Annotated in this window: 56 protein-coding genes and 2 pseudogenes (1 of these 58 running past the window's edge); 26 read left to right on the forward strand and 32 right to left on the reverse strand. The window is 71.9% G+C overall.

The features are described 5' to 3' along the window. On the reverse strand, nucleotides 1-993 hold a 993-nt coding region (locus RZ84_RS03860; protein WP_241777555.1), incomplete at its 3' end, for an aspartate aminotransferase type Ic. Nucleotides 994-1190: 197 nt separating this feature from the next. Here RZ84_RS03860 and RZ84_RS03865 point away from each other — a divergent pair. From RZ84_RS03865 to RZ84_RS03875, 3 genes are all read left to right on the forward strand, one after another. Further along, on the forward strand, nucleotides 1191-2066 hold the full coding sequence (locus tag RZ84_RS03865) for an alpha/beta fold hydrolase (RefSeq protein WP_043269076.1): 876 nt from the start codon (nucleotides 1191-1193) through the stop codon (nucleotides 2064-2066). 298 nt (nucleotides 2067-2364) lie between these two features. Next, entirely contained in the window at nucleotides 2365-2832 is a 468-nt protein-coding gene (locus tag RZ84_RS03870) for a DUF4334 domain-containing protein (RefSeq protein WP_043263096.1), read from the forward strand. A 47-nt stretch (nucleotides 2833-2879) separates the two neighbouring features. After that, nucleotides 2880-3176 (forward strand): MDR/zinc-dependent alcohol dehydrogenase-like family protein, encoded by a 297-nt coding sequence (locus RZ84_RS03875; protein WP_043263097.1) that lies wholly within the window; start codon nucleotides 2880-2882, stop codon nucleotides 3174-3176. A 214-nt stretch (nucleotides 3177-3390) separates the two neighbouring features. On the opposite strand, the gene RZ84_RS03880 is transcribed toward RZ84_RS03875, so the two are convergent. Both RZ84_RS03880 and RZ84_RS03885 read right to left on the reverse strand, forming a co-directional pair. Then, nucleotides 3391-3762, reverse strand: a complete 372-nt coding sequence (locus RZ84_RS03880) for a hypothetical protein (RefSeq protein WP_043263098.1) — start codon at nucleotides 3760-3762, stop codon at nucleotides 3391-3393. A gap of 25 nt (nucleotides 3763-3787) precedes the next feature. After that, a complete protein-coding gene (locus RZ84_RS03885) occupies nucleotides 3788-5245 on the reverse strand; it encodes a hypothetical protein (RefSeq protein ID WP_043269077.1) in 1458 nt (485 codons plus the stop codon). A 460-nt stretch (nucleotides 5246-5705) separates the two neighbouring features. On the opposite strand from RZ84_RS03885, the gene RZ84_RS03890 reads away from it, so the two are divergent. The 4 genes from RZ84_RS03890 (at nucleotide 5706) to RZ84_RS03900 (ending at nucleotide 7845) form a co-directional block, all read left to right on the forward strand. Continuing rightward, nucleotides 5706-6275, forward strand: a complete 570-nt coding sequence (locus RZ84_RS03890; protein WP_043269078.1) for a TetR/AcrR family transcriptional regulator — start codon at nucleotides 5706-5708, stop codon at nucleotides 6273-6275. A gap of 80 nt (nucleotides 6276-6355) precedes the next feature. After that, nucleotides 6356-6796 (forward strand): tautomerase family protein, encoded by a 441-nt coding sequence (locus RZ84_RS03895; protein ID WP_043263099.1) that lies wholly within the window; start codon nucleotides 6356-6358, stop codon nucleotides 6794-6796. 84 nt (nucleotides 6797-6880) lie between these two features. After that, a complete protein-coding gene (locus tag RZ84_RS36065) occupies nucleotides 6881-7354 on the forward strand; it encodes a putative quinol monooxygenase (protein WP_078893558.1) in 474 nt (157 codons plus the stop codon). Next, nucleotides 7309-7845 carry a hypothetical protein gene (locus RZ84_RS03900; protein WP_043263100.1) on the forward strand — a complete coding sequence of 179 codons (537 nt, stop codon included), beginning with the start codon at nucleotides 7309-7311 and terminating at the stop codon, nucleotides 7843-7845. The genes RZ84_RS36065 and RZ84_RS03900 overlap by 46 nt, the downstream gene beginning before the upstream one ends. A gap of 85 nt (nucleotides 7846-7930) precedes the next feature. Here RZ84_RS03900 and RZ84_RS03905 read toward each other — a convergent pair whose 3' ends face one another. Both RZ84_RS03905 and RZ84_RS03910 read right to left on the reverse strand, forming a co-directional pair. Further along, nucleotides 7931-8716 (reverse strand): Pr6Pr family membrane protein, encoded by a 786-nt coding sequence (locus RZ84_RS03905; protein WP_043263101.1) that lies wholly within the window; start codon nucleotides 8714-8716, stop codon nucleotides 7931-7933. Between the two features lie 462 nt (nucleotides 8717-9178). Beyond that, a complete protein-coding gene (locus tag RZ84_RS03910) occupies nucleotides 9179-9433 on the reverse strand; it encodes a hypothetical protein (RefSeq protein ID WP_107068067.1) in 255 nt (84 codons plus the stop codon). 301 nt (nucleotides 9434-9734) lie between these two features. On the opposite strand from RZ84_RS03910, the gene RZ84_RS03915 reads away from it, so the two are divergent. Further along, complete coding sequence (locus tag RZ84_RS03915; RefSeq protein WP_043263102.1) at nucleotides 9735-10178, forward strand: hypothetical protein; 444 nt, start codon at nucleotides 9735-9737, stop codon at nucleotides 10176-10178. 102 nt (nucleotides 10179-10280) lie between these two features. Here RZ84_RS03915 and RZ84_RS03920 read toward each other — a convergent pair whose 3' ends face one another. Continuing rightward, a complete protein-coding gene (locus tag RZ84_RS03920) occupies nucleotides 10281-10565 on the reverse strand; it encodes a hypothetical protein (protein ID WP_043263103.1) in 285 nt (94 codons plus the stop codon). Nucleotides 10566-10772: 207 nt separating this feature from the next. Between RZ84_RS03920 and RZ84_RS03925 the strand changes: the two genes are divergently transcribed. Together RZ84_RS03925 and RZ84_RS40525 are read left to right on the forward strand one after the other, a co-directional pair. After that, nucleotides 10773-13001 carry an SEL1-like repeat protein gene (locus tag RZ84_RS03925; protein WP_052229765.1) on the forward strand — a complete coding sequence of 743 codons (2229 nt, stop codon included), beginning with the start codon at nucleotides 10773-10775 and terminating at the stop codon, nucleotides 12999-13001. A gap of 174 nt (nucleotides 13002-13175) precedes the next feature. After that, a pseudogene (locus RZ84_RS40525) lies at nucleotides 13176-13364 on the forward strand (carbonic anhydrase); the annotation flags it as partial. Nucleotides 13365-13411: 47 nt separating this feature from the next. Here RZ84_RS40525 and RZ84_RS40530 read toward each other — a convergent pair. The 4 genes from RZ84_RS40530 to RZ84_RS03945 all read right to left on the reverse strand — a co-directional run bounded on the left by RZ84_RS40530 (nucleotide 13412) and on the right by RZ84_RS03945 (nucleotide 16311). After that, nucleotides 13412-13648 (reverse strand): DUF2180 family protein, encoded by a 237-nt coding sequence (locus RZ84_RS40530; protein ID WP_107068068.1) that lies wholly within the window; start codon nucleotides 13646-13648, stop codon nucleotides 13412-13414. 587 nt (nucleotides 13649-14235) lie between these two features. After that, nucleotides 14236-14694 carry an SPW repeat protein gene (locus RZ84_RS03935; RefSeq protein WP_043263105.1) on the reverse strand — a complete coding sequence of 153 codons (459 nt, stop codon included), beginning with the start codon at nucleotides 14692-14694 and terminating at the stop codon, nucleotides 14236-14238. 88 nt (nucleotides 14695-14782) lie between these two features. After that, nucleotides 14783-15232, reverse strand: a complete 450-nt coding sequence (locus RZ84_RS03940) for a DoxX family protein (RefSeq protein ID WP_241778008.1) — start codon at nucleotides 15230-15232, stop codon at nucleotides 14783-14785. A gap of 323 nt (nucleotides 15233-15555) precedes the next feature. Further along, a complete protein-coding gene (locus tag RZ84_RS03945; RefSeq protein ID WP_043263107.1) occupies nucleotides 15556-16311 on the reverse strand; it encodes a helix-turn-helix transcriptional regulator in 756 nt (251 codons plus the stop codon). Nucleotides 16312-16443: 132 nt separating this feature from the next. Between RZ84_RS03945 and RZ84_RS42460 the strand changes: the two are divergent. From RZ84_RS42460 to RZ84_RS03965, 5 genes and pseudogenes are all read left to right on the forward strand, one after another. Then, nucleotides 16444-16581: pseudogene (locus tag RZ84_RS42460) on the forward strand (DUF2231 domain-containing protein); the annotation flags it as partial. 115 nt (nucleotides 16582-16696) lie between these two features. Beyond that, nucleotides 16697-17002, forward strand: a complete 306-nt coding sequence (locus RZ84_RS40540) for a DUF2231 domain-containing protein (RefSeq protein WP_241778009.1) — start codon at nucleotides 16697-16699, stop codon at nucleotides 17000-17002. Between the two features lie 94 nt (nucleotides 17003-17096). Next, nucleotides 17097-17486: a hypothetical protein gene (locus tag RZ84_RS03955; RefSeq protein ID WP_241777557.1), complete on the forward strand. Its 390-nt coding sequence runs from the start codon at nucleotides 17097-17099 to the stop codon at nucleotides 17484-17486. Between the two features lies 1 nt (nucleotide 17487). Further along, complete coding sequence (locus RZ84_RS03960; RefSeq protein WP_043263108.1) at nucleotides 17488-17676, forward strand: hypothetical protein; 189 nt, start codon at nucleotides 17488-17490, stop codon at nucleotides 17674-17676. Next, on the forward strand, nucleotides 17677-17895 hold the full coding sequence (locus tag RZ84_RS03965) for a hypothetical protein (RefSeq protein WP_052229766.1): 219 nt from the start codon (nucleotides 17677-17679) through the stop codon (nucleotides 17893-17895). It abuts the gene before it with no gap. Nucleotides 17896-18056: 161 nt separating this feature from the next. Here the strand turns inward: RZ84_RS03965 and RZ84_RS03970 are convergent, their stop codons facing one another. The 3 genes from RZ84_RS03970 to RZ84_RS03980 form a co-directional block, all read right to left on the reverse strand. Then, a complete protein-coding gene (locus RZ84_RS03970) occupies nucleotides 18057-19271 on the reverse strand; it encodes an acyltransferase family protein (protein WP_043263109.1) in 1215 nt (404 codons plus the stop codon). Nucleotides 19272-19298: 27 nt separating this feature from the next. Continuing rightward, nucleotides 19299-19973, reverse strand: a complete 675-nt coding sequence (locus tag RZ84_RS03975; protein WP_043263110.1) for a TetR/AcrR family transcriptional regulator — start codon at nucleotides 19971-19973, stop codon at nucleotides 19299-19301. Nucleotides 19974-20389: 416 nt separating this feature from the next. Further along, on the reverse strand, nucleotides 20390-20881 hold the full coding sequence (locus RZ84_RS03980) for a hypothetical protein (RefSeq protein ID WP_241777558.1): 492 nt from the start codon (nucleotides 20879-20881) through the stop codon (nucleotides 20390-20392). A 182-nt stretch (nucleotides 20882-21063) separates the two neighbouring features. Here RZ84_RS03980 and RZ84_RS03985 point away from each other — a divergent pair, with 182 nt between their 5' ends. Beyond that, nucleotides 21064-21783 (forward strand): DUF4118 domain-containing protein, encoded by a 720-nt coding sequence (locus RZ84_RS03985; RefSeq protein ID WP_241777559.1) that lies wholly within the window; start codon nucleotides 21064-21066, stop codon nucleotides 21781-21783. Nucleotides 21784-21873: 90 nt separating this feature from the next. On the opposite strand, the gene RZ84_RS03990 is transcribed toward RZ84_RS03985, so the two are convergent. From RZ84_RS03990 to RZ84_RS04000, 3 genes are all read right to left on the reverse strand, one after another. Beyond that, a complete protein-coding gene (locus RZ84_RS03990) occupies nucleotides 21874-23733 on the reverse strand; it encodes an NRAMP family divalent metal transporter (RefSeq protein WP_241777560.1) in 1860 nt (619 codons plus the stop codon). Beyond that, nucleotides 23730-25013: a magnesium transporter MgtE N-terminal domain-containing protein gene (locus RZ84_RS03995; RefSeq protein ID WP_241777561.1), complete on the reverse strand. Its 1284-nt coding sequence runs from the start codon at nucleotides 25011-25013 to the stop codon at nucleotides 23730-23732. Before RZ84_RS03995 ends, RZ84_RS03990 begins: the two co-directional genes overlap by 4 nt. Before the next feature lie 307 nt (nucleotides 25014-25320). Next, a complete protein-coding gene (locus RZ84_RS04000; RefSeq protein ID WP_052229767.1) occupies nucleotides 25321-26664 on the reverse strand; it encodes an erythromycin esterase family protein in 1344 nt (447 codons plus the stop codon). Between the two features lie 244 nt (nucleotides 26665-26908). Here RZ84_RS04000 and RZ84_RS04005 point away from each other — a divergent pair, with 244 nt between their 5' ends. Together RZ84_RS04005 and RZ84_RS04010 are read left to right on the forward strand one after the other, a co-directional pair. Beyond that, nucleotides 26909-27775 (forward strand): GNAT family N-acetyltransferase, encoded by an 867-nt coding sequence (locus tag RZ84_RS04005; RefSeq protein ID WP_078894539.1) that lies wholly within the window; start codon nucleotides 26909-26911, stop codon nucleotides 27773-27775. A 236-nt stretch (nucleotides 27776-28011) separates the two neighbouring features. Then, entirely contained in the window at nucleotides 28012-30285 is a 2274-nt protein-coding gene (locus RZ84_RS04010; RefSeq protein ID WP_052229768.1) for a HelD family protein, read from the forward strand. A gap of 304 nt (nucleotides 30286-30589) precedes the next feature. Here RZ84_RS04010 and RZ84_RS04015 read toward each other — a convergent pair whose 3' ends face one another. The 3 genes from RZ84_RS04015 to RZ84_RS04030 form a co-directional block, all read right to left on the reverse strand. Next, nucleotides 30590-30826 carry an SHOCT domain-containing protein gene (locus RZ84_RS04015; RefSeq protein WP_347232728.1) on the reverse strand — a complete coding sequence of 79 codons (237 nt, stop codon included), beginning with the start codon at nucleotides 30824-30826 and terminating at the stop codon, nucleotides 30590-30592. Nucleotides 30827-31135: 309 nt separating this feature from the next. Then, nucleotides 31136-31621: an Hsp20/alpha crystallin family protein gene (locus tag RZ84_RS04020; protein WP_043263115.1), complete on the reverse strand. Its 486-nt coding sequence runs from the start codon at nucleotides 31619-31621 to the stop codon at nucleotides 31136-31138. 416 nt (nucleotides 31622-32037) lie between these two features. Continuing rightward, nucleotides 32038-32511, reverse strand: a complete 474-nt coding sequence (locus RZ84_RS04030; RefSeq protein ID WP_043263117.1) for an Hsp20/alpha crystallin family protein — start codon at nucleotides 32509-32511, stop codon at nucleotides 32038-32040. A 478-nt stretch (nucleotides 32512-32989) separates the two neighbouring features. Here RZ84_RS04030 and RZ84_RS04035 point away from each other — a divergent pair, with 478 nt between their 5' ends. Next, nucleotides 32990-33313: a putative quinol monooxygenase gene (locus tag RZ84_RS04035; protein ID WP_043269091.1), complete on the forward strand. Its 324-nt coding sequence runs from the start codon at nucleotides 32990-32992 to the stop codon at nucleotides 33311-33313. A 46-nt stretch (nucleotides 33314-33359) separates the two neighbouring features. Here RZ84_RS04035 and RZ84_RS04040 read toward each other — a convergent pair whose 3' ends face one another. From RZ84_RS04040 to RZ84_RS04085, 10 genes are all read right to left on the reverse strand, one after another. Further along, nucleotides 33360-33740 (reverse strand): hypothetical protein, encoded by a 381-nt coding sequence (locus tag RZ84_RS04040; protein WP_241777562.1) that lies wholly within the window; start codon nucleotides 33738-33740, stop codon nucleotides 33360-33362. Nucleotides 33741-33807: 67 nt separating this feature from the next. After that, nucleotides 33808-34428: an L-threonylcarbamoyladenylate synthase gene (locus RZ84_RS04045; protein ID WP_043263118.1), complete on the reverse strand. Its 621-nt coding sequence runs from the start codon at nucleotides 34426-34428 to the stop codon at nucleotides 33808-33810. Nucleotides 34429-34588: 160 nt separating this feature from the next. Then, on the reverse strand, nucleotides 34589-35299 hold the full coding sequence (fabG, locus tag RZ84_RS04050) for an SDR family NAD(P)-dependent oxidoreductase (protein ID WP_052229769.1): 711 nt from the start codon (nucleotides 35297-35299) through the stop codon (nucleotides 34589-34591). Between the two features lie 703 nt (nucleotides 35300-36002). Further along, entirely contained in the window at nucleotides 36003-37346 is a 1344-nt protein-coding gene (locus RZ84_RS04055) for a beta-ketoacyl-[acyl-carrier-protein] synthase family protein (RefSeq protein ID WP_241777563.1), read from the reverse strand. Then, nucleotides 37343-37597 (reverse strand): acyl carrier protein, encoded by a 255-nt coding sequence (locus RZ84_RS04060; RefSeq protein ID WP_043263120.1) that lies wholly within the window; start codon nucleotides 37595-37597, stop codon nucleotides 37343-37345. The genes RZ84_RS04055 and RZ84_RS04060 overlap by 4 nt, the downstream gene beginning before the upstream one ends. Continuing rightward, nucleotides 37570-38697 (reverse strand): beta-ketoacyl-ACP synthase III, encoded by a 1128-nt coding sequence (locus RZ84_RS04065; protein ID WP_052229770.1) that lies wholly within the window; start codon nucleotides 38695-38697, stop codon nucleotides 37570-37572. Before RZ84_RS04065 ends, RZ84_RS04060 begins: the two co-directional genes overlap by 28 nt. 1 nt (nucleotide 38698) lies before the next feature. Next, nucleotides 38699-39541, reverse strand: coding sequence for an SDR family NAD(P)-dependent oxidoreductase (locus tag RZ84_RS04070; protein ID WP_043263121.1), 843 nt, complete (start codon nucleotides 39539-39541; stop codon nucleotides 38699-38701). Continuing rightward, nucleotides 39528-40607 carry a 3-oxoacyl-ACP synthase III family protein gene (locus RZ84_RS04075; RefSeq protein ID WP_277816865.1) on the reverse strand — a complete coding sequence of 360 codons (1080 nt, stop codon included), beginning with the start codon at nucleotides 40605-40607 and terminating at the stop codon, nucleotides 39528-39530. Before RZ84_RS04075 ends, RZ84_RS04070 begins: the two co-directional genes overlap by 14 nt. Continuing rightward, nucleotides 40604-42484, reverse strand: a complete 1881-nt coding sequence (locus tag RZ84_RS04080; protein ID WP_052229771.1) for an acyl-CoA dehydrogenase family protein — start codon at nucleotides 42482-42484, stop codon at nucleotides 40604-40606. Before RZ84_RS04080 ends, RZ84_RS04075 begins: the two co-directional genes overlap by 4 nt. Then, nucleotides 42481-43509, reverse strand: a complete 1029-nt coding sequence (locus tag RZ84_RS04085; protein ID WP_063772659.1) for an acyltransferase domain-containing protein — start codon at nucleotides 43507-43509, stop codon at nucleotides 42481-42483. Before RZ84_RS04085 ends, RZ84_RS04080 begins: the two co-directional genes overlap by 4 nt. Nucleotides 43510-44097: 588 nt before the next feature. Here RZ84_RS04085 and RZ84_RS04090 point away from each other — a divergent pair. Next, nucleotides 44098-45471, forward strand: coding sequence for a tetratricopeptide repeat protein (locus RZ84_RS04090; RefSeq protein WP_052229772.1), 1374 nt, complete (start codon nucleotides 44098-44100; stop codon nucleotides 45469-45471). A 59-nt stretch (nucleotides 45472-45530) separates the two neighbouring features. On the opposite strand, the gene RZ84_RS04095 is transcribed toward RZ84_RS04090, so the two are convergent. After that, the gene (locus RZ84_RS04095; protein ID WP_043263122.1) at nucleotides 45531-46154 is read right to left on the reverse strand and encodes a PadR family transcriptional regulator; all 624 of its coding nucleotides are present in this window, start codon (nucleotides 46152-46154) and stop codon (nucleotides 45531-45533) included. Nucleotides 46155-46270: 116 nt separating this feature from the next. Here RZ84_RS04095 and RZ84_RS04100 point away from each other — a divergent pair, with 116 nt between their 5' ends. Continuing rightward, nucleotides 46271-47485: an FAD-dependent oxidoreductase gene (locus tag RZ84_RS04100; RefSeq protein ID WP_241777564.1), complete on the forward strand. Its 1215-nt coding sequence runs from the start codon at nucleotides 46271-46273 to the stop codon at nucleotides 47483-47485. A 105-nt stretch (nucleotides 47486-47590) separates the two neighbouring features. On the opposite strand, the gene RZ84_RS04105 is transcribed toward RZ84_RS04100, so the two are convergent. Continuing rightward, the gene (locus RZ84_RS04105; protein WP_043263123.1) at nucleotides 47591-48505 is read right to left on the reverse strand and encodes a LysR family transcriptional regulator; all 915 of its coding nucleotides are present in this window, start codon (nucleotides 48503-48505) and stop codon (nucleotides 47591-47593) included. Between the two features lie 182 nt (nucleotides 48506-48687). Between RZ84_RS04105 and RZ84_RS36080 the strand changes: the two genes are divergently transcribed. The 4 genes from RZ84_RS36080 to RZ84_RS04125 all read left to right on the forward strand — a co-directional run bounded on the left by RZ84_RS36080 (nucleotide 48688) and on the right by RZ84_RS04125 (nucleotide 52431). Beyond that, nucleotides 48688-49496 (forward strand): IS5 family transposase gene (locus tag RZ84_RS36080; protein WP_198539934.1). Its coding sequence is split into 2 segments (ribosomal slippage): nucleotides 48688-49027 and nucleotides 49027-49496, totalling 810 coding nucleotides; the frame shifts between segments, so codons are not numbered across the junction. A gap of 39 nt (nucleotides 49497-49535) precedes the next feature. Then, a complete protein-coding gene (locus RZ84_RS04115; protein ID WP_241777565.1) occupies nucleotides 49536-50513 on the forward strand; it encodes a DMT family transporter in 978 nt (325 codons plus the stop codon). 123 nt (nucleotides 50514-50636) lie between these two features. Then, nucleotides 50637-51152: a helix-turn-helix transcriptional regulator gene (locus tag RZ84_RS04120; RefSeq protein ID WP_043263124.1), complete on the forward strand. Its 516-nt coding sequence runs from the start codon at nucleotides 50637-50639 to the stop codon at nucleotides 51150-51152. Between the two features lie 100 nt (nucleotides 51153-51252). Further along, a complete protein-coding gene (locus RZ84_RS04125; RefSeq protein ID WP_043263125.1) occupies nucleotides 51253-52431 on the forward strand; it encodes a DUF2306 domain-containing protein in 1179 nt (392 codons plus the stop codon). Between the two features lie 166 nt (nucleotides 52432-52597). Here the strand turns inward: RZ84_RS04125 and RZ84_RS04130 are convergent, their stop codons facing one another. Beyond that, nucleotides 52598-53809, reverse strand: coding sequence for an AI-2E family transporter (locus tag RZ84_RS04130; RefSeq protein WP_078893562.1), 1212 nt, complete (start codon nucleotides 53807-53809; stop codon nucleotides 52598-52600). A 338-nt stretch (nucleotides 53810-54147) separates the two neighbouring features. Between RZ84_RS04130 and RZ84_RS04135 the strand changes: the two genes are divergently transcribed. Further along, nucleotides 54148-54883: the 5' portion of an ATP-grasp domain-containing protein gene (locus RZ84_RS04135; RefSeq protein WP_063772660.1), read on the forward strand. It continues 245 nt past the right edge of the window; only the first 736 of its 981 coding nucleotides appear in the window; its start codon is at nucleotides 54148-54150; its stop codon lies beyond the right edge, outside the window.

Consider the following 54883-nt stretch of genomic DNA (forward strand, 5'->3'; position numbering starts at 1 on the left):
GAGCCGCTTCTCCAGCACCGCGTCGATCAGCTCGAACTTGGGCCGCAGCAGTTCGGCGTGGCGCGCCATGTGGGCCCGTACGGCCGCGGCGTCGGGCAGGAAGCGGGCGTGCCGCAGCTGGTTGATCTTGTCCGGGCCGATCGTCCGCTTCGAGAAGTGGTCGAGCAGCCAGGAGACGTTGGCGGGCGAGGATCCGAAGAAGGCCACCCCGCTGCCGGCCATGGTGATCTTCGAGGTCGAGCCGAAGACGAACACCCGGTCGGGGTGGCCCAGTTCCGCGCTCAGGCTCAGGATGTCGGCGAGGGGTTCGTCCGCGCCGACGTGGTGCACCGCGTACGCGTTGTCCCAGAAGATCCGGAAGTCCGGGGCGGCCGTCTCCATGGCGGCCAGCCGCCGTACCGTCTCGGGCGGGGAGCAGACCCCGGTCGGGGTGCTGTACTTCGGAACGCACCAGATGCCCTTGACCCGTTCGTCGGCGACGAGCCGTTCCACCTCGTCCAGGTCCGGGCCGTCCGCGGTCATCGGCACCGGGATCATGTCGATGCCGAGCTTCTCGCACAGCGCGAAGTGCCGGTCGTAGCCGGGAACCGGGCAGAGCATCGCCGTCCGCCCCTCGCGCGGCCAGGGCGCCGGAGCACCGGGCAGGCCGAACAGGACCGCGTCCACCACGCATTCGTACATCAACTCCAGACTGGAGTTGCCGAACGCGACCAGCTGGTCCACCGGCACCTGCAACGGCTCGGAGAACGCCGCCCGCAGTTCGGGCAGCCCCTGGAGTCCGCCGTAGTTGCGGGCGTCGGTACCGTCCTGCGCGGTGTGGTCAACGGGACCCGGCAGGCCCAACAGCGGTCGCGACAGCTCCAGTTGCTCAGCGGAGGGCTTGCCGCGGGTCAGGTTCAGGCGCAGACCCCGGCTCTTGAGGCGGCCGTGCTCGTCGCGGAGCGCCGCGAGTCGTGCGGACAGTTCGGGATGCGCAAGTGTCGTCAGATCCATGCCCGCCATCCTCGTTCAGGCCCGCGATCGGCGCGCCAGGATTACTGCGCGCGGCAACAGGGGGCTGACCGGACCGGATACCGATATGGATGCCGGGCCGGATGCCGGTGGGGGAGTTACGGGTACGGGGAACGCTGGTCGCGCACCGCGGATAATCCGGGTGTCACGGGGCGCCGCCCAATGCCATGATGTTGATCATGAACGGTTACGTTGCCGATCCCGCCCGACTCGGTGAGACCCGGCTGTCCGACGGCCGCTTGCTCGGGTGGGCGGAGTGGGGACCGGAGGACGGCGTGCCGGTACTGCTGTGCCCGGGCGCGGCGACGAGCCGGTGGCTGGGCTTCGGCGCCGGCGTCGTCGAGAGGCAAGGAGTACGCCTCATCTCCGTGGACCGCCCGGGACTCGGGGCCTCCACGCCACACCCGGGGCGGACCTTCGCCGATTTCGCCGGTGACATCCGCCAACTCCTCGCGCCGCGCGGACCGGGACGCGTTCCGGTGGTCGGCAACTCGCAGGGGGCGCCGTTCGCACTGGCCTGCGCCGCGGCGGGGATCGCGTCCGCGCTGGCCGTCGTCTCCGGCGCGGACGAGATCGCCGCCCCCGAGTTCGCCACCGTGCTGCCGGCGGAGCTGCGCGACCTGGTCGAGCGGACGGCGGCCGACCCCGCGGGCGCCGAGCAGTTCTTCGCCGGGTTCACCGCGGAGGCCATGTGGAACATGGTCATGGGCCAGAGCCCGGAATGCGACCTGACCGTCTACCGCGAGCCGCGGTTCGCGGACGCCTACCGCCGCGCCCTGGCGGAGGCCTTCGCCGGTGGAGCGGCGGCCGGTTACGCCCGGGACACGGTGCTGGCCATGGGACGCTGGCCGTTCCGCCCGTCCGAGATCACCGTCCCCGTCGACATCTGGTACGGCGAGCGCGACACCAGCCACTCCCCCGACAACGGCGCGTTCCTGGCCGGCCGCATTCCCGGCGCCGAGCGCCATCTGGTCCCGGACACCGGCGGCGCCCTGCTGTGGACACACGCCGCTCCCGTCCTAGCCTCGCTGCTCCGGAAGGCCGGGGCTGGGTAACTCCGAAGGGACGGGGGTGACCGCGTAACTCCCAAGGGACGGAGTAACCGCCCCGCCCCCACCACCACGTGGCATCCCCACCGTCCCGGAGAGGCGGAGCGCATCCGCCACTTCGGCTGACCACTACCGGTCGAGTGCACGCGCCCGCAGTCCCCCGCAGTCCAGTCCCCCGCAGTCCCCGACCGGCCCCATCGCGCAGTCCGCCGTACGGGACCCCCCGGTGAACGCTAACGTCAGGCCACCGAACACCAGCGAGCACGAACAAGAGCGAGCACACACCGAAGGAGAGGGCAGCCCCATGGACGCCGAGCAGGCCCGTGCCCGTATCGCCGCCATCCGCGCAGCCGGCGGGAAGGTGAGCGCCGAGGAGCTGGACGGCCTGTGGGCCGCCCTTGAGCCGGTGCGGCCCGAGGACATCCTCGGGCCCTGGAAGGGCAGCGCATTCGTCACCGGGCACCGTGTCGAGGGCCTGCTGGAGGCGGCCAACTGGCATGGCAAGAACTTCCGTTCCACCTCCGACGTGCAGCCGCTGATCTGCCGCGGCCCGGACGGGAAACTGTTCTCCAACGTCGAAGCGGGCAACGGCGAGGCCAGTTTGTGGATGGTCGAATTCCGCGGGGAGTCCACCGCCTCGATGGTCTACGACGGCCAGCCCGTCATCGACCACTTCAAGCGCATCGACGACGCCACCCTCCTGGGCGTCATGAACGGCAAGGACGTCCTCGACGACGGCCGGTACTTCTACTTCCTCCTCGACCGGGACTGACTGCCCCGGACGCCGCACCGCGGCAACCGCGCCCCGGACAGGCCGAGGTGATCTCCCAAGCCATCACCGCGCTGCGCCGGCAGGGCACCCTGGCCCTGGTCGGCATCGGCGGCCAGGCCACGTTCGACATCATGACCGTGATGACCAAGGGCCTCCGGATCCGCGGAGTGATCGAAGGCGACGCCCGGCCCGCCGAGTTCATCCCGCACCTCATCGCGCTCCACCGCGAGGGCAGGCTCCCCCTCCACGACATCATCACCGAGTTCCCGTTCGCCGAGATCGAGCGCGCCGCACAGGCCGCCTCCGCGGGCCGGGTCATCAAGCCCGTGCTCCGCTTCGGCTGAGCGCGCGCGGCGCGACCGGCACCCGGTTGCCCGCGGCAGGCTCGCCCGCCAGAGTTCCAACGTGGCGAGGCCGGTTCCGACGGCGGCGTTCGATGCGGTTCCGGCGACGTTCGATGTGACGGCGAGCGGTCACCGTTGGGTGATGTCGGCGCTGACGATCGCGCCGCCGGGCACCGTGATCACCTCCCCGGCCCCGGACCACCGCCCGCGTCTCCTACAGCCCGCGGATCGCCTCCTCGATCGTCACCGCCAGGGACGCGAGCGCCGTGAACCCCGGTACGGCCTCAACGAGGCCCTTGGCGAACAGCTTCAGCTTGCCCTTGCGCGGCGTCTCCGCGGTGACCTCCTCGCGGGCGTCCTCCGCCGCCTCGATCAGGTCGCCGCGGTCGGGGTGATCGGACCGGCCGAGCTCGTCGATCAGCCGGGAGAGCAGATCGCCGATCTCCTGGGCCGACGGCCGCCGCCCACCATCGCCTTGGGACAGCCCGCTGTTGTGCACCTCGGCCCGCGCGTTCCGGCCGCTCGCCACGGCGTTGCCGACGACGTTCGAGCCGCCGGTCGCGATGATCCCGTCGTTCCTCCGCATCGCGTTTCCTCATCCTCTTCCGTTGTCAGTCCAGCCTCACCAGGGGGATCTTGTTGAGAATGTTCATCGAGACCCGGGACTTCTCACCGGTCGCGACCGAGCTGGATTCCACCTTCGCGCCCTGGGTCGCGATGATGCCGTTGTTGACGATGATTTCCTGACGCTGCACCAGTTCACTCACGTCGATGCCCCGCACCTCGGCGAATTCCACGAGGGCGTCCAGGACCCGCTTTTCGACGGTCTTGAGAACCATGCCGCAGTCGGCCTTCTGGAAATAGCGGTGGTGCCTGCTGTCCGCTGCCTTCTGCCGCACGCTCTGCCGCGCCCCGTAGTCGAAGTGCCGGAGCTGGGTGATGCGCCGGTACTGCCGGCGCATCCGCCAGTACATCCAGTGGTCCGGGGACAATCCGGCGACCGCGCGCACCGGCGAGGCGAACAGCACGAACAGGGTGCTGACCAGCGTCTGTGCGAGCAGTTCGAGGACATCACGCACCGACGGACGGGGCATGAGGGTGTCAATGACCCGGTACCGGTCGAGCAGCGGGCACAGCACCGTTTGCACGGCCTCCACAGAGAGATTGGAGTCCGAGCGGAAGAAACGCAGGAAGAGCGAGGTGACCAACTCGCCGCCCCAACCGGTGGAATGCACCACCAGATAGGGGCGGGCCCCCTCCTCGGGTGCCCGCTTCAGTTCGTCCATCCGGTATTGCGGGATCGAGGCGACGGGCCGGCCGAGCGGATCCGGCAGGAAGCGCCTGTCGCCCAGGAGAGTCGCACCGTCCACGAACAGCCGCTCCTCGATTTCCAGGCAGGGCAGGGACAACGCACCGACGCGCTGGGCGATATGAGCGTAGAGATCCGTCACGTCGAAGTCCCGCGCCGTCACCCCCGCCCCGCTCGATGTGGTGACGTCGAAGGTCAGGGACCACGATTCGAGTTGGTTCCCGTATCCGATGAACGGTGAATAGCCGCTGTACGCCGTGACGTTCCCCCGGGCGTAATCCCCGATCTGGCGCAGACCGGCGGCGATCTCGGGAGTGAACGGTGGGGGCGCCGCCGCGGGGTCGAAACGACCCGGGCGGAGGCTCTGGAGATGGCGCCCGTATTTCGTCGAGACTTCGAACGAAAACACCGTGACCCAGGCGAAGAGCAGCGTCAGCAGGGTGGCGTCCGGACTGTCGGCCCAGAAGGTGAACACGACGGCCAGCACCAAGAGGGCGGCGAGCAGCAGATCACGGCTGTGGCGGCGGGCGTTGGCCCGGTAGGCGTGCCGGAGCACGACGGGCACGTCGCATGCCGGGGCCATCGCCACCCCCAGATGCGGTTCGGCCGCGATCTCCTTGATGAGCGACCTGGCGTACTCGCGATGAAGATAGGCCGCGGCGCACAGATACCGGGTCAGGTCCCGACCGCCGCCCCAGCGCGGCGCGTTGGCGGCACGGCCGCTCGTGGCGGGCGCGAACGTGGACCCGGTGGACGGCACCGCGGCGGAACCACCGCCCGCCGCGGGCGCGAAGGTCGATCCCGCCCCCGACGCGGCAGCGGAACGGCTACCGGTGGCGGGCGCGAAGGTGGACCCCTTGGACAGGTTCGGCACAGGCGGTGACGCACCGGCCGACGGCGCCGTCGCCGCAGAGCTCCCGCCGGTCACCAGGGCCCCACCGCACTTGCCGCAGAACGTGGCGCCCGGAACCGATCCCCGGCCGCAGCGAGGGCACGAAGCAGAAGAAGAGGCAGAAGGCGTCATCACTCCCCCGTGCATGAAGACAATCCACGTTTCCCAAGTGCACCACAGGCACTCTGCACAGCACTACCGGTGTGCGCTTTGCGGCTGGACCGTTACAGATCACCGACACATCACGAGAGTTCCGGCGGAGAACCGAGGGACCGCCACCCATCGAGCCATCCTCCCCTCTGTACCTACAGGTATGTACAATCCCCTCATGGACACCAGGGAACGACTCATCCAGAGCACCCGCGAGCTGCTGTGGGAGCGCGGCTACGTCGGCACCAGCCCCAAGGCGATCCTGGAACGTGCCGGAGCGGGACAGGGCAGCATGTACCACCACTTCCACGGCAAGCCCGATCTGGCGCTGGCCGCGATCAGCCGGAGCGCGGCGGACCTGCGGGAGCGGGCGGAGGCCGAGTTCACCGGCTCCGGCACGGTGGTCGAGCGGATCACCGCCTACCTGACGCGGGAGCGGGACGCCCTGAAGGGCTGCCCGGTCGGCCGCCTGACCCAGGACCCGGACGTGATGGCGGATCCCGAGCTGCGGAAACCGGTCGAGGAGACCTTCGACTGGCTCACCGACCGCCTGGCCGAGCTGCTCGCCCAGGCCCGCGCCAACGGCGAACTGACCGCCGGGCTCGACCCCGCGGCCACGGCCACCGCACTGGTCGCCGTGCTCCAGGGCGGTTACGTACTGGCCCGCGCCGCCGGTTCCGCCGCCGTCTACGCCCGCGCCGTCGACGGCGCCCTCGACCTCCTCACCGGCCACGTCCGCCGACGCTGATCCCCGAACGCTGATCCCCGAACAGTGATCCACAGACGCCGATCCACGGACGTCCGTACCACCAGGAGACGGTCACCACCATGCCCCTTGTCCGCATCGACGCACTGCGCGCCGACCGCGACCGGCTCGCCGCGCTCGGCCGCGCCGTGCACGACGCACTGATCGAAACGATCGGCATCCCGCCCGACGACCACTTCCAGATCCTGGTCAGCCACGACGGTACCAACAGCACACTCCACTACGGTAGTTACTTCGGCATCGACCGCGACGACGACATCGTGTACGTCGCGATCACCCTGCGCGCCGGACGCACACCCGCACAGAAGCAGGCGCTGTACCGCCGGATCGCCGACCTGGCCCACACCTACGCGGGCACCGCGCCACGCAACGTCTTCGTCACCCTGACCGAGAACGCGTCGATCGACTGGTCACTCGGCAACGGGGAAGCCCAGTACATCACTTCCGCCGCCGTGGCCGACGGCCCGCCGTCACCGTCCGCCGGCACCGCGGCCCGGGAGTGACCACGGAGGCCCCGATGCCGGGACACGCCCGGGCCAGGTCCCGAGAGCACCGACATCGGCCCGGTTGCCGGCGTGCCGTCGCGGATGCGCCCCTTGTGTCCGGCGGAAGACGGCTCCGTCAGCTGGGAGGCGTACCGGTCACACCAGGACCCCGGCCGCCTCGTCCTGGTCGAGCGCTGGGCCAGCCGCCCCCACTGGGAGGCTCACGATGCCGGTGACGCCATCCAGAAGATCTACATCCCGGAGATCATGCCGCGCATCGAGCGCGAAGTGCAGCCAAGCATGCGGGTACATGGCAGGCATGAAGCGGTAACTGGGTGGACCCGTCACGTTGTTCGACCCCGGCTGTTTCACGGAACCGCGGCCAGAGCCTTGAAAACGGCGGCCCCTGCTTGCCCCCTAGACCGGCCTCGGGTAGCAAGCGACGGGATTCACCAGCCCTCTGCCCCGTCGGCGGTCTACCGTACGGATACGCCGCGCTACCCACCGCGGTCACTTGAGGAGGAAATCCTGTGTCATCGGCCTGTGACCCCCAGCACGCTCCCGCCGGCGATGTGAGCACAGCGCTCATGCTGATCGACTCCCGGCTCAAAGCCATCTACGACGGCAGGACCAACACCGACCCCGAACAGCAGGCGCTGATCGACCAGTTCGCCGCCTCCCTGGGCCCCAGGGGAGCCGACGACGTGCTGGACGGCACGTGCACGCTCATCTTCATGTTCATGCAGTGGCTGCGGATGGCCTACGAAGACCACGACGAGGACGTCATCGCGTGCGTGGTGCCCAACTTCGTGGCCACGATGCGCATGATGCCCAAGAGCGTCCGCCCCGAGGCCATTCCCACCATGGTCGGTTTGGTCGTCGCCGCGGGCACCGGCCTGAGCCCCAGCCTGTGGCGCAAACAGTACGGATACTGGACCAAGGACGAGATGACTCCCTTGGAAGCCACCGCCTCCCTGCTCGCGGAGCACATCAACCGCCTCACCGACGACCCCGACTTCGCTACCCGCATGATCACCGAGGCTCTGTACGAGGCGGACGAAGGCTGACGTGCCGCATCCTCGGCGCGAGCCCCGACGTCTGACTCCTCGGGCTCCCTCGCCCATGGCATGCGTGTTGCCCACGCGCTTGACATCAGTGCGGACCGGAGTTCGTGGACGGCATCCGGCTCCGGGGGCCGCGAAGGTGGGGGCGTATCCGGTCGAGGAGGACGAGGGCGAGGGCCAGGACGTAGAAGGCCAGGGCGAAGACGACGGCGTTGGTGGCGACGCCGGCATAGCCGTGGAGGTCGACGTCGAGGAAGGGGTAGGGGTATCGGCCGTTGGTGCCGGGGGCGAGGAGGGCGCCGCGGACGAGGGCGAAGGGTAGGTAGAGGACGGGGTAGGCGAGCCACTGCCAGGCGTAGCGGAGCGGGAAGGCGCCGGGGGTGGTGAGGACGAGCCAGTCGAGGACGGCGGCGAGCGGGGTCACGGTGTGGAGGAGCTGACTGGCGGCCGTTTCGAGGGGGGTTCGGTGGCTGGTCATGGAGAAGCCACTGGAGTCGTTCGACAGTACGAAGTGGAAGACGAGCCCTGTGATGCAGATGTAGAGCAGCGCTGCGCCGGTGATCCGCGGGGAGAGGGCGGGACGCCCGGTCCAGGCGCGGTGGGCGGACCAGGCGAAGACGAGGGCCAGCAGGATGTTGGACTGGATCGTGAAGTAACTGAAGAGCCGGCCCGGGTCGTGGGAGGCGATCGTGTCCAGGACGATGCCGGTCACCGCGGTCAGGACCACGAGCACGCGGAAGGCCACCGCGACGGTGCGGCGGCCTCCGGAGGAGGGTGCGAGAACGGCCGACGCGTCGGGCAGGCCGGACGGGGCCGTGGATGCGGTGGAGGTGGCAAAGGCCGTAGAGGCGGTGGGGGGTGTCGGATCAAGCATTGGTCCACCGTACGGCCCGGCTCCGGGACGACCGCCCCGGACTGCCGGGTCAGGCGCGGGGCACGAGGGTACGGAGCATGGCCTGGTGGCCTGGGTGCCGACTGAGGGGCACAACCGTACCGACCGGCTGGAGAGCGACTCCGGCAAGCAACTGGCGGTCGCCTTGGCACGACCGTCGATCGTAGTGAGACGTCTCGGTATCCCGGCGGGCCGTTGCTCCTTTCACCCCCGGAAATGGACTCCACCGAATACCCGCGCCCGGACACGGTGAAGGCCGTCATGTCCGCGTTCTCACGCGACTTCGTCGCCGGGTCACCGCCACCACCGGGCGCTGCAGGTCCGGCAAATACTCCCGCCTGAACCGGAGGCCCTCAACATCGAACATCCAGCCCCGCCACAGCATGCGCCGGAACTCATCGAGAAGCGCTGCTCTTCGACACGGCCAGCGCCATGTTCAACTGGTCAGACGAAATAGAGGCGTTCGAGTTCGTCGCTGTCGGCTGACCTGGTGTAGAGGGTGCCGCCGTCTTGCGTGACCTTCTCCAGGTAGGCGTAGATCTGTAGAGCCCGGTTGATGGTGTCGGTCTTGGTGTCGCCGGTGAGCTTGACGGCCTGGTCCAGTGCCATGGCCGCCTTGGGGGCGAGGTTGACGGTGATACGCGTCGGGCCGGCGCTCTGCCACTCCTGGGCAGCGGCTCCCTTGTGCGAGGTGGACATGTGACGGCTTCCCCTTCGTCCGATCCGTCCGCGGCCTGACCTGACCAGACCCCTACAGCATCCAAGATGCCCGATCGTACATACGCTGTCAAGCAATCGTATGGACACTACGCGCATCATGCATGCACAAGACATGCTTCGCGGATGAACACCGCCCGATGCCGTCACCACCGCGTCGGAACTGAGTAACAGTCACGTAAGGGAAGGAAAAGTAAAGTTGATGCACATCGCAGCTGATCGCTAGCGTCGGGGTGTGAGCGGTTTAGGAGACGGAGGACAGCTGAGGGGAGAAGGACCAGAGATGGCCACCAGGGATCTCGACCTCAGCGTGGAAGAACCCAGCAACCGTGCGGACGCGGCCGTGCTCAAGGAAAGCACCGGACTGACCTTCAAGTGGGAAATCGGCCCCGCCAAGATGGAAGTCTCCACCGACGAGGCCCAATCCATGTCGCCGTCCGCGATCGGCATCGCCATGCTGCTGCTGTCCGCGGGAAGCAGCGTGCCGGCCGTGGTCCTCGCCCTGGCCAACGAGTTCCTGCACGCCCCTGCCGTGCTGATGGCCATCGGATCGATCGCGCTGTTCCTGGTGGTCTTCGCCACCGGCACGCTGCTGATGCTGCACGGCGGGGCAGTCGGGAAGTCCCCGCACGCCCCCGCCTCTGCGGACCGCCCGGCCTCGAACAGCAGGCGCACGCGGCCGTTTCGGCGCCGGCCGCACCGCTCCGCATCGCATCGCTCCCGCTGACACCGCGCCGGCGGGCCGACCGCAGCCGTCGTGGACTCGCTGTCGGTCATGTGCGAGAGGCCCGAGTGTGATCAGCAGCCGGGGATAGGAACACCACGCCCCTCACCTGCGCCGCCCGCCCGGGCTGCGCAGCGCGCGGGCGATCTCGGCGATCGAGCGGAGGATGGCGGCGCGGTGCCGCGGCCGGGAACCGCGGAGGGCCTGACGGGCGATCAGTACGAGTGAGAGAGCGATGACGGCGGCGGTCAGCGCGACCGTGCACACCTGCGCGGCCAGCACGTCACGCAGAATCCGGGCAACCGAACCGGCGGCGCCGTGCTCCCTCTCGGCTGTCGCGGCCGTCGCAATCGTCGCGGCCATCACGGACTTGTCGGCCATCGTGAACATCACTACTCCGGTGGTTGGGTGCCGTGCGGGACGGATCGGGCCCATGGCACCTGTCCACCGCCGTGTCCATCGACCTTGCGAACTGAGTTTGGACAGGCGGAGGTTGGCGTTGCAGGTGACGGCCGTATGCTGGCGTTCTTCCCATGTGTGCATGGCGGACTCGTTGGACAGCTGGCGAGGGGGCAGGCCGGACCGGCCGGTGATGGCATGGCGGATGACGGCAGCGCGGCGGCGCTGGAGGAAGAGTTCTTCGACGATCTCAGGCGGGTGGAGCGACTGCGCCGGCGGTTGCCTTCCGGGGTGCGCCCCTCTCTGCGCGACCTCGCCAAAGGCACCGGGCGTTCGCACAACACGCTCGACAACTGGTTGAGCGGAAAGGCGTTCCCGTCGGACGGGGAGGAACTTGTCGGGCTGATCGCCGGGATCGGGCGGGCGGCCACCCGCGCCGGCGTCGCCGGCGGTGTCGCGGCGCTGCTCGACGCCGGCCGGTGGCGGGAGCGGCACGCCGCCGTCAATCGGGCCCGTTTGCGGGAGGCGGAGGTGGCGCGGCAGGGCCGGCAGGCCGCCGTGGATCTGGCCGGTGCGGAAGTCCGTGCCCGGCGGGGAGCGGTGGCCGATCCGCCGCAGCGCCTGGGTGCCTGGTCGGCGGCTCGGTTGCGGGTCCACCCGGCCATCTCCGGGACCGCGGCGGGGACTTCCGGCTTCGTCCTGCCCCGCTATGTGTCCCGCCCGCACGACCGGCAGTTGCGCGAGGCACTGCGTACCGCTGCCGCCGGTGGCCGGGCGGCGCTGCTGGTGGTGCGTGGCGGCTCGTGCACCGGCAAGACCCGCACCGCCTACGAAGCCGTGCGTCATATCCCCGCCCTGGCCGATTGGGACCTCGTGTTCCCGCGCACCGCGGCGAGTGCCCTGGAGGTCCTGTCCGCCGGTGTGTTCACCCCGCGTACGGTGTTGTGGCTCGACGACGCGCATCGGCTCCTGGCCGGGCCGGACGGTGAGACCCTCGCCGCCGCGCTGCTCTCCCGTCTTTCCCGGCCCGGCCCCGCGATCGTCGTGGCCACGTTGTGGGATGCCGCCTTCGCCGACCTGACCGCGCCCCCTCGGGAACGTACCTTCGGCAGCGTGGACCCGCACCGTCAGGCCGGTGAGCTCCTGACGGGCGCCGCCGCTGTCGTACGCGTCCCGGCCGCCTTCGGTGCGGCCGAGCTGACGGCGTTGGACACCCTCGGGGGCGACCCCGCGCTGACGGCGGCCCGGAGTTCGTCCCGGGACGGGAGGATCACCCAGACCCTCGCCGCCGGCCTTCAGCTCGTGGACCGCTACGAATCGGCCGACGAGCCGCCCGCCTGCTTCGCCCGTGCGCTGGTCACCGCCGCCATGGACGCCTCCCGGCTCGGCTGGCACGGACCGCTGCCCGACGGCTTCCTGCGCGACGCGGCCCCCGGGTACCTCGACGGCGAGCAGCGCACCGCGGCCGGCCCCGACTGGTTCGCCACCGCCCTCGACGACGCCCGCGTGCAGGTCCAGCGCGTTGCCGCGGCCCTGGAGCCGGTCCCCTCGCCCGGCGGTATGGGGGCGCAGCCGGGGGTCTCGCGGCTGGCCGACTATCTCGACGCCCACGGCCGCGCCACCCGGGAGCACATCTGCCCTCCCCCGTCCTTCTGGAGCGCCGCCGCCGACCACATCAGGGGCGCGGGGCAACTCGCCCGGCTGAGCCGGGAGGCCGAGGCGCGGGGCCGTCACCAGGACGCCGAGCGGCTGGCCCAATTGGCCGCCGCTGCGGGTGACTTCGCCACCTACGCCGTTCTGGCCGAGATGCGGGAGCGGGCCGGAGAGCGGTCGGGCGCGGAGCGGCTCGCCCGACTTGCCGCGGACGCGGGCGATGCGGGCTGCTATGCGGCGCTGGCCTGGATGCGCGAGCGGACCGGAGACCACGAGGGGGCCGAACATCTGGCCCGGATGGCGGGACAGGCCGGAAACCCCGACGCACTGCGGGACTTGGCCGAACGGCGGGAGCAGTCCGGGGAGCTGCGCGGTGCAGAGCGCTTGGCGCGGCTGGCGGTCAAGGCCGGTGCGCGCGATGCGCTGCGCACGCTCGCCAGAGGACGAGAACTCATCGGCGACCACGAGCGCGCGGAGCGCCTGTTCGCGCTGGCCGCCGAGGCGGGAAGTCTGCGTGCCTACAGCGCACTCGCGCGACTGCGGGAGCTCGCCGGGGACCCCCAGGGCGCGGAAGCGGCGGCCAGATCGGCGGCCGACGCCGGCCATCCCCGCACCTACACGGCGCTGGCCTGGATGCGCGAACGCGCCGGAGACCACCGGGGCGCCCAGCGCCTGACCCAACTGGCCGCGGATGCCGGCGACCGCCATGCCTTCCGCGAACTCTCCAGGCTGCGGGAGCGCACCGCTGCCGCGGCGGACGCCGACGACGGCTGACAGGGAGGCGAACGGGTCGGCGGCGGAGGCGGCGACCGTGCTCCGCCCCCTTCTCCGTCCCGCCCGCCGTGCGAGCAGGGCCCCGCACGCGGCCGTAAGGTGCGGCCGTGGTCGAGACGATGTCCGTCACTCCCGCGACGCCTTTGCGCGGTTTCTCGAAGGCAACCAGCGCAAGGCAACCGGCGCTTCGTCGCCGGTACGGCCGAGCACCCCGACCAGGACGCGACCCGCCGCGCCGAGGTCGCAGTGGCCCAGCGCTCCTTCGTCGTCCTGCTCGGGTGCTCCGACTCGCGGCCGGCCGCCGGGATCACCTTCGATAGTGGTCCGGGCGACCTGTACGTGGTTCGCACCGCCGGCCGTGTGAGGGCCGGCGTGACCCCCCGCTCCCCCGGCCACGCCGGCCTGCCGGGTCATCGTGCGCCTCCCTTCGTCTCCGCCGAGTACGCGGGAGTCATGGCGAAGTGGCAGGTCAGACAGGTGAGTTCGCGGGCCGGTCGGGACAGCGTCGACTGTCCGACACCGGCCAGGTGATGGCCGGGTTCCAGGGCGACATGGCAATGTCGCATGCAGACGCCGACACCGCAGTGGTGGCACACCCCCACGGCATCGACGACCTCCTCGGCCCATGCGCAGTCGAAGCACTTCATGGGACTCACCCGCCTCCCGCGTACCTGCGCGGACCTTTTCACGGATCGGAAAACTGTTGCGTGCGGCATTGGTTGCCCACGCAGAGGAATGTCCTGCCGCCGACCGGTCGCGGCGGCGGGTCAACCGCCGCGCCCTGTGCGGCGGCGCGCGGTGAGCCATGGCGTTGCGGAGGCGATCGCCATGGCCCCGGCCGCCCACAGCGCGGCCAGCGCTCTGGACCAGGCAGCCGACGGCGAGCAGTACCGCACTCACCGCCACCGCCGTCCAGGCCATCACCGCGGTGGCCCGGCGACGCAGTGCCAGGACCGGCCGCCGATGCCTGCGGAGGGTCTCGCCGAAGGTGCTGAGCAGCAGGGCGAGGTCGGGGTCCTCCGCCATGAAGCCCTGCTCGATCTCGGCGAGCACCCGTCGGTCACGCATGGGCAGCGTCACGCTCGCCTCCTTCCGGAGCCCGCGTCGCTTCCGGCCGGACCAGGCCCTGTCGTCGAACTCCCGCCTGCCGGCCGTCGCCCGGCACGCCGAGAGCGCGCACCGAACGCCGCCCGGCCCGCCCTTCGGGCGGACGACGGGAGTTTGACGACAGGACCTAGGCGGCCGACTTCCGACCGCCCTCGGCTCCCATCGCCATGCGTGTGCCGGCCAGCCCGAGGGCCAGGGTGACGGCCCCGATCCAGACGTTGTTCCAGATCAGTCCGGCACTCGCGCTGTGCCCGGCGGTCACGACCCAGGGGGAGATGACCAGCCAGACGCCGATCACCGCGCAGGTCCAGGTCAGCTGGTACATGCGCTCCGGTGCCCGGATCAGCCCGAGGCCGATCACGGCCAGCACCAGGCCGATGACGAGGTTGTTCACCGTCAGTTCGGGGCTCGTCGCGTGGAAGTGCACCACCCACGGCGAGATCGCCGCGTACATCCCGGTGAGGAGCACGATCCCGTCGAGGGCGGCAGCTTGGCGTCCGGAGACCAGCCGTGCGTAGCGCTCCCGCATCTCGGCAACGTCGGGATGGCTGGTGATGTCTGTGGTGTGGTGAGAGAGGTCCGACATTCGAATCGCTTCCCCTCGTATGCCTCGATTGACCTCAACTCCACCATATCATTGCACTCTGCAATAATGCAGGTGTGCGAGGCCGCGGTCACAGGTTCAGGACGATGGCTGCGCCGATGCCACCGAGGATGAGGGCGAAGGCCCCGTACCGCCAGCCGCCGTTGCGCCAGGGGAAGAAGTGGTCGAGGGAGAGGGCGCCGGGGCCGATGGTGGCCACACCGAGCACGACCAGAGCGATGACCAGGGGGTATTCGATGCCGCCTTCGGTCGACCACAGGCCGTTCGGCGAGGTGACCGTCATGGCGTTGATCAGTACGCCGATGAGTGCGGCGGCGGCCAATGGCGTCAGCAGCCCCACGGCCACACCCAGGCCGCCGAGCAGCTCGGAGGCGCCGGCGATGCCGGCGAAGATGGTGCCAGGGTGGTACCCGAGTGCCTCGAAGCCCTTGCCGGTGGCCTGGATCCCGTGGCCGCCGAACAGGCCGAACAGTTTCTGGGAGCCGTGGCCGGCCATCAGCAGGCCGACGGGCACTCGCATCAGCAGCACGCCCACGTCCGCGGGGCGCACGGCCGGTGGTGAAGGACCCGCCGCGGCGGTGCCATGGCGTGCGGTGGGGGTGGTTGGTTGTTCCATGGCGGGTTCACCTGCACTTCGGTGACGCCCGTTGGCGAACGCCGCGATCGGACGGGCGCCGGTGAGATGGGGCACGCAACGGGTGATGCGTACGCAGCGGGGATGGGACGGGCCCGCGCCCCGGCGAGGTGGTCCGGACCCTGGCCCGGCCCACCACACCACCGATACTTCTCCTTCTGCCTGGCAAGGTCCAGGGGGTAGCGGAAAATTCCGCTGGCGCTTTCGGGCTACGGCTGTTTCTCGGGTCGGCGGTCACCGGCCGCTTCGGAGCCGTCGCCTCCGTTTGCCGCGACGCGGGCGCGCAGCTCGACGCAGCACCGGCCGGCGTGCGGGGCGAGGACGGCGTCGGTGGAGTCGCTGCCCAGGCCCTTGAGGTAACCGGCCAGGAAGGCCCGGTTGATGTCGCAGACCAGCTCGGGAGCCTTGGCGGCCAGCGGGTGGAACGGGCAGTTGCGCAGCAGAACCAGGGTCGGGGTGCTGCGTTCGGGCTCGAACCCGAACGCGTCGAGCGTCTCGGTGGCGAGGCTGAGGCCGCGCTCGGCACCCAGCCGGCCGGGACGTGCCCGGACGCGTTCGGCGGCGCCGATGTTCCTGCCCCGTTCGCCGGCCACGCGCACCGCCGCGTCGTGCGCCGATTCACCGGGGGCCTCGCTGCGCACGGCCTCGGCGAGCAGGTCGGCCAGCAGCTGGAAGCGGCGTTCGGGGACGCTGACCTCGATCGCTTCGGCGGCAGGTTCGTAGAGCTTCGGGTGCCGGCCGACCTTGCGGATGCCGGGCGGTGAGGCGTAGTGGGCCCGCAGCAGTCCGGCCGCCACGAGTTTGTCCAGGTGGAAGGCAGCCAGCTTGCGGGAGATGCCCACGCTCGCGGCCACCTCCTCACGGGTGAGCGGGCGGTGTTCGCGCCGGATGACGTCGAACATCCGCCGCCGCAGTTCGTCACCCAGGACGGCCAGCGAGGTCAACGAAGCGTCATCGAGTCCCACACAGGCACGCTATCGCACAGATGCGTGGGCGTAACTACGTGCCGGGCGGGCGCTGCCGGTTCCCTTGACCTCCCCGCGAAATATCACCAACGATATTTGGTGAAATAGCTCAGGGAGGCCGCGATGGCTGCCATGCTCACCGACGGACAGCAACAGGCGAAGCGGCCGGTCAGCGCGCTGCTGACCGGCCCGTACGGGCACCCCTTCCACCCGATCCTGGTCACGGTGCCGATCGGGGCATGGGTGGCGAGCCTGGTCTTCGACATCGCCTCCCGCATCGCCTCCCGTCCCGGCTTCCTGGGCCCGGCGGCGATGTGGCTGATCACGCTCGGCGTCGGTCGGTGCGCTGGCAGCCGCGACCGTCGGGTTCCTCGACCTGTTCGCCATCCCCACCGGCACCCCGGCCTTCCGGACCGGTCTGCTGTACATGGCCCTGAATCTGGTCGTGACCTGCGCCTACGCCGGCAACTTCGGGTGGCGCCATGCGCAGCACACGAGCAGCGGCCCGGTGGGACCCGGGATGCTCACGCTCTCGGCCGTGAGTGTGGCCGTGCTCGCGGTGTCGGGGTTCCTCGGTGGCAGGCTCGCCTACCGCTACGGCTTCCGCGTGGCCGACGAAACCGCGCAGGCCGAGGGCTACCGAACCGCCGGCCGCCCGACCGGCACGGCCGGACCGGGTGCCCGACCCTGACCAACCGCCGCACCGGACAGCCCCGCCCGGTGCACCCGTCACGGTCTCGTCACTGTCTTCAGGAGGTCGGCATGAACATCGCCGCACTGATCACGTGGGTGGTGACCGCCCTCGGCGGCTTCTACCTCATCGGCACCTGGATCACCACGGTGGAGTCCGGCAGGACCGGGCCGGCCGGCTGCCCGTCCCCGTCGTCTTCGGCCACTTCCTGCTGGCCGCGGCCGGGCTCGTGGTCTGGATCGTCTACCTGGTGACCGACAACCGGGCGCTGGCCTGGACGGCCTTCGGACTGCTCGTCCCCGTGGCCCTGCTGGGCTTCACCCTGTTCGCCCGCTGGCTCCCCGCCCGCCGGGCCGCCGTCGGCGGCGATCAGGCGCCGCCGGAAGGCCACTTCCCGGTACCCGTCGTGGCGGCCCACGGAGTGCTCGCCGTGGCCACCGTCATCCTCGTCCTGCTGACCGCGCTGGGCATCGGAGGCAGCTGACGTGAGCCGCTCCCCGCACCGCACCAGCACCGGCACGGCCACCGCCGCCCTCGACAACGCCCCGGACGACCTCGTACGCCCCGCCGCGCTGCGGGTCGTGCACGCCACCGACGGGATCGATGGCGCTCATCGGACTGTCCCGCTGACCGCGAGGGGGCAGAGGGGACAGGAGCGTGTCCGTGTACGGTAGTTGAACCTCCGCTATGCGGCCCCCGGCTACGACGGCGTGGTCAGCGACTACTTCCTCGTACGCACCGCTCACTTCGCACCTCACGGCACGCTTTCCCACGACGCACTGTCGGCCGAGGACGTCGTCGGGCTGAAGTGGTGGCGGCACCAAGACGTCGCCGACCACGCGGTCCCGGCCTGTTCTCCCCGTGCGAACTCGCTACTCACGTGGGCGCGTTGACGACCTCGGCGCTCCCGGCCGACCCGCTGCCGCTCGGCCTGTGACGAACCCTGTGACCAGCACGGCCCGGCCCGGTTCTCCGCACCGGCGACGCGGCCTGCCCGGGTCGGGGGCCCACCCGGCCCGGCAGGCCGACCACCTCCACCGCTCCGGCCGGGGCCCTACAACACCCGGTCGACGCGCGGGAGGCGGCAGACCACATAGGCGACCGCCCAGCACGCCGGCAGAGCCAGGAGGGCGACCACGGCGAACTTGGCGACGGCCGGGGCCTGCAGCCAGCGGAAGGCGTACGCGAGCGCGACGAGCACGGGCGGGTGGAGGACGAAGACCGCGAAGGCGTGCCGGGAGAGGAACGCGGCCTTACGGCCCTGGCGGTTGAAGCGTTCGCGGAAGAGCACGGTCAGACCGATGATGATGCCCACCGCGAACGTCGACTCCCACACCGCGGCGACGAGTGACTGCCACGTTCCGTACCCGTACGTCGTGCTCTCCCCCACCATGGCGACGACGGGGATATAGGCGAGGGTCGCGGCGGACGCGACGGCGAATCCGAGGTAGCCCGCGCGGCGGGAGAAGGACTGCGGCCAGCCGCGGCGGTAGGCCAGGAGGCCGACAACGAAGAAGCTCACGTACTGCACCAGAAAGCCGGGGCTCGGCAGTCCGAGGAACCGGACATAGGTCCCGTTCGGTACGAGGATGCGCCAGAGGTAGGTGGCGAGGGCGAGCGCGGCGGTGAAAAGGACGATGCCGCGCGGCCTCGGCGCAGTCACCGTGGAGCCCGGAGACTGCGTCCGGATCGGCGTCGGCTCGTCGGTCGTCGCGCCGGGCGTTGCCGGGCGGCGGCGGGAACGGCGGCGTACCAGGGCGTAAAGCAGGACGAACACCAGGAGCACTTCGACGAACCACAGCGGGCCCGGGTCCCAACTCACCAGGTAGTAGAGCCAGTACGGGAGGGGCTCACCGTGTGCGGCGAGGACGGACCGCTGGTGGAAGTACCCGCCGAGGTCCGTGACGGGCCGGATCAGCAGCAGGAAGGCGAGGAGCGGGATGCCGAGGCGCTTCAGGCGGCCCCGGATGAAGCGACGCGGGCCCTTCCGGTCGTAGGGCGCCGGGGTGAAGTATCCGGCGATCATGAAGTAGAGGCCCAACCCGTACGACTGGTTCAAGATGATGTAGGCGTCCAGGAGCCGTCCGGACCCGTCCTTGGCGGGCTCGGTGTAGTACCAGATGGGGATGTTGCTGTAGGTGACGGCCGCGTGGCCCACCACCAGCAGAGCCACCAGGATGATGCGCAGGTTGTCGACGTAGTACACGCGTAAGCGCGTGGGCCCCGCGGCGCCGGCGGGCGCAGCCGTGCGCTCTGCATCGTGTGCCATCGAAATTCCCCAGTTCCATGTGTGTTTTCAGGGGCCGGGCCGGCTGTCCGCTCGGGTCGCATGCCAGAACAGGTCGGCGAGTTCGCGAGCGTGGGCCGTCAGGTCGTGGTCGGGATGCGTGATCCAGTAGCCGAACATGTCGTCGATGCCGGCCTGAAGGGTGACGACCATGACGCGGGTGTCGAACGGCCGTAGCTCGCCTCGCAGTTGCCCCTCGCGGAAGACCGCTTCCACGCGGGTGTAGATCCGCTCGCTGGAGGCGATGCCGTATCGCAGATTGCCGTCACCGGTCCGGAAGTGGGTGAATATCTCACCGAGCGCGGCGAGTTGGATCCGGTGGCCGGACATGTACTCGGCCACCGAACCGGCATAGACGCGCAGCCAGTCGGCCGTTCCGGTCTGCCCTGCGAGCCGGGACGCCACGAAGGCTTCGAGACCTTCGTGGACCTGCTCAGCGGTCCGCTCGATCAACTCGTTCTTGCCGGCGAAGTGATACGAGATCACGCCCTTGCTGACGCCGGCCCGCTCGGCTATCTGCGCCATGGAGGCCTTCGCGAACCCCCGTGCCGCAATGACGTCGATGGCGGCTTCGATGATCTGGGCACGGCGCACCTTCTCGATGAGAGAGCGCTCCGAGTCCGATATCGCCGCCCCGCTCTCCACGTGGCCGGACTGGCCACTTGGATTATTTTCTGACCGCATGGCCGGAAATTTAGCCGACCGGCCAGTCGATGTCGAGCGAATCTCCGACGACGGCGGGGCGCGGCCCGCGCGGCGCGGGCTGAGCGGCAGTCAGGAGCCGGTACGCGGTGGGCGCGGGAGAGGGCTGAGCACCTGCCACAGCGGGGCGTGCGCGGGTCGCCGCGACGGCCGGCGAGCGGGACGCCGGAGCCGTGTCATCAGCCACGCCCTGCCGCAAGCCCGGTCACCTCCCTGTCCAGCCTGAACCGGGCCGCGGTGTGTGGCAGTTGCACAGGGTTGGCCCGTATCCCACCCCTCGCCGGATTCGGTGGCGCGGTCGACGACCCGCTGCCGGCGGTCCGGGCGACGTGCTGCCGGTCGGGGTCGATGACGCCGGCGGGCACGGACCGGTCGGCCGCCGCCGGCCGGGGCAGGCATCACTGCCGCTGGCGCGCGGCGTCGACGAGGAGGCGGACGGCGGCAGGGGGGAGATCCAGGTGGTGGCAGATCCAGGGCGCGTCGTGGCCGTGGTGGACGAGGATCCAGGCCGTCTGGAGCTGACTCAGGTCGGGGGCGTCGGGGGCCCGCAGCAAGGGGCGAAGCTCTTCCATGGGGAAGCCTTCGAGGGCGTCCGCGCCGAACCACCCGTCGGGTCCCGCCTCCGGCAGCGCGGGGTGGTGGACCTCCCTGGCCGGTGTGTGCCGGCGGCGCCATACGGCGGCGAAGAGCAGGAGGGCCGCCAGGGCACCGCCGAGGAGCCCGGCGCTGATGACCGGGCGCCCGTCGGGCGGCGCGAGGCGCAGCACCGCCACCTCGGCGGCGCCCACGGCGATGACCAGCAGCGTCGCGGCGATCTCGGGGCTCCAGCGGCGCGGTGCGGCACCCCTGTCCGGGACGCCGCGGCCCCGTGCGGTCCTCATCGCGGCCATAGGGACCTCCCTCTCCTCCATGGTGGACCGGCAGGGGGCAGGCAGCGTGCGGTGGCGGGCGGGCGTCGGGGCCGGAGCGGATGCCCCGCCGTACGGCATTCGGTCATTTCGGGCGCATACCGTGGTAAGGAGATGTGGGAGGTGTCCGAGTGACCGGATTTCCGCTTCGTGACCGCATCGCGGTGGGTGCTGCCGTAGTCGTCCCCCTGCTGATCGCGCTGGTACTGGTGCCGTTCCGCGACAGCCTGTCGAGCACGAACATGGCACTGATCTTCGTCGTGGCCGTGGTGGCGATCGCGGCCAACGGGAGCCGGGTGGCGGGCGCGGTGTCGGCACTGTCCGCGGCGGCCTGGTTCGACTTCTTCCTCACCCCGCCGTACGAGAGCTTCAGCATCGACCGTGCCGAAGATGTCACGACCTCGATTCTGCTGGTGCTGGTGGGGCTGGCGGTCTCCCAGCTGGCCGCCCGGGCCCGGCGGCTCCAGGTGGTCGTCGTCACCGACGCCGCGCAGCTGCGCCGGATCCACGAGACCACCGAGCTGGCACAGGCGGCGCCGTCGGCGGAGGCGGTGGTCGACCACGTCAGGCGCGAGCTGGTCGAGCTTCTGGGGCTGCGGGCGTGCCGCTTCGAGTACGGGACGCTGCTCGGCCACCCGCCCCGGCTGGAACAGGACGGCAGTGTGACCGTGGGCCGCAGGAAATGGGATGTCGACGAGCACGGCTGGCCGCCGGAGGAGATCGAGTTGCGGGCGATCGGCAACGGCCGCTACCAGGGCAGGTTCATGCTCCAGCCCTCCCCCGACGCCCGGCCGACGCTCCAGGCCCGGCTCGTCGCGGTCACTCTCGCCGACCAGGCCGGCGCCGCCCTGAACACCGCCGGCCGCGGCACCCCTGAGCAATGACCCACCGGACGATGGCGTATCGAGCGCGCCGGCGCGGACTTCGGCGTCCCGCCTCGTCCGACGACCGGTGGCGCCTCCCCGCCCGGCCGCTCACCCCACTCCCCCGAGCTGGACGGCCTTGACCAGCAGGAGCAGGGCGGCGACCACCAGATAACCGCGGAGCAGGCCCATGCCGAGCTTCAGTCCGGGTGACCAGACGACCGGTTCGAGGAGGGTCAGCGGCGGCATGCGCCAACTCTCCCGGTCGGCGCGCGGGATCCGGGGAATGTCCGCGGTGGCGGCGGCACGGCGCCTGTGGACGGTACGGAGCCAGGCGCCGGCCGCGAGGAGCCCCACGGCGAGGAGGACGCTGAGCCACAGGGCGACCCGGGCGGTGTCCAGGGCCGGGAAGAGCGTGGTGGCGACCAGGATGCCGGAGAGCATGAGCAGCACCGCGATGATCACGGAGGCCAGGACGTTGAGCCAGCGCGGATTGGTCCACGGGCCCAGCACCGCCCGGTCGTTGCACAGCAGCAGCAGGAAGACGCTCGCGGACGGCAGCAGCAGTCCGGCCAGGGCCTGGACGCCCGTGGTGATCAGGCCCAGCGGGGCGCCGGGGATCAGCACCACGGCGGCGGCGACCAGGACCATGCCGGTGTAGCTGGCGTAGAACGCCTTGGCCTCGCCGAAGCTCCGGTGCAGGGAGTGGCGCAGGTTGAACACGTCGCCGAAGGCGTAGCTGGTGGCCAGGGTGACCGCGGCGGCCCCGATGATCGAGGCGTCCAGCAGGACGACGGCGAACAGCGCCCCCAGGACGCGGCTGTGGTCGGCCAGCGCGGTGGCGATGCCCAGCGCGTCCGTGAAGTGGCCGGCCGCGGCGGTACCGCGGACCGCGTAGTCGGCGACGATGACGATCGCGATCGCGCCGCCGACCACGACCAGGGAACCCAGCACGGTGTCCGCGCGCTCATGGCCGATGAAGCGCGGGGTGATCCGCTTGTCGATGATGTTGGACTGCTGGAAGAACAGCTGCCAGGGGGCGACCGTGGTGCCCACGATCGCGATGATCAGCAGCACCGCGTTCGACGAGACGCCGCCCTGCACACCGGGCACGAACAGGTGGTACGCGGCGGATCCGTAGCGCGGATGGGACAGCAGGGCCAGCGGCACCAGCAGCAGGCTGGCGGCGATGAACGCGAGCATCGCCCGCTCCCAGCGGCGGAAACTCCCGCTGGCGGTGATCGCCACCAGCAGGAGCGCGGCGACCGGCACGGCGATGTACTTGCTGACCCCGAAGTAGCCCAGGGCCAGCGAGACCCCGATGAACTCGGTGACGATGGTGAGGAAGTTGAGCACGAACAGATCCGCGACGCTGAACCAGCCCCAGAATCTGCCGAACCGCTCCAGGATCAGCCGGGCGTGCCCGACTCCGGTGACGGCTCCGAGCCGGACCACCATCTCCTGGTTGACGATCAGCACCGGAACGAGCAGCAGCAGCACCCACAGCAGGCTGTAACCGTGGTTCTGGCCGGCCTGGGCGTAGGTGGAGACGCCCCCGGCGTCGTTGTCCCCGACCATGACGACCAGGCCGGGGCCGACGATCGCCAGGAAGGTGAGCAGCCGGCGCTTGAGGCTGCGGCCGGAGTCCGCCTCGTCGAGCCGGATGCGCCCCAGGGCGCCTTCGATGGCTCCCTCGGGGGCAGCGGCCGGGTGGACCGGCGGCGGCCGGTGGCGTGCCGATGAGGCTTTCGGGGGGCCTGCGGGCGCGGCCGGCGGCCCCGCCCGCAGGCCGGGCGGCGGGGTCCCGGGCCGCTGCGGCGGCTTCGGCGGGGGCGCAGCAGCCGGTGGCCGGTGCCGCTCCGGCGGGGAGGCCGGTGCGGGGGCCCGCGGCTGCTCCGGCCGCGGGGTCGGCTCGGGCGTCCGCGGGGGCCGGTCGGGCGGCAGGTCGGGCGGCCGGTGCTCGCCGCTCACGGCGACCGTTCCTGGTGCCGGGGGGCGCTCGTGGCCCGGTGGGCGTCGGGCGGCGGGGCGACCTCCCGGCGCCGCCAGTCCTCCGGCAGCATCGCTTCGAGGACGTCGTCGACGGTGATGAGGCCCAGCAGCACCCCGTCCTCGTCCACGACGGGCAGGGTGATCAGGTTGTAGTCCGTCATCAGCAGCGCGACATCCACCAGGTCGGTGTCGGGTCCCACGCGTACCGGGTCCGGTTCGCTGACCTCGTGCAGCCGGGCGTCCGGGTCGGCCTGGAGAAGCGCCACCAGCCGGGCCGACGCGGTCAGCCGCCCCTCGTCGTCCGTCGTGTACGCGCTGGTCAGCGCCTCGGGTTGGAGCCGGCGGGAGTCCCGTACGGCCGTCAGGACGTCGGCGACGCGGGTCGTACCCGGCACCGCCAGGTAGTCCATGCCCATCAGCCCGCCCGCGCTGTCGGCGTTGAAGCCCATCAGCGTCAGCACCTTGGCGCGCTGCCCGGCCGGCAGCCGCTCCAGCACCAGGCGGCGGCGCCCCTGCGGCAGGGCGCCGATCGCGGCGGCCGCGTCATCGGCGCGCATCCGAGCGAGCACCGCGGCGATCTCCTCGTCGGTACGGGCGCCGAGAAGGCGGGTGGCCAGGTCCTCCTCCAGCTCCTCGAAGACGTCGGCCTCCAGTTCCGGGTCCTGGTGGACGTGCCCGAGGATCTCGCTCTCCTCGTCCTTCGACGCCTCTTCGAGCAGGTCGGCGATCTCCGCCGGCCGCAGACCCCGGATCCGTACCGACGGGCGCCGCACCAGCGCGCTGCGGCGATGCCCGATCAGCGGCTCGAACCCCTTCCAGTCCCGGCACCGGTGCTCGTGCGGGTGCTCCCCGAAGACCCACAGGAGCCGGCGCGGCCGGTGGGTGTCGACGCGGAACAGCAGCCACTGCCCGTTGCGGTACGCCAGTTCCACGTCCGAGGCGCGTACCAGCCGGGCCTCCGCCACGTCGATCAGCCGGTGGCCGAGCACATCGGCGCGGAGCAGCACCTCCCCCTCGCGCCGTACGAACGGCCGGAGATCCACCTTGGCGCTCGCCAACCGGACGAGCCCGCCCCCGTCGAAGGCGTCCACCTGCTCGACGGGAACGAACAGCTCGCGCCCGCCGACCCCGGCCACCAGCCCGGTGACGATCGGGTAGTCCGCGCCGCGCAGCCGCACGATCACATCGGCCAGCCGCCCCAGCACCCGGCCGCCCCGGTCCGCCACCGGCCGCTTGACCAGCGCGGACAGGTGCAGCACCGGCGCCCGCTCCTCAGGTGCCGGGGGTCTCGACGAAGACGGACTGACGGCCATCGCTCTGCCCTACCGGGGTGTACGGGATCTACCGAGGTGTACGGAATCGATCGTGCCGGCGCCACCGCCGCTGCCGGGAGCTACCGGACGACCGCCGCTGCCCTTTCTCATGTCTCACGCAAACTGCCGCATTTCCTGAGAAATGCCACATGGACAACGTATCTCCCGGGCGACGCCTCCCGGGGTCGGCGGGGCTCGGATGGCGCCCTCAGGTCATGCGCTCGGGTCGTGGGCCCGGGTCATGGCGTCGGCCTCACGCCATCGACATCCAGCAGGCGAACGGCTCCCGTACGTCCTGCGGCGCTTCGGCCAGGGCCGCGGGTTCGGGGTCGGCGGCGGTGACGTGAGGAAGATGGACGACGATGTCGAAGGACGCCGGCGGGCTCTGGTCGGCGTAGTACGTGCCGTAGCGCTGCTGGGAGGCGCTGCGCACGGCGGCCGTGTCGGCCGCGGACAGCCGGCGCAGGTCGACGGCGAAGGGGCCGCGGTGGGCGGCGTTCATCAGCGCGTCGAGGCTGCCGGGCCGGGGCGCCTCCTCCAGGTCGGCGAAGAGGGTGCCGGTGTAGAAGTCGGGCGCCGTGTTGAGGGTCTGCCCGGTCCCCGTCGTCGTGCCGATGACCAGGTAGTCCGAGCCCAGCCGGTCGGCCAGATGCGCGCCCGCCATCGGCATGACGGGCATACCGGGCATGGTGTGCGGGGCGCGCTGCACATGTCCGTTGTGGGCGGCGAGGACGATCCGGTCCTCGCGCTCCAGCACCCACTCGACGGTGTCCGCGAGCGTGGCATCGCGGATGAGGGACATCGCGTCCCGGTTTCCGCGGGCGATCTCGCGGAGCATCGCATCGAGGGTGACCGTGACGCGCAGCGCGTGCCGCGCCCGCGCAAAGGCGTCTGCGGAGGTGCGCCCTACGTAGGCCAGACGCCGGCTCGTCAGGTGCGCCATCAGGTCGGCGAGGCCGGCGGTCAGCGCGTTGCGGCGTTCCGGGGCGAGGTCCCCGTAGGCGGCGATGGCCGCGGGCGCGGCGAAGGCGGAGGGCACCGAGAAGGCGGCGGCGGTCTCCCGGAGGGCCGGGTCGACCGGGAACTCGGGGTCGGCCAGCGCGAGGTAGGCGATCACGGCGTCGAGGCCGGGCAGCAGGGAGACCATCGAGCCGGGCATGTCGATCCCGTAGAAGCCGACCGGATGCGCGGCCGAGCGGTTGTGCCGCCGCATCCACTCCAGGTGGGCCCGCATCGGCGCCCAGGCTCCCATCAGCGACGTCATGCCGTTCGCCATGACGTGGCCGAGCCGTTCGGCGCCGGCGTCGCCTTCGCCGCGGACCCAGTTGTCGACCAGCGTCCCTTCGACGAACCCGGATTCCATCGCGTAGGCGCTGAACCCGTGCCGCTCCACCAGGTAGCGCAGCAGCCGGTGGCGGAGCTGGAAGAACTCCCGGTTGTAGTGGGCGCTCTCACCGATCGCCACCACGCGGGCGTCGCCGATCGCCCGGTCCAGCCATTCCAGATCGTCCAGCGGCTCCGCCGGGTCCAGCGTCCGCAGCGGCAGCACCGCTTCGTCGCTCAACTGGGCGGATGCCATGGGGGTGTTGGTGGTCACGTCAAGCCTCTCTCAAGCCGGTCCTGCGCAGTACCAAGTTTGGGAACGGTACCAAATATGGGATCACCGAGGGGCGGACACGCTGGAACTTCCGCCGCACCCGCTACGGCCACACATCGGGCACGGCGCCGCGGAGCCGGCGACCACGGCCCCAACTCGGCGCGTACGGCGGGGAAAACGGGATGCGGTGGGGCCTCAACGGTGGTTGGGTTCCGGCGGTATGGACGGTGTGCGGGTCAGACCGATGCGCGAGGACGACCTTCCCTTCACGGAACGGGCGTCGGCGGCGACGTTCCTCGAGGCCGATCGCGCCACCCGGAGAGTCAGCGATCCACAGCCGGAGCCGCGTTCGGCGACCGCCGCGCGGCAGTGGGTCGAGCGGATGCGCTTCCTTCTGCGCGTGGATCCCGGCGGGTGCTGGGTAGCGGTCGACAGCCGCCAACAATCCGGCGACGTCGTGGGGTTCGCGATCTCACAGAACCGGGAGCGCCTGTGGTATCTCGCGACCTACGGCGTGCTGCCGAGCCATCAGGGGCAGGGTATCGGCAAGCGTCTCATGGACGCCGCGCTCGCCCATGCCGAGGGGCGCGCGGGCATCTTCTTCTCCAGCGCCCACCCGGGCGCCACCCGGCGGTACCGGCTCGCCGGTTTCTCGCTCCATCCGCAGATGCGGATGGTGGGCACCGTCGACCGCTCCACGCTCCCCGCGGTCGACGGCCTCAGGGAGGGCAGGGCCGACGACGTCGAGTGGATGGACGCGTTGGACCGGCGGCTGCGCGTCGCGGGCCACGGGCCCGACCACGGGTATCTGCTCGACAGCCTGCGGCTGATGGTGTCCCGGGACCGGAGAAAGCCGGGGTACGTCTACATCGACGACCGAGGACGGGCGTCGCTGCTGGCCGCCGCGCATCCGGAGACCGCACAGCGGCTGCTGTGGGAAGCACTCGCCGCCTCACAGGGCAGGACTCTGGTCAACTGCATCACCGCGTCCAACGAGTGGGCGATCGATGTGGGGCTCGCCGCCCGTCTCGACATCGGGCAGGAGGGCTATCTCGCCGTACGCGGCATGGCCGTCCCCGCCAACTACCTGGCCGGCGGGCACTTTCTCTGAAACGGAGAACTCTGCCGCGGAAACCTCCGCTCGGCAACTCCCGTCCGAACTCCGGCCCGCTCCGCCGGAGAAACAGAAAAACCCCGACCAATTCACGGTCGAGGTTTGACAACTGGGGCTTTTCTCTGCGCATATTGGGCGTTTTCATGCCGCAAGAGAAGCATACGTCAAAGAATCCCACATTCACTTACTGCAGCACAGAATATTCGAGTGGAGCTGAATTGTCAAACGAGGAATTGCGGAAGGAGCAGGAATTCGTGGACCTGCTCCACGAACGCCTCGACACCCTGCGGTCCGGGGCGCGTTCGGCCATGGCCGAGGCCCTGCCGCAGGGCGGCGGGACGTTCCAGGCGCGCCTGGAGCGCGATGTGATGGTCGCCGAACAGGCCGAGTTGCTGGCGGGTTTCGAGGCCGGGGAACACGGGCTGTGCTTCGGGCGGCTGGCATTCCGGGACGGTCGCGACCACCACATCGGCCGGATCGGTATCCGGCGGGACGACGCCGACCGCACTCCGCTGGTCATCGACTGGCGGGCCGATGTCGCCCGGCCGTTCTACCTCGCCACCGGGCACACCCCCATGGGCCTGCGGCGCAGGCGCCATCTGACCACGCACGGCCGGCGGGTGACCGCGCTGCACGACGAGATCCTGGACCTCGCCGACGCCCAACGCACCGGCCACGAAGGCGCGGACGCGGACGCGATCCTGCTGGCGTCGCTGGACGCGGCGCGCACCGGCCGGATGCACGACATCGTGCAGACCATCCAGGCCGACCAGGACCGCATCATCCGCGCCCCGCACCACGGCGTCCTCGTCGTGGAGGGCGGCCCCGGCACCGGCAAGACCGTCGTGGCGCTGCACCGGGCCGCGTATCTGCTGTACGCGCACCGTGCCCAACTCGCCCGCCGCGCCGTGCTGATCGTCGGCCCCAACCCGGCGTTCCTCGGCTATATCGGCCAGGTGCTGCCCTCGCTCGGCGAAACCGGCGTGCTGCTGGCGACGCCCGGTGAGCTGTTCCCGGGCGTGACCGCGACCGGCACCGACACCCCCCGCGCCGCCGAGGTCAAGGGCGGCGCGGCGATGGCGGACGCCCTGGCGCGGTTCGTCGCCGACCGGCAGACGCTGCCCGAGCCCACCCTCGTCGTCGACCACGAGGACGGCGAACTGCACCTCGACGCGGCGATCGCGGACGAGGCCCGGCGGCGCGCGCGGGCGACCCTGCTGCCGCACAACCTCGCGCGCCCGCACTTCGCGTTCCATGTCATCGACGCGCTCACCGCGCAGCTCACCGAACGGATCGGCGCCGACCCCTACGGCGGCCCGAACCTGCTGGGCCCGGACGACATCGCCCAGCTCGGCAAGGCCATCGCCACCAGCGGCGAGGTCCACCGTGCCATCGAGGAGCTGTGGCCGGCCCTCACCCCGCGGCAGTTGGTCGCCGACTTCCTCGCCGAGCCGGTGCACCTCCCCGACGCCGACGCGGACGCGATCCGGCGTTCCGGAGGGGCGTGGACCCCGGCGGACGTTCCGCTGCTGGACGAGGCGGCCGAACTCCTGGGCGAGGACGACTCGGCGGCGCGGGCCGCCGCCGAGGCCGAGCGCCAGGAGCTGATCACGTATGCGCAGGGCGTGCTCGACCTGTCGTACGGGTCGCGTACCCAGGAGTTCGAGGACCGGGACGACGAGGATTCCGAGGTGCTGGCCGCGCACGACCTGATCGACGCGGACCGGCTCGCCGAGCGGCAGGAGGAGGCCGACCACCGCACCGCCGCGGAACGCGCCGCCGCCGATCGCACCTGGGCCTTCGGCCACATCATCGTCGACGAGGCACAGGAGTTGTCCGCCATGATGTGGCGGCTGCTGATGCGCCGTTGCCCGACGCGTTCGATGACGCTGGTGGGCGATCCGGCGCAGACCTCGGAGCCGGGCGGCTGCGGCGCCTGGGAGGCCATCCTCGCGCCCTACGTCGACGACCGCTGGGAACACGTCAGGCTCGCCGTCAACTACCGTACGCCGAGCGAGGTCATGGAGGTCGCGGCACGGGTGCCGCGGGCCGCGGACCCGTCGTTCATACCGCCCCGGTCGATCCGCGCCACCGGTGTCCGCCCGTGGGCGCACCGCGCGAAGGACCTGCCGCGAGCGGTCGCGGAGGCGGTGGCCCGCGAGACCGGGCACGGTGCCGGGCAGGGGCGGCTCGCCGTGATCGCACCTCGGGCGCGGTGTGCGGCGCTGGCCGCCGCCCTGCCGGCGGCGTCCGCCGGCCCCGCTCCGGACCTGACCCGCCCGGTCGTGATCCTCGATCCTCGGCAGGCGAAGGGGCTGGAGTTCGACACCGTACTGGTGGTGGAACCGGCCGAGTTCGGGGCGAGCGATCTGTATGTGGCGCTCACCCGGGCGACGCAGCACCTGGGCGTGCTGCACACGGGGGCGCTGCCGCGGAGCCTGGCCGAACTGGCCGAACCGGCCGAACCGGACGGCGCGGCCGAGCCGGCCACCGGGGCGGCCGGCTGACCGGAGCGGGACGCGATGACGTGGCGCGGGCTGTCGCGGTACGAGCGCGCAGCGGCAGCCCGCGCCCGGCATCTGTCAACGGGGAGTGGGCAGTTGTCGCGTCAGTGCTCGTCTGCCGTACGCGGGCGGGCCGCGACGATCGGCCCGGCACCGGCGGGGGGGGCGACGGCCGCTCCGCCGATCGCCCACGGGATGGCGGATCCGGCGGGTGGTCGCCGCGCCGGAACTGCCGGATGCGACGGCGGAGTTCGCCGGCCGGACCGGTCCGGGTGCTCGACGCGCGCGGGTCGGGCCCCGTACGCGGTCAGGGCGCCTGGCCTTGCCTCGACGAGCGCAGCAGGGCCAGGCGCCGCTGGTACTCCTCGTCCTCGATCTCACCCCGCGCGTAGCGATCGGCGAGGATCTGCTCCGCCGTGGGGCCGACGGGCGGCTGGGGACCCGTATGCCACCCGGCGTGCTCGCCGCCGTGCCTGCCGAGGTGGGCGAGGGCGCGGAAGACCAGGATGGCGACCAGGACGACCAGCGCCAAGAACAAGATCAAGCCGATGACGGCGGCGATCAGACCCCATCCGCCTCCGCCGTGGTGGTACCAGTACATCGAACGTCACTTCCCAGCTCAGGAAGGCGGGCCACCCACCCCTCACGGGTGCCCGCACCCGGTTCTCGTTCGCCGCCGGGTTCGCCGGGAGGTCCGGGCGAGGCGGCCCTGGGGTCCGCCCCGACCCGTCCCGGCGCCACCGGCGGACCGGCTATGGCAGGTACGCGGACGGTCCTCCGCGCCGCTGCGGGCGCCGTCCAGGCACCCGCCCCGGCGCGACAGGCACCGTTCCACGACAGGCGCCTTCCGGCGTCATGTCGTGACGTCGATGTGCCGCGATGTCGCGGCCCGGGCGGCCTTGGGGAGGGTCACCGTCAGCACACCGTCGGTGAGGTTCGCCTTGATGTCTTCGGTCTTCACGTCGACCGGGAGCGTCGAGCGGTACTCGAACCGGCCGGTCCGGCGAGTGCTCCGGCGCAGCACGCCCTCGCGCTGGCACTCCTTGTACTCACCGCTGATGCGCAGGTCCCGGTCGGTGATCTCGACGTCGATGCCGTCCCGCTTCATCCCGGGGAGTTCCGCCTCGACGACATAGGCGTCATCGGTCTCGTGCAGGTCCGCGAGCGGCGCCCAGTGGGTCCGTTCGCTCAGCGCGGGCATACCGCCCACGGTCTCCAGCAGATGGCTCATCCGCTCGTACAGGTCGTCGAACTCCGCGGCGATGGGCTCGCCCCACTGCAGGGAGGGCAGAGCCCTTTCCAGCAGGCTGCCGGTCCGACGTCGCACGGGCATGTTCATCGCGGTCACCTCCGCGAAACGACTGCATGGGTACGGTTCCATGCTGCGCGCCCCGGCCCCGCACGGCGACTTCGAACTCCCGTCGGCGGGTGCCGCGTCAGCCGAAGAGCCGGCGTACCCGGATGGTGTGGACGGGCCGCTTGGCACCGTGATGCAGGGGCAGCGGCGCTCCCGGGCAGCCGCCGTCCCCCTCGGCCGTGTCCGCGCACTTCTCGTGCACGGCCGGCGTCCGTGGGTGATGCCGCCGCGCCGGATTCTTGCGTCGCGCCGTCTTCTTCCGTCCCATCGGGTTCCGTCCCCTCGTGCCCCTGGCGGGCCCGCGCGCTCCCGTACCCGGTGGGTAACGGGAGCCGGGTCAACGGGTGGGCGCGGTACGGCGGGATACGGGGCGCACCCGCCGTTCGCCGCCGGGTGGTTCAGCCCTGAATCTCGATGTGCCGCGGCTTGGCGGGCTGCGCCTTCGGGATCGTGACGGTGAGGACGCCGTCGGTGAGCGATGCGGTGACCTCTTCGGACCTCACGTCCACCGGCAGTAGCGCCCGGTACTCGAACTTGCCGGTGGGGCGGCCCCGGCGCCGCGCTACGCCCTCCCGTTCGCGCTCCTTCAGCTCGCCCGAGATGGAGACCTCGTGCTCGCCGACCGTGACGTCGACGTCCTCGCGCCGTATGCCGGGCAGTTCGCATTCGACCAGGTACGCCTCGTCGGTCTCGTGCAGGTCGGCCGGTGGCGCCCAGGAGACCGTCTCGGTCAGGGACGGTGTGAGGGAAGCCGACTGGAGAAACCGGCTCATCCGGTCGAAGAGTTCCTCGAACTCGGCCGCCATCGGCTCGGGCCAGTGGAACCCCGGCTCCAGCAGGCTCCCCGGCCGGTGTCGTATGGGCAGATTCATCGTGCTGCACCTCCTCGGACGGGCCGCAGAACGGCGCTGCCGCCTGCCGCTGCGTCCTTGTCACGTCTTCCTTGTCACGTCTTCGTCTGGCCGTGCTGTCTCTTCCATGCTGGCCACGACCGGGCACACCCGGCTACTCGGACGCGCGCCGGGCCCGGGGCGGGACGCAAGGCGCGCTGACGGGGCATCAGTTGGGACACGGAGTAGCGGCGCCACGGGGTCCGGCACGAAGTCGCGCGGCGGTACGGGACCGCAGCGCGGCAATCGACCTCGTGCGGGTCACGCACCGCGGCGGGCGGGACACTTGCGGTGATACCGGTCGCCCACCGCGGCGATGGATTACCCGCCGTAGTGGCGCGGGTGCGGCCCGCGTGGCGGCCGGGGGCGCCCCCTGCCACGCCGGAGCCGAGCAGGCCCGCCCACCCGCTCTCCCAGGGGGGAAATGCACCAGAAGCGGCAAATCGTTTACAGTACCCGGATGATCTTTATCGTTGTGAAGTTTCCCGTGAAGCCCGAACACGTCGAGGAGTGGCCCGAAAAGGTCAGCGCTTTCACGCAGGCCACCCGTGATGAGCCGGGCAACCTGTGGTTCGAGTGGTCCCGCAGCCTTGAGGACCCCCACACCTATGTCCTGGTCGAGGCGTTCAAGGACGATGCGGCCGAAGCACATGTGAACTCCGACCACTTCCGCGCGGGCCTGGAGCAGATGCGCCCGCTGCTGCGCCGTACGCCCGAGATCGTGAGCACCACCATCGAGGGCGCGACCGGCTGGAGCGCGATGGGCGAGCTGGTGATCGACTGACCACCGCGTCGACCGACGGCGAAAGGGCTCCTTCGGGGCCCTTTCCTCATGTGACCGTCTGGTCCCCGTCGGGCACGTCCTGGACCGTCACCTTCACCGGCGGCACCCCGAGCCCGTCCGCCACCGCCCTGGCCAGGCCCCCGGGATCGGACTCGGCCGGTACGGGCACCTGCGCGCCCTCCGGGTGACTCTCGATCGCCTTGGTGAAGTGGCCGGGGTCCCACGCCCCGACGGCACCCCGTACTTCCACCGTGCGCACCGACCGCGACCGGATCCGCTGTCCGACGGCGGCCCGGATCCGGTCCGACCGGTACTCCCCCTGCACCTGGAACAGGCTGGCGTGCGCGCCGACCGGCCCTACTGGTTGGTCCTGCCGCAGCCTCCGCCACCGCTGTGGTGTGTACGCCCGCGCCGCCCTGGTGCGCACTCTCTCCCCCTGCACCGCCGTCCCGTTCCCGTCCCGCTTCCGCGCCGCGTGCGCAACCGCCCGCGCGCTACTCGAAGCGCGCGGTGTCCCCCGCCCCGCGGCGTACGATCTCGGCCTCGCCGCCCGAGAAGTCGATGACCGTGGTCGGCTCGGTGCCGCAGTCGCCGGAGTCGAGCACCGCGTCGATCGCATGGTCGAGCCGCTCCTTGATCTCCCAGCCCTGCGTCAGCGGCTCCTCCTCGTCCGGCAGGAGCAGGGTGCTGGAGAGCAGGGGTTCACCGAGTTCGGCGAGCAGCGCCTGGACGACGGCATGGTCCGGAATCCGGACACCGACCGTCTTCTTCTTCGCGTGCAGCAGCTGGCGCGGCACTTCCTTCGTGGCGGGCAGGATGAAGGTGTAACGACCGGGAGTCGCCGCCTTGATCGCGCGGAACACATCGTTGTCGATCTGCACGAACTGGCCCAGCTGCGCGAAGTTCTGGCAGACGAGGGTGAAGTGGTGGCGGTCGTCGAGGTTCCGGATCGACCGGATCCGGTCGATGCCGTCGCGGCTGCCCAGCTGGCATCCCAGTGCGAAACAGGAGTCCGTGGGATACGCGATGAGCGCACCGGAGCGGATGCTCTCGGCCACCGTGCTGATCGTGCGCCGCTGCGGGTTCTCGGGGTGGACGTCGAAGTACTTCGCCATCCGCCGAGTCTAGGTGATCGGCACAACCGTGACGGTGGGCGCCGGGCCGCACGCTCTCCCGGCCGGTCAGGTTCGCCCGCCGGCGCCGGAAACCCCCGGCACGGGCGGCGTGACGGCCGACCGTGCCGAGGGTGACGGCGCACCGGCCGCGGCACCGGCCTCAGTGTCCCCAGGACCCTCCGCCGTCCACCTCCATGATGTGACCGGTTATGGACTTGGCGTCGGGCGAGGTCAGGAAGTTCACGACCGCGGCGACCTCGGTGGGCTGGATCAGGCACTTGGTGCGGGTCCGGGCGACGAGCTGCCGCTGGAACTCCTCCGGCAGGGACCGGTACATGGGTGTATCGGTGGGTCCCGGGCAGATGACGTTCACGGTGATGCCGTACTCGGCGACCTCCTCGGCCAGCCCCCTGGCAAAGCCCAACTGGCCTGCCTTGGACGCCGCGTAGTTGGTCTGGGTGGCGCCGCCCGCCAGGGCCAGGGCGGACGACATCACGATGATGCGGCCGGCCCGCCGCTCCTTCATGCTGCGGCAGGCACGCCGGGCGACCTTCATGGTGCCGGAAAGATTGACGTCGATGACCCGGTCCCACTGCTCATCGGTCATGTCCTCAAGGAAGTTGTTGGCGATGACGCCCGCGTTGGCGACCAGGACGTCCACCTCTCCCAACTCCTGCTCGATCCGCGTGAACGCGCGGTCGACGTCATCGGTACGGGTCACATCGCACGAGATCGGCAGGAGACCGGGGAGCTTCGGCGCTTCGGTGGTCAGATGCGTGACGGCGACCTTGTTGCCCAGGGACAGCTGGTGCTCGGCAATGGCCAGGCCGATGCCGCGGGACCCGCCGGTCACCAGAACTACTCGGGACATGGGTATGCGCTCCTTGCTCTCGACAGAGGTCTGTGGGTGAGTATCAGCCACCCGGAGGCATAACCGACAGCCGGGTATGGTTTCCGGTTGTCACACGCGCCTAGCCGAGGAGCCCACCGGTGCGGACCGGAAGTTCGCCGCGGCCGGTCGCCCCGTCCAGGGCTATCGCGAGGTCGTGCGGCCACCGGCCCGGTGCGAGGAAGCTCCGCTGACAGTCGCGGCGTGACTGTTCGTCATCGGTGCAGGCGGATGCCCGGCCCCGGCGGCGAGGCCGCCGCATTCCAGCGACGCCACCGGTCCGCTCCCGCCACGCCCGTCCCTCGTCCGCTGCCGCCACCTGACCCCTCATCAACTGCCGTTCTCCCCACAGATGTCGTGCGTCCCGTCATCGTCGACACTACGCGGGACCACTGACACACCACCGGTCGCGGTGCGGGCGGCTCCGCCGTACGAGGCCCGGAGTGCGTAGGCCGCCCGGGGTATCACGGCTCCCTCTGGCGTTCGGGGGCCATCGGGGGCGGTACACATCGGGCATGACCGATCCTGATGAGTACGCGCGGGTGATGACGTGTGAGGACGCGGTGTACCGGCCGATCGTGCCCGTTGGCGGTGCGGGGGACTGCCGGGCGCCGACGACCGGTGAGGGTGCGGCGGCTGAGGCGTTGGCAGGGTGCCGTGCGGGAGGGTGCGGGTGCGGACGGTGTCAGGGGGCCGGGTCGGGGTGAGGGCCGGGGTGGGTGGCAGGCGGTGGGCCGGCGGGCGGAGCGCCGAGGGGGCACGGGGCGGGGGTGAAGGCGAGCGCCGTGTTGTGGCCGCCGAAGCCGCAGGAGACGCTCAGGGCGAGGTCGATGCGCTGACTGCGGGCCGTTGGGGCGACCACGTCGAGGACCGCGGTGTCGGCCTCGGGGGTGTGGAAGTTGGCCGTGGGCGGGGCGAGTTGGTGCTGCACGGTCAGGACGGTCAGGGCCGCTTCGATGGCTCCGGCCGCGCCCATGGTGTGGCCGAGTACGCCCTTGACCGAGGTGACGGAGGGGGCGGCGGTGGCGAAGAGGTCGTGGAGGACGGTCGCCTCGGTGCGGTCGTTGAGCGGGGTGCCGGTGCCGTGGGCGTTGATGTGGGCGACGTCGGCCGGAGCCGCGTCGGCGTGGCGCAGGGCTTGCCGTAGGGCTGCCCGCAGACCGCGACCGTCCGGGCTGGGTGCGACCGGGTGGTGGGCGTCGGTGGCCGAACCGTGCCCGGTGAGCAGGGCCCGGGTGGGTGCGCGGCGCGCCGTCGCGTCCGCGCCACGTTCCAGGACCAGTACGCCGGCGCCCTCCGCCAGGACGAAGCCGTCGCGGGTGGCGTCGAAGGGGCGGGAGGCCGTCGCGGGGTCGTCGAGGCGGCGGGAGAGCGCTCCGGCGCGGGCGAAGGCGGTCGCGCACAGGGGGGTGATCATGGCGTCGCTGCCGCCGGCGATCGCGATGTCGCAGGCGCCGGTCTCCAGGAGCATGGCGGCGGTGGTCAGGGCGGCGGCGCCCGAGGCGCAGGCGGTGGCGGTGTGCAGGGCCGGGCCGTGCACCCCCAGGTCGATGGCGAGTTGGCCGGCGGCCATGTTGGGGAGGAAGGCGGGCAGCGTGAGGGGGGACACCGAGCGGTGTCCGCCGGCGAGCAGCTTGCGGTGCTGCCGCTCGTAGGTGCCCACGCCGCCGGCGGCCGACCCCAGCACGAGGGCCACCCGGGCGGCCGGCCAGTCCCGCGACGCGGGGTCGAGGCCCGCGTCCCGGACGGCCTCCCGAGCCGCGGTCAGCGCGAAGTGCGTGAACCGGTCGTGGCGCCACGGCTGGGCGCCGCCCGCCTGCGTGCGCGCGTCGAAGCCGGGGACGCGGCAGGAGATGGTGACCGGCAGTCCGGCGAGTTCGGGATCGGCCGCGGCGGCCGGCCGGCCGGCGCAGACGCCTTTCCAGGTGTCGTCGGCGCCGATTCCGGCCGGGGTGACGAGGCCGATTCCGGTGACTGCCAAGGGAGTTGGCGGGGACATCGATGCCGGGGTGGGGGCGCCGGCCGTCATGGTGCGACGGTTCCGGACTGTTCGCGCAGCAGGCCGCGGACGGTCCCGGCGAGTTCGTCGAGGGTGACCTCGGCTGCGGCGTCGTCGGCCAGGTCGATGTGCCAGTCCTCCTGGAGGGTGACGGCGAACTCGACGACGGCGAGGGAGTCGAGGTCCAGGTCGGTGAGGGTGGAGTCGGGGCGGACGGCGTCGGCGGGGACGTCGAACTTGTCGGTGAGCACGGTCACGAGGTGCTGGAGGACATCGTCCATGGCTGGGTCCTTCGGTGAGGTGGGGCGGGGGACGGTTCGGAGGCGGGTCGGGGGTGCGGAGGATGGTGCCGGGGAGTGGCAGACGGCCAGGTCAGGGCGATCGAGCCCCAGGTGAGGCCGCCGCCGAAGGCGGTCAGCAGGGTGCGGGCGCCGGGCGGTACGAGCCCCTGTGCGGCGGTGTCGGCGAGGGCCAGGGGGATCGAGGCGGCGGCGGTGTTGGCGACGTCCTGGATGTTGCCGAAGCGGTGCCGGGGGGCGATGTCGAGCCGGTCGGCGACGGAGTCGAGGATCCGCTGGTTGGCCTGGTGGCCGATGAAGGCCGCGACGGTGCCGGGGGTCCAGCCGGCGCGGTGCAGTGCGGCGCGGGAGGACTCGGTCATACGGCGTACGGCCTGGGCGTAGACGTCGCGGCCCCGCATCCGGAAGTAGCGGTCGTGGCGGGTGAGTTGCTGTGCGGCGAGGGGCATGCGGGAGCCGCCTCCGTTGATGGCGATCAGGTCGCAGCGGGAGCCGTCGGAGCCGAGGTCGGTGGCGATGACGGCGCCCGGCTGCCCGGGGTGCGCGCCGCGCAGGACGACCGCGCCGGCGCCGTCGCCGAAGATGTAGGCGGTGTCGCGGTCGAGGGGGTCGATGATGCTGGAGTAGGTCTCGGCGGCGATGACCAGCGGCCGGGCGCAGTCTCCGCTGAGCAGCAGCGCGGTGGCGAGGGACATCCCGTAGACGAAGCCCGAGCAGACGGCTGCCAGGTCGAAGGCGGGGATGGTGGACAGGCCGAGGCGGTGGGCGACCTCCGGTGCGGTGGCCGGGCAGTGCCGGTCGGGTGTGGTGGTGGCGAGCAGGAGCAGGTCGGGGGGTGGTCCGCCGGCGGATTCGAGGGCGGCGCGGCCCGCGCCGGTGGCGAGGTCGCCGGTGGCGGTTCCGGGGGCGGCACGGCGGCGGTTGACGATGCCGGTCCGCGAGCGGATCCAGGCGTCGGAGGTCTGGAGACTTCCCTGGCGGGTCAGCTCCTCGTTGGAGATCACGCGCGGGGGCAGCGAGGAGCCGATGCCACAGATGGCCGCGGCGCGGCGTGGGTGTGGGGCGGGGCGCTGTCCGGTCACGTCACGCCCCGGCGAACGGGGAGGGCGGTTTGGGGATGCCGGCGAGGCCGCTGTCCGGCACCGACACGCCGCCGTCCAACACGAGGGCCTGGCCGGTCAGATGGCCGGCGGCGGGCGAGGCCAGGTAGAGCGCGGCCCAGGCGACCTCCTCCGGCTCCGCCCAGCGGCCGAGCGGCACATGGGCCATCAGCCAGTCGGAGACCGGAGCGGTGCGGTAGGCGAACGCCGTCATGTCGGTCCGGGTCCAGCCGGGGTACAGGGCGTTGACGCGGACGCCGTCGCACGCCCAGCCGGCCGCGAGGCTGCGGGCCAGCGACACCTGGCCCGCCTTGGTGGCCGCGTACGCCTCCGCCATGGGCATCCCCATCATGCCGGCCACGGAGGACATCAGCACCAGGCCGGCCCGCGGTGAGGCGGTCAGGTGGCGGTGGGCGTGCCGGCACAGGGCGGCGGTGGCGTTGAGGTTGACGGTGACGACGTGGTCCCAGTCCCCCTGGTCGGAGCCGGACAGCGGGACGAGCAGCGGTGTGCCGTCCGGCCGGGCGGGCAGCACTCCGGCGTTGTGGACCACGATGTCGAGCCCGCCGAGGGCGTCGGCGGCGGCGTCGACGACCCGGCCGGCGGCGGCGGGTTCGGCGAAGTCCCCCGGTACACGGTGCGCGGCGCGGTCCCGCTGCGTGACCTCCGCGGCGGTGCCCTTGAGGGCCTCCTCGGTGCGGGCGGACAGGGCGAGGTCGGCTCCGGCGTCGGCCAGCGTCAGGGCGACGGCGCGGCCGATGCCGCGGGAGGCTCCGGTGACCAGGGCGCGGGCGCCGTCGAGCCGGAAGGCTTCAGTGGTGTGCATGGTGGAACGTCCCTTCGCTTGCCGCGGCCCGCTGCGGGGCGATGCGGATGGTGGGGGCGCCGCTCCAGGTCAGCAGGGCGCTGCCCCAGGTCATGCCGGCGCCGAACGTGGCGGTGAGGATGCGGGATCGCGGGGTGAGCAATCCGTTCGCGGCGGCGGTGGCCAGCGCGTACGGCGTGGAGGCGGCGCCGATGTTGCCGATCTCCTGGGCGACGATCGGGAGCCGGTCGACGGGGATGCCCATGTCGGTGGCGACGGAGCGCAGCAGCTTGGGGTTGGGCTGGTGGGTGATGAAGGCGTCGATGTCCTGGAGCCGCAGCCGGTTGCGGGCCAGGCTGTCGCTCACCACCAGGGGGAACATGGTGGTGATGAAGTCGCGCACCGCGCGTCCGTCCATGCGGATGGTGTGGGCGCCGGTGCGGAGCGTGGTGCTGCTGGCGGGCCTCCTGCTGCCGCCGGCGGGGATGAGGACCCGGTCGGCGAGGGTTCCGTCCGAGCCCAGGTGGAAGTCGCCGAACCCCTGTCCCGGCGGGACCGGCCCGAGCACGGATGCCGCGGCGCCGTCGGCGAAGAGGACGGCGGTGGCGCGGTCGGCGGGGTCGAGGAACTTCGAGTACGCCTCGACGCCCACGACCGCGGCGTACCGTGCGCACGGATCGGCGCGCAGCCAGTCGTGCGCCACCCTGACCGCGAACAGCCAGCCCGAGCAGGCGGCGCTGACGTCGAGCGCGACGGCGTTGCGGGCCTTGGTGAGGGCCTGTACCCGGCAGGCGGTGGAGGGCCCCAGTTCGTCGGGGGTGGAGGTGGCCAGTACGAGCAGGTCGAGCTGGTCGATGTCGAGGCCGGCCGCGGCGACGGCGGCCCGCACTGCGCAGGCCGCCAGGTCGGAGGCGGCCTCGTGGGGCGCGGCGACATGGCGGTTGCGCACTCCGGTGCGCTGGGTGATCCAGTCGGCGGTGACGCCCGCGCCGGATGCGACTTCGGCGTTGGGGCGTCGCCGGGAGGGGAGGAAGGTGCCCATGCCGAGGATGCCGATGGGCCGGGCGGGGTGGTCGTCGATGCTCACGCGGGTGCTCCGGGGTGCCAGGTGAGGGTGCCGCCGAGCGCGGCGGCGTAGTCGGGGTCGGACAGCGGGGTGGGGAGGAGGTCGTCGGGGGTGCCCAGGGCTTCGGTCAGCGTCGTCAGGTGCGGCATGAGGCGTTCGCACTGGCGGTCCGCGGTGTCGTTGAGGGTGGCCGCCTGGGTGGGGCCGAGGAGTCCGGTCCATTGCAGGGGGCCCGCCAGCCGGAGGGCCTGGGTGGTGCCGTAGAGGGCGGCGAGGGTGCGCAACGGGCCCCGTACGGTGGGGTCGTGGACCGCGGCGAGGGTGTCGGCGACGCTCTGCGCGGCCAGTCGCCGGGTGTGGATCTCGCCGAGCTGCCGGGCGTGTTCCAGGACCGGGTTCCACAGCGCCATCCCGCTCAGGTGCGGGGTTCGGCGGGTGCGGACCGTGGTGTGCAGGTCGCCGGCCAGCCGCCGCTCCAGCGCTCCGACGAGGCCCGGCCACCAGGTGGGGCTGTCCGGGTCCGGATGCCCCGGCGGGGCGGGAGCGGTGGCGTCGGGGTGCTCCTCGGCCAGTGCGCGGCCGATGTCGAGCAGGATGAGCCGGTTGTCGCCGCCGGCGCTGTCGAAGGCGCGGGCGAAGCCGTGGTAGGCGGAGAGCCGGTTGACGGCGAGGTAGCCGGCGAGACCGCAGCGGTGCTGGCACTCGCCCGTGACGTGCGCGGCTCCGGTCACCGCGAGCGCCTTGAAGGCGGCCAGCCGGCGGTCCACGGAGGCCCAGGGCGCGAAGGCCATGTCCGGTGGGGTGCCGCTCGTGGTGCCGGTGGCGGTGCGGCCGTCCAGCGTGAACGCCCAGAGGTCCTTGGCGGTTTGGGCCGCGCAGGTCAGTGCGAAGGCTTCGGCCAGTGCGGAGAGCAGGGCCCGCTGCTGGGTGCGGTAGGTCAGGACCGGGGAGCCGGGGGCGAGCCTGCCGTGCGAGCGGCGGTGCAGCGAGTGGCGCAGGGCCGCCACGGCGGCGGCCCGGGAGAGGACCGCCGCCGCGCTGGGCAGGGTGGCCCACAGGGCCTGCCCCACCGACATGGTGTGCCGCAACCGCTGATCGGATGTCAACGGGTCGTGCACACAGCGGAGTTCGTCGATAGCGGCGCTGCCGCGAAGCCACCGCTCGTACGGGACGCGGACGCCGTCGAAGCGCACCAGGGCGTATTCGAGGGGCAGTTCGTCGACGCGCAGCGGGCCGGAGATCGCGACACCCGGCGCGGTCTCCCGCTCGTCGCACAGGTCGACGAGGAAGGGGAAGACCCCGTGGTCGATGCCGTCGACGACCAGGCGGGCGCAGACGGCGGCGCTCTGCGGCATGCCCGGCATGCCGAGGCTGGAGAACTTGGCCGCCCGGTGGTCGGGCGTGCGCAGCACGAACTCCCGGCCGTCCGGCCGGAATTCGGCGACGGTGCGCACCGCGAGGTGGCTGCCGGCGTCGCCGATCTCGGTGATGAGGAAGACGCCCTTGCGCACCGCGCTCGCCAGTGCCTCCGGCACGGCCGCCGGCCCGGTCCCGGCCCCGGCCGGCCCGTTCCGCCGCGATTCGCGGGATGCGCCGACGACCGACCCCAGGCACAGGACGTAGTGGTTGAGCACCGTCATGTAGAGCGCCGGGTCGACGACGGCCGTGCAGGCGCTCAGTGTGGTCAGCAGGTCGGGGTCGGCGAGCAGTTGGCCGGCGGGCGGCAGCAGCCCGGCCAGGATGCGCAGCTGCCGGTGGGTGCGGTGGTTCCGGCTCTCCTGCGCCCTCGGCGGGTCCGCCGTGGCGAGCGCGGCCAGGATCCGCCGGCCCGCGACGGTGCGGAGCGGATCGGGCAGCACCGGCGCGACGGCGGTGCGCGGATCGGAGGTGGTCGTCATCGGCTCGCTCCGTACGTCGCTTCCGGTGCGGGTGCCGGGGGCCGCCCCGGCAGGGTGGCGGGGAGCAGCAGGTGCGGTCGCTCCCACGGGAAGTCCATGTCGGACAGCGGGCTGTACGCGGTGTATTGACGGCCTGTCAGGATGCGCCGGGCGTTGCGGGTCAGCGCCTGTCCGGTGCCGGCTTCCAGCAGGAGGGCGGGCGGTGGGGCGGCGGCCTGGGTCAGCACGCCGGGCAGTCGTACGGGGCGGTCGACGCAGTCGGCGAGCCCGCGGTGCACATCGTCGCCCTTGCCGTAGGCGCCACCGTGGACGGCCGAGTGGACGGGGGTGTGGCCCGGTCGCGCGCGCAGGGCGCCGATGGCGTCCCGGAATGCCTGTGCCGGGACGGTGAGCGACGGGTGGTGGGTCAGGAAGGGCAGCCGCAGCCGGGCGGCCTCGATGTCCTGTGCGGCGGCGTGCTTCTCGACCCGGATCAGCTCGTCCAGCGGGCCGGACACCACCGTCTCGCCGGGGTCGTTGACACAGGCGACAGCCACCTCCGCGGTGCCGGCCGACTCGATCAGGCGCGCGGCGGCGGCCTCTCCGGCGCCCAGCAGCGTCATGCCGCCGCTGCAACGCGCCAGGATCCGGGCGAGCCGGCAGGCGATTCTCGTGCCGTCGCCGATGTCGAAGACGCCCGCCGCGGTGAGTGCGGGGATCTCGCCGAAGCTGACGGCGACCAGGCGGTCGGGCGCGGCGCCCACGGCGCACAGCGCCCGGTGGACCGCCACCGAGGCTCCGAAGAGGGCGGCCTGCGGGGTTCCCACGGCGGCCTCGGCCAGGTCCCGGCCGCTCGGCGGGGCGGCACCGAGCAGCGCCGGGCCCAGCGCCGGGATGCCGTACGCCCCGCTCGCCTCGTCGACCTGCTCGAACACCTCCGCCACGGCGGTCCGCACCACGGGATGCGCACGAACGGCCCGGACCAGGGGGCTGACGGCGAAGTCGCCCTGGCCGGGGAAGAGATGGACCACGAGGGGGCGCGCCATGGGCGGCGCGGCTGGGCCGGAAGACTCGGACCCGGAAGTCTCGGACCCGGAAGTGTTGGACACGGGATACTCCTCCACGTATGCACAGCGGTCCCTCGCCCTGTGACGGCTGTCCGGCGGACCCCGGGTGCCTGACGGGCGACGGTTCCCGGCCAGCGGGTACCTGCGGCAACCGCGGGGCGGGTGTGTGCTCGGATGCGGATGCGACTCTTCGGTGGACGTTTTCCGGACGTTTTCCTGAACGGCGTCGCCGTCGGCTCCCCTACGGACGCCCCGTCCATCGCCCCGCCGGCGGCCTTGCCGACGGCGGTGACCTGCGGTGATCGCGCACGCCCCACCCGGCTGCGCGCCGGATCGGCTCCGTGCCCGCACCGTCAGGCGCACGGGCCCCATCCCCCTCCCGACCGCACCGCGGCGCACTGGCCGGATAGGCAGTGCCCCACGGAGGCCGGGAACCACCGCTGGGGTATGTCTCAGACACAACCACGCCCGGGGCCGCGCGCGAAGCGAAAGCGGACCTTGATGCGTGAACGCGTTGAAACGACCACACGGCGCGGGGCGGTGGGGTCGGACGGCCAGGAGGAAGACATGGCTCGTCGCCGACCCAATGAGCACCTGTCGGAGCTGCTGACGGAAGCGGACTGGAGCGCCGGTGAACTGGCCCGCGCGGTCAACGCGCTGGGCACCAAGCACGGTGTGCGGCTGCGCTACGACCGCACGTCGGTCGCGCACTGGCTCAACGGCTCGCGCCCCCGGTCCCCGGTCCCCGACCTGGTGGCGCAGGTCCTCACCCGGCGACTCGGCCGGACGGTGACCGTGGCCGAAACCGGACTTGACCACAACACGTCGGACGAGTCCCTACGGGAGAGCGTGCTGGCCACCCCCGACCCGGTCGAACGGCTCGTCACCCTGTGCCGTACGGACATCGATCCCGCCCACCGGGCCGTCCTCAACCGCGAGTTCGTCACCGCCCGCCCGGTCCCGGCCCGCGTATGGCCCATACGGAGGCGCAGCTCCGGCACCCCGGACGCCACTCTGCCTGCGGAGCGGTCTCTTACCGCGCTGTCCGACGACCGCCTCGACCACATGGCGGTCGTCTTCGCCACCCTGACCGAGAAATACGGCGGCGGCCACGCACGCTCGGCGCTCGCGACATACCTGGCCGACGACATCGCCCGCCTGCTGGCGATCACCCACTCCGGCAGCGACCTCCCCCGCCGGCTGCTCCGCGGCGCCGCACAACTCACCCATCTGCTGGGCGCCATGACCATCGACGCCGGCCTGACCAATGTGGGCTACCTCTACTACCACTCGGCGCTCGACCTCGCCCACCGTGCCGGCGACCGCAACTCCTACGCGATCAGCCTGCGCGCCATAAGCCTGTCGGCGCTGCACCTCGACGACGCCGGCCATGCCCGGCAGTGGTCGGACCACGCCGTGGAAACCGCCGGCCCCACCGCTCCCCGGGCGGTCCGCTCGTATCTGCACGCCGGACGCGCCGTCATCCACGCCACCGACGGCAGTCGCCGGCTGGCCCTCGCCGACCTCCTGACCGCCGAGCGCCACCACGACCCCGCGCCGCCCGGCGCCGGTCCGTTCACCCACTACCCGCTGACCGCGCTGCACTACCAGCGCGCCCTGGTCCTGCTGGCCCTCGGCGACCGCCCCAGCGCCCTGGTCGCCCTCGAAGCCTCCCTCGACACCCGGCCCGACGACCACCACACCGCCCTGGTCCTGGTGCGCGCGCTGCTCGCCCAGACCCTGCTGTCGGCGGGCGAGTTGGAGGCGGCCCTCCCCCACTGCCGGCAGCTCTTCCACCACTATCCGCTCACCGCCTCCTGCCGCGCCCGCAAGGCCCTCATCGCACTCCGCAACGCGCTGCACCCCTACCACCGCCACCCGCAGGCCAAGGAGACCCGGGCACACGCGGCGTATCTGATCCGCCGGCCATCACTGTGCTGAGCGCGCCGTGATCGCCAACCGGTCCGTCCCGGCGCCCGGTTCACCGCGAATCAGTTCAACTACCCGTCCGACGCCGCCGACTCCGGCGACTCCTGGGACGCGGCGAGCAGTTCCCGCGACCAGGTCAGGCTGCCGTCCCGCAGCTCGCCGATCACCCCGTCGAGCCAGCGCCGTTCGGCGGTGAGGACGGCGAGCGCGTACTCGTCCTCGATCAGCGCGACCCGCGGCACTCCGGCCCCCACGGCCTCGTCCCGGCCCTCCTCCAGGGCTGCGCACTGGGCGGCGATCCGCTCCGCGCGCCGCTCCAGAACCGGCAGCGCCTCGTCCGGGACGAGTAGCACGATGTTCGACAACGCCGCCGGGAAGACGGGGAACTCCTCCTTCGGCACCGACAGCATCTGCTCCAGCCACTCGCGCGCCGCCGCCCGGCCGGCGTCGGTGACCTCGTAGACCGTCCGCTCGGGGTACTGCTGATCGCGCTCGGTCTGCCGGACGGCGATCAGTCCGCCGGCCAGCAGCCGCTCGATGGTGCGGTAAAGCCCGGCCCGCTGGCCGACGTTGACGACCCGCTCCTTGCCCCACTGCTTGATCAGCTGCTGGAGGCCGTACGGATGCAGCGGCCGGTAGTGCAGCAGCGCCAGCACGGTGAGGGCGAGGGGCGAACTCTTCACGGGGGCTGTCATGCCCGTCATCGTAGTCTTCACAGAAACTAGTTGCATTGAAACTAGATTCGCTGCAACTATGGAGCCCGCGACGACCGACGCGACATCCGCGCAACGATCACTGGGGGTCTCTTCTCATGGGCATCGACGTCATGGGCATCAACGACAGCCGCGGCACCGCCTCCGGCATCCGCACGGCACTGGTCATCGGCGGCGGAGTGGCCGGCCCGGTGACCGCGCTCGCCCTCCGCAGGGCGGGCATCGAGGCGACCGTCTTCGAGGCGTACCCCGCCGCGGCGGACGGCGTCGGCGCCTGGCTCGGCCTGGCACCCAACGGCCAGCAGGCACTGCGGACCATCGGTGCCGGCACCGCACTGGAGGCCATCGGCCGGCCGGTCCCCGCCATGGTGCTGGCGGACGGCGCCGGGAACCGCTTCGCCTCCTTCGACGGCTTCCCCGAACTGCCGGCCACCCTGACGATGACCCGCGCCGAGCTGTTCCGGGCGCTGACCGATCTGGCGACGGGCGAGGGCATCCGCATCGCGTACGGCAAGCGGCTGGTCACCGCCGAGGAGACGCCGGACGGCGTCACCGCCCACTTCGCCGACGGGACCAGCGCGACCGCGGACGTCCTGATCGGCGCCGACGGCATCCGCTCCGCCGTCCGCACCGTGATAGACCCCGATGCGCCCGACCCGGAGTACGGCGGCGTGCTGAGCTTCGGCGGCTACGCCACCCCCGACTGCGGCGTCGAGGCGGCGCCCGGCACCATGCACTTCGCCTTCGGCCGCGCCTTCATCGGCTACTGGCAGCACGAGGACGGGCGGCTGATCTGGTTCGCCGGGCTGCCCACCGATACCCCGCAGACCCCGGCCGAAGTGGCGCAGACGCCGGCCGCCGACTGGCTGGCCCAGCTGCGCGAGCTCTACGCGGACCACCTCCCGGGCAAGCGGCTGCTCCACCACACCGACTCCGACGGCCTCATGGCGGTCGGCCCGATGGAGCGCATGCCGTCGGTGCCGCACTGGCACCGCGGTCGGATGGTCCTGGTCGGCGACGCGGTGCACGCGCCGTCCTCCAGCTCCGGCCAGGGCGCCTCCCTGGCCATCGAGAGCGCCGTCGAACTGGCCCGCTGCCTGCGCGATCTGCCCACGCCCACCGAGGCGTTCGCCGCCTACGAGGCGCTGCGCCGCCCGCGCGTGGAGGCGATCGGGCTCGCTGCCGCCGCCACCAACAAGGTCAAGGCGGGCAAGGCCGAGGCCGCGCCGACGATCCCCGACGTGGCGGAGATGGTCCGCCCGCTCCACTTCCACCGCATCGACTGGGCGGAAACGGTCAGCGCCCCGGCGTGACCGTGCCGCGCCGGACCGCGGCCCCCGCCCGGCACCACCCTGCTGCCCCATAGCAAGGGCGCGGGCGGTGCGGGGCTCCCCGGCCGCTTTTCACGCCCCGCGGGCTCAGCCCTGCCGGGACCGGCCGGTACCCCCGCCGCCTCGCGACACGGCCTCCAGACAGGCCCGGACCGGCGGGCTCTCGCCGCGCGCCGGCCAGGCCGCCCGGATGTCGCGGCGCAACGCCGGCCGGGTGGACAGGAAGCGCACGCCGGGCGGAGCGGGGTGACGGGACATTGCCGGGGTGAGGCAGGCAGCCAAGTTGCGGGACACCAGGGCGAGTTGGGTGCTGTGCTCGGCGACGAGATAGCGGATGTCGGGCTCGATGCCGCGGGAGCGCAGGGTCTGCACGAGGGCTTCGTAGGGTTCGGTGCCGGGTGGGCAGCAGGCCCAGACGGTGTCCGCGAGGTCGGCCGGGTCGAGGGTGTCGCGGTCGCCGAGCGGGTGCCGCTCGGAGAGGGCGATATGGACCTCCTCGCTGACGAGCGTACGGACCCGTACGCCCTCCGGGACGGACAGCGGCCGGGCGGCCCAGCTCTCGACGAGCAGCAGGTCCAGCTCGCCGTTGAGCAGCCGCGGCAGCAGGTCGAACGCTTCGCCGTCGACGACCGTGGGGGTCAGGCGCGGGTGCGCCTCGGCGAGGGCGGCCAGCGCGTCGGGCAGCAGGTTGCGCACCGCGCTGCCGATGCCGCCGAGACGAAGCGGGCCCAGGACCTCGTCGCCCAGGTCGGCCAGGTCGGCCTGGGCCGCGGCGAGTTGGCACAGCAGGCGGTCGGCGTGGCCGGCCAGGACGCGGCCGGCGTGGGTGAGGCGGACGCTGCGGCCGTGCGGTTCCAGGAGTGGGTGGCCCGCCTCCCGTTCCAGTTTGGCCAGTTGCTGCGATACGCCGGAGGGCGTCATGCGCAGGGTACGGGCGGCCTGCGCGATGGAGCCGTGGGTGGCGACGGCGGCAAGGGCGCGGAGCCGCTCGATACTGAACACGTTACGGATGCTACCGAGAACCCTCCAGAAATCATCGCTTTTTGTTTTGTTTCCGGGCGGGCACAGTGGAGTTCATGAAGTGGGAGGACAGTCCTGCAGAGGGCAGCGCATTACTGATCATTTCAGAATGAGTTTGTGTTGGGGGCTTGGCAGTTGGGGTGAGAGACGGCAGTCTTCTGCGGGTGTCCGACGATCTTGTGCCTGATGACCTGTGGGAACGTGTCGCGCCGTTGCTTCCTCCTCGGCCTCCGCGGCGCCGTCGATATCCGGGCCGGCTGCCGGCGGATGATCGTGCTGCCCTGCGTGGGATTGTGTACGTGCTGTGCAAGGGCGTGAGCTGGGCGGATGTGCCTGCGGAGAGGGTCGGTTGCAGTGGGGTGACTGCTTGGCGGCGGCTTCGGGACTGGACCGAGGCCGGTGTCTGGCCTCGTCTTCACGAGGTCCTTCTGGCGGAGTTGCGGGTGGCCGGTTCGCTGGACATGGATGACGCGGCAGTGGACGGCTCGCACGTCAGGGCTCTCAAAGGGGGGCTCACACCGGACCTTCGCCGGTCGACCGCGCGCGTCCGGGCAGCAAGCACCATCTGATCACCGACCGGCACGGAACACCGTTGGCGGTCTCGTTGACCGGCGGAAACCGTCATGACGTCACCCAGCTGATGCCACTGCTGGACGCGATACCCCGCATTCGCGGAGTCCGGGGTCGTCCACGTCATCGGCCGGGCCGGCTCTTCGCCGACCGCGGCTACGACTACGACAAGTACCGCCGCCTTCTGCGGGCCCGCGGCATCACACCGAAGATCGCCCGCAAAGGCACACCTCACGGCTCCGGCCTGGGCAAGACCCGCTGGGTCGTCGAGCGCACCTTCGCCTGGCTCCACCAGTTCAAACGCCTGCGGATCCGCTACGAGATACGCGCCGACCTCCACCTCGGCCTGCTCCAACTCGCCTGCAGCCTCATCTGCTTGAGGAGACTCCGGACCTCATTCTGAAATGATCAGTTAGGGGACCGTGCGTTGGAGGACCGTGCGGTGGAGGACCGTGCGGTGGAGGACCGTGCGGTGGCGGAGGAGCCGACGGTCGCGCGGGCCGCGGAGGGGTCAGGGCGGCGCGGGCTCGGCAGGTTCGGTGGCCCGGCCGCTGCGGCCGTCGCGGGGTCCGTCTGCATCTCGGCCTCGGCGGTGTTCGTGAAGCTGTCGGGGACGAATGCCGGGACAGCGGCCTTTCTGCGCTGCGCACTTGCGCTGTTCGTGCTGGTCCCGCTCGCCTGGCGGGAGGTGCGGCGGGTCGGTGGGCGGACCGTGCGGTATCAGGTGCTGGACATCGGCGCGGGGGTGCTGCTCGGTGTCGACATGGTGTTCTGGGCGGCCGGCGTCCTCAATGTCGGCGCCGCGGTGGCCACGGCGCTGCTGAACATCCAGGTGGTGGTCTTCCCGCTGCTGGCCCGGTTGGTGTCGGGGACCCGTCTGCCGAGGCGGTTCGTGCTGATGGTGCCGCTGATGCTGGTGGGGGTGGCGCTGGCGAGCGGGGCGATCGGGCACCCCGAGCCGGGCAGCCATCCGGTCGCGGGCGCGGTGTACGGGACCGCGGCCGGGGTGGCGTACGCGGGCTATCTGTTCCTGATGCGGCTGGGTGGCGGGCGGGCGCACACCGCCACGCCGGTGTGCGTCGCGACCACGGCGGCGGCCGTGACGGCGGGGGTGCTGGGCGGGCTGTGGACCGGGGTCGAGCTGAATCCGGGCTGGCCGGCGTGGGGTTGGCTGATCACCCTCGCGTGCGTGGGCCAGGTGGTGGCATGGCTGCTGATCACGGCCGCACTGCCGCGGTTGGCGCCGAACGTGGGCGCCGCGCTGCTGCTGTCGCAACCGGTGATCGCGTTCGGGCTCGGCATCGTCATCGGGGAGCGTCCGACCGCGACCCAGGCGGCCGGCTGCGCCCTCGTGGTCGCGGCCGTGTGGCACACCGGCCGGACACCGCGGCCCCGGACGGCGGGCCAGCGAGCCGGTTGACGGACGGTCCGAACCGGCCGCCCCGCGCTCACCTCCTCCGCTCGCCACCCCGTGCTCGCCGTCCCGTGCCCGCCGTCCCGTGCTCGCCGTCCCGCTCGTCGCGCGCCGCGATACGGTCGCCGCATGGCCGAATCTCGCTTGACCACCCCCTCGTTCCTCGTGCTCGGCATCATCGACAAACTGGGCGAGGCCAGCCCGTACGACGTGAAGGTCGAGGCCGCGCGGACCGTGGCCCCGTTCTGGTCGATGCCGCACGCGCAGGTCTACGCGCAGTGCGACCGGCTCGTGGAAGCAGGTCTGCTCTCACAGGACCGGCAGGCCGGCGGGCGGAACCGGCGCCTGATGAAGCTGACCGCGGCGGGCCGGGCGGCCCTGGAGGAATGGCTCGCCGACCCGGCCTTCGTGCCGGTCGAGGCGCGCGAACGCGGCATCCTCAAACTGTGGTTCGGCGCCCGGCCGGAGGTGCACTCCCCGGTGCAGATCGCGGAGCACCGCCGCACCCTCGCGGACTACGAGCAACTCGCGGAGAACGTCGGCACGTTGCTGACCCGTGGTCAGCGCGAGGCGCTCGAATTCGGCATCCGCTATGAGCGGATGATGGTCGATTTCTGGCAGTGGGTGGAACAGCGCGGATCGTGATGCCGTCGCGCGACCGTTGACCACGGCGGCGGATCGCCCTTACCTTCGCGATAGTCCAGATAGGACCATTGACGTGGGCGCAACGAGCGAGGGGGCCGCCATGAACCGTCCGAGGAAGGTCACCTGGCGCCGCGTGGCCACCATCGCCCTGGTCGCCGTCTGCGTGGGCTACGCCCCGATCGCGATGACCGAACTCTGGCCCTACGCCCACCGGGGCGCCCCGGCGTTCGGCGAATGGCTCCTGGCCCGCGCGACCTCGCCCCGCTATGTCGCCGACGCCTTCGCCACCCGCGTCGGCCCGTACGGACGCAGCCTGATCGCGATGATCGTCCATACCGTCCTCGGCGGTGCGCTGATGCTGCTCGGGCCGGTCCAACTCCTGACGGCGGTACGGCGACGCATCCGGCTGCACCGCACCGTAGGGGTGGTGTTCGCGCTGACCGTCTACGCCTCGATGGCGGGCGCCGCCGTCTACCTCGTACGGACCGCGCCCGGCGACGCCTTCAGCGGGCCGGCGTTCTGGATCGTGCTCGCCACGATCCTGGTCGGTACCGTCATGAGCGTCACCTACGGCATCGTCGCCGCGATCGCCAAGTTCCCCGACCTGCACCAGCGGTGGATGCTGCTCTGCTACGGCTACCTGATGACCGCCCCGCTGCTGCGACTTGAGTGGGGCGCCCTCCCGGCACTCTTCCCCGGCCTCTCCCTGGAGGACGTCAACCGGATCGCCATCATGCACCTCGGCTCGATCGTCGTGTTCGGTGCGCTGCTCGGCTCCCGCGCGATGGACAAGCGGACGACGGTTCCCGGAGTGACCGGGACCTGGGTGCCGGCGCCGGTACTCGCCGCGGCACATCTCGCCGGCGCCCTCGCCCTGGCCTGGATCGCAAAGTCCTTCCTGGAGTGGGGAGTTGCCGGGCAGCGGATGCTGCTCGGGTATCTGCTCCCGTACGCCGTGACCTACGCCGTGCTGGCCGTCCGCGCCCGGCGCGCGGGCCGGGCGAGCCACGGCTGGGCGCGCGAGGAGTGGCGCCTGCATCTGGCCGCACTGTGCCTGGCCCCGGCCCTCTCGGCCACCGCCGGCCTGCTGTTCGAACGCTACGCCGGACTCGACCGGCAGACGGCACTGTCCGCGGGAGTGGCCATCGGCTGCGGGATGCTGGCGTTCGCCGCGACCACGGTGGTCAGCCTGCGCGTGATGTACGGGCGTGCAGTGGTCAAGCGGGAGCGTTCGGCCGCGGCGCGCCCTCCACGGCAGGAACCGTCCCCGGTCGGCTAGCGCGTGCAGGGCGTCGGTAGGCAGGCGGGAGTTTGCCGACAGGGCCTGGCGACGACGTGCCCCCGCCCGGTCCCCTCCCCCGGTCCCCTCCGCGTCCGGCTCCGTCAGTCGGCGGTCTCCCCGCTCCGGGGGCCGGTGTGCGCGTCCGCCACCTCGCTCCCCGCCATCACACCGCCGGTGGCAGCGGACGCAGGGAGAGGGCGCCGTAGACGGACCAGACGACCGAGACCAGCGGCACCGCCACGACCGCCCCGAGCACACCGGCGGTGACGCCCCCGCAGACGACCGCGAGGGCCACCACGACCGGATGCAGGCGCACCGCCCGGCTCATCACCAACGGGTGCAGCACATGCCCTTCGAGCTGTCCGATGACCACGATCAGCAGGACGACGAGCATCGCCACCAGCGGGCCCCGCGAGGCCAGCGCCACCACCGCGGCCACCGCCAGCGCCACCGGCGAACCGACCAGCGGGATGAACGCGGCGAAGAACTCCAGTACCGCCAGGGGCAGGACGAGAGGAACCCGCAGGACGAAGAGGGCCAGTCCCACGAGGACGGCATTGGTCGCGGCGATGATCACGATGCCGCGGGTGTACCCGGTGAACGTCGTCCACGCCGTGCGCCCCGCCGTCCGTACGGCGTGCCGCCGGCGCTCCGGCAGCCGGCCGCCGAACCACTGCCACATGCGCGTGCCCGAGTGCAGAAAGAAGATCGAGCAGAACAGCGCCAGCGCACCCACCGTCAGGACCTCGGCCAGCCGGCCCACCCCGCTCACCGCGGTGCCGATCAGGTTGGCGCGGTTGCTCGCCACGAATCGGGAGACCCACGACTGGAGGTGCGAGAGGGCTCCCGGCCGCAGGTGGAACGGCGGGCCCTGGAGCCACCGCTCGATCCTGGTCAGCCCCCCGGAGAAGACCTCGCGCAGCCCCGGCCACTCGACGGCGACGTTCGCACCGATCAGGCTCAGTACGCCGAAGAGGAGCACGACGGAGAGCAGCAGACCGGTGGTGACCGCCGCCGCACGCGGCATCCAGCGGGTCAGCGCGTTGGTCAGCGGCTCCAGCAGGGCGGTCAGCACCAGCGCCAGAAAGACCGCCAGCGTCACCAGATGGAACCGCCCCAGCGTCACGAAGACGACATAGACGGCCGCGCCCACGACCAGGAGCCGCCATGCGTAGGCGGCGGCGACGCGCAGCGCCGCGGGGACGCCGGCAGCCTCCGTGCTGCGCCGGACCGTCCTGCCGCCCGGCGGGCGCGCTCCGCGTACGCCCCGGCCCCGCGCCCGGTCCCCGCGCCAGGTGCCCGGCCCGCGCCGCGGGGCAGCGGTACCGTGATCGCCGGACCGGGGTTCCCGCTGCCGGCGGGATCGGTTCCGCATACGGGCCGTCACCTCCTCCCGCCCGCCCCGAAGGGACGCCGCCCCGGAGACAGGCTCCCGCCTCTGCGCCTACCCAAGGTCTGATATCACCGCGGACGGGCGGCCGAACGCGAGCGGCCGGGTATTCGCCCGAAGGCACCCCGGGCAGGGGCCCGGGTGACGGGCAGCCTTCCTGGGAACCGTGTCCTCCCGGCACTCCTGGACAGCGCCTCCACGAACCGGCCCGCATACCACGCGATACGGCGAGAATGCCGTGGAATCCCCGGTAGGGTGCGGCCCTGAGGGGAACTCACCTACCGGTCCCCGATCCCCGGTGCCGTAAGGGATGAGGCGGATTCATGGCTCAGTCACCGACGCTGCCCGCGCTGGACGTCTGGCTGCTGGTACGTACACATCCGTACGGGGCGGTCGGCTCCACGGCATCTCTGGCGGACGCGCTGAGGACGACGTACGGCTCCCGGTTCGCGGTCTGGCACACCAGCGAGCTCCTCCTCGGCGTCCAGGAGGGGCGGCTGTTCCTGCGCACCCTGGGCGGGCAGGAGGTGCCGGCCCCCAAGGTCGTCTGTGTGCGCCAGACGCCCTGCACGATGCAGCACGACCGCGAGGTGACCCTCCTGCGGCACCTGGAGCGCATGGGAGCCACCCTCATCAACCCCCTCGAAGCGCACCTCACCTGCCGGAACAAGGTCTGGCAGCTACAGGAGCTGGCCCTGGCCGGCCTGCCCGTACCCGACTCCCTCTCGTACACCACCAGCCCCCTGGACGGCGTGGTGCGGACCCCTGGTCTCGACGCGCCCTGCGTGGTCAAGTCCGTCAACGGCTACGGCGGTAAGCAGGTGTTCCTCGCCCCCGACCTGGCCCTGTTGTGCGACGTGGCGGGCAGCCTCGCCGACCAGGTGCCCGTCGTCCTCCAGCAGTACGTGGCCCCCTCGCACGGGCGCGACCTGCGGGTGGTCGTCGTCGACGGGGCACCCGTCGCCGCCGAGCTGCGCACCGCCCGCGGCGACGCACTCGTCTCGAACCTCCACCGCGGCGGCTCGGCCACCCTCTGCCAGGGCAGCTACCCGGAGGCCG

This window comes from Streptomyces sp. CT34, assembly GCF_000805335.1.
Classification (GTDB): domain Bacteria; phylum Actinomycetota; class Actinomycetes; order Streptomycetales; family Streptomycetaceae; genus Streptomyces.

What these genes read in the sequence shown, in the direction of transcription:
- RZ84_RS03865 (WP_043269076.1), top strand. Translation starts at nt 1,191, where the DNA reads ATGAACGGTTACGTTGCCGATCCCGCCCGACTCGGTGAGACCCGGCTG.
- RZ84_RS03870 (WP_043263096.1), top strand. Translation starts at nt 2,365, where the DNA reads ATGGACGCCGAGCAGGCCCGTGCCCGTATCGCCGCCATCCGCGCAGCC.
- RZ84_RS03880 (WP_043263098.1), bottom strand. Translation starts at nt 3,762, where the DNA reads ATGCGGAGGAACGACGGGATCATCGCGACCGGCGGCTCGAACGTCGTC.
- RZ84_RS03890 (WP_043269078.1), top strand. Translation starts at nt 5,706, where the DNA reads ATGGACACCAGGGAACGACTCATCCAGAGCACCCGCGAGCTGCTGTGG.
- RZ84_RS03895 (WP_043263099.1), top strand. Translation starts at nt 6,356, where the DNA reads ATGCCCCTTGTCCGCATCGACGCACTGCGCGCCGACCGCGACCGGCTC.
- RZ84_RS36065 (WP_078893558.1), top strand. Translation starts at nt 6,881, where the DNA reads ATGCGCCCCTTGTGTCCGGCGGAAGACGGCTCCGTCAGCTGGGAGGCG.
- RZ84_RS03905 (WP_043263101.1), bottom strand. Translation starts at nt 8,716, where the DNA reads ATGCTTGATCCGACACCCCCCACCGCCTCTACGGCCTTTGCCACCTCC.
- RZ84_RS03910 (WP_107068067.1), bottom strand. Translation starts at nt 9,433, where the DNA reads ATGTCCACCTCGCACAAGGGAGCCGCTGCCCAGGAGTGGCAGAGCGCC.
- RZ84_RS03915 (WP_043263102.1), top strand. Translation starts at nt 9,735, where the DNA reads ATGGCCACCAGGGATCTCGACCTCAGCGTGGAAGAACCCAGCAACCGT.
- RZ84_RS03920 (WP_043263103.1), bottom strand. Translation starts at nt 10,565, where the DNA reads ATGTTCACGATGGCCGACAAGTCCGTGATGGCCGCGACGATTGCGACG.
- RZ84_RS03925 (WP_052229765.1), top strand. Translation starts at nt 10,773, where the DNA reads ATGGCGGATGACGGCAGCGCGGCGGCGCTGGAGGAAGAGTTCTTCGAC.
- RZ84_RS40530 (WP_107068068.1), bottom strand. Translation starts at nt 13,648, where the DNA reads ATGAAGTGCTTCGACTGCGCATGGGCCGAGGAGGTCGTCGATGCCGTG.
- RZ84_RS03935 (WP_043263105.1), bottom strand. Translation starts at nt 14,694, where the DNA reads ATGTCGGACCTCTCTCACCACACCACAGACATCACCAGCCATCCCGAC.
- RZ84_RS03940 (WP_241778008.1), bottom strand. Translation starts at nt 15,232, where the DNA reads ATGCGAGTGCCCGTCGGCCTGCTGATGGCCGGCCACGGCTCCCAGAAA.
- RZ84_RS03970 (WP_043263109.1), bottom strand. Translation starts at nt 19,271, where the DNA reads ATGGCACACGATGCAGAGCGCACGGCTGCGCCCGCCGGCGCCGCGGGG.
- RZ84_RS03975 (WP_043263110.1), bottom strand. Translation starts at nt 19,973, where the DNA reads ATGCGGTCAGAAAATAATCCAAGTGGCCAGTCCGGCCACGTGGAGAGC.
- RZ84_RS03980 (WP_241777558.1), bottom strand. Translation starts at nt 20,881, where the DNA reads ATGGCCGCGATGAGGACCGCACGGGGCCGCGGCGTCCCGGACAGGGGT.
- RZ84_RS04005 (WP_078894539.1), top strand. Translation starts at nt 26,909, where the DNA reads ATGCGCGAGGACGACCTTCCCTTCACGGAACGGGCGTCGGCGGCGACG.
- RZ84_RS04020 (WP_043263115.1), bottom strand. Translation starts at nt 31,621, where the DNA reads ATGAACATGCCCGTGCGACGTCGGACCGGCAGCCTGCTGGAAAGGGCT.
- RZ84_RS04030 (WP_043263117.1), bottom strand. Translation starts at nt 32,511, where the DNA reads ATGAATCTGCCCATACGACACCGGCCGGGGAGCCTGCTGGAGCCGGGG.
- RZ84_RS04035 (WP_043269091.1), top strand. Translation starts at nt 32,990, where the DNA reads ATGATCTTTATCGTTGTGAAGTTTCCCGTGAAGCCCGAACACGTCGAG.
- RZ84_RS04045 (WP_043263118.1), bottom strand. Translation starts at nt 34,428, where the DNA reads ATGGCGAAGTACTTCGACGTCCACCCCGAGAACCCGCAGCGGCGCACG.
- fabG (WP_052229769.1), bottom strand. Translation starts at nt 35,299, where the DNA reads ATGTCCCGAGTAGTTCTGGTGACCGGCGGGTCCCGCGGCATCGGCCTG.
- RZ84_RS04055 (WP_241777563.1), bottom strand. Translation starts at nt 37,346, where the DNA reads ATGACGGCCGGCGCCCCCACCCCGGCATCGATGTCCCCGCCAACTCCC.
- RZ84_RS04060 (WP_043263120.1), bottom strand. Translation starts at nt 37,597, where the DNA reads ATGGACGATGTCCTCCAGCACCTCGTGACCGTGCTCACCGACAAGTTC.
- RZ84_RS04070 (WP_043263121.1), bottom strand. Translation starts at nt 39,541, where the DNA reads ATGCACACCACTGAAGCCTTCCGGCTCGACGGCGCCCGCGCCCTGGTC.
- RZ84_RS04080 (WP_052229771.1), bottom strand. Translation starts at nt 42,484, where the DNA reads ATGACGACCACCTCCGATCCGCGCACCGCCGTCGCGCCGGTGCTGCCC.
- RZ84_RS04085 (WP_063772659.1), bottom strand. Translation starts at nt 43,509, where the DNA reads ATGGCGCGCCCCCTCGTGGTCCATCTCTTCCCCGGCCAGGGCGACTTC.
- RZ84_RS04090 (WP_052229772.1), top strand. Translation starts at nt 44,098, where the DNA reads ATGGCTCGTCGCCGACCCAATGAGCACCTGTCGGAGCTGCTGACGGAA.
- RZ84_RS04095 (WP_043263122.1), bottom strand. Translation starts at nt 46,154, where the DNA reads ATGACAGCCCCCGTGAAGAGTTCGCCCCTCGCCCTCACCGTGCTGGCG.
- RZ84_RS04100 (WP_241777564.1), top strand. Translation starts at nt 46,271, where the DNA reads ATGGGCATCGACGTCATGGGCATCAACGACAGCCGCGGCACCGCCTCC.
- RZ84_RS04120 (WP_043263124.1), top strand. Translation starts at nt 50,637, where the DNA reads ATGGCCGAATCTCGCTTGACCACCCCCTCGTTCCTCGTGCTCGGCATC.
- RZ84_RS04125 (WP_043263125.1), top strand. Translation starts at nt 51,253, where the DNA reads ATGAACCGTCCGAGGAAGGTCACCTGGCGCCGCGTGGCCACCATCGCC.
- RZ84_RS04130 (WP_078893562.1), bottom strand. Translation starts at nt 53,809, where the DNA reads ATGCGGAACCGATCCCGCCGGCAGCGGGAACCCCGGTCCGGCGATCAC.